Below are 51,429 nucleotides of genomic sequence, written 5' to 3'. Positions count from 1 at the left end.
CAACCACTTGCGCTTGCGATCTCTCGTAAGCGGGAGGCGAATTCTACAGCGTTACACGCTGCTGTCAACACCTCTTTTTCAACTTCCTTTTGGCTTCGATGAACTGAAGCAACTTGCTGTCGAGAACTGCGTAACTCATTGTTTACCAAGGAGTTTTCCGTTTCGACTGCGCCGGAAGTGGGGCGAATTATAGACAGATATAATTCGCCGTCAACTCTTAATTTTGCTTTCCTATCAATAAGTTAGCTTCGGTTAAAAAACAACCAGCTCACCAGTGCGCTTCTATATAGAAGGGAACGCTCAAATAACACCCGCCTCCTTCAATGCGGCCACATGAGCAGCTCCCAGCCCCAGAACCCCCTGCAGCACCTCAAGCGTATGCTCCCCCAATAGAGGAGGCGCACTCCGGTACTCAACAGGCGTCTTGGATAAGCGTATCGGGCTCGCAACCTGGGGCACCGTCCCCGCCAATGCGTGAGGCAGCTCAATCGCCAAACCACGCGCCTGGACCTGCGGATCGGAAAACACCTGCGCCAGATCATTGATCGGCCCACATGGCACGCCCACTTGCTCCAGCTGCGACACCCACTCAGCGGTCGTCTTGAAGACCGTCGCTTGACGGATCAAAGGAATCAGCTCCGCGCGATTAGCCACCCGCGCGCGATTGGTGGCGAAACGCACGTCATCCGCCCATTGTGGCTGCCCGGCGACTTCGGCGAACTTACGGAACTGCCCGTCATTGCCTACGGTGAGGATGAAATCTCCATCGGCAGTGGGGAAATCCTGATAGGGCACAATATTAGGGTGAGCGTTCCCCAAGCGCTTCGGCGGCGTCCCGGTGGTCAGGTAATTCATCGCCTGATTCGCCAGGCAAGCCACCTGCACATCCAGCAACGCCATGTCGATATGTTGCCCACCACCATCGTGATCGCGATGCGCTAGCGCAGCCAGGATCGCCACGGTCGAATAAAGCCCGGTCAAGATATCGGTCAAGGCTACGCCAACCTTTACCGGCCCAGCGCCTTCATCCCCTTCAGGCCGCCCGGTCAGGCTCATGAGCCCGCCCAGACCCTGGATCATGAAATCGTAGCCGGCACGCATCGCATAGGGGCCCGTCTGACCAAACCCAGTGATGGAGCAGTAAATCAGCTCCGGGTTGACCTCTTTGAGGGATTCATAGTCCAGCCCATACGCCGCAAGGCCGCCCACCTTGAAGTTTTCGATCAGTATGTCGGACTTGGCAGCCAGATCGCGTACCAGTTTCTGGCCTTCCGGCCGCGTAAAGTCGATGGTCACCGACTCTTTATTACGGTTGGCCGACAGGTAATACGCCGCCTCACTGGTATTCTCGCCATCCGCATCCTTAAGGAAGGGCGGCCCCCAAGCGCGCGTGTCATCGCCGCTGCCCGGCCTTTCGACCTTGATCACCTCGGCCCCAAGGTCTGCAAGAATCTGCCCGGACCAAGGGCCCGCGAGTACTCGCGACAAATCCAGCACTCGCAGATGCGAAAGCGCGCCCATACCCATGCTCCTATTAATAGAACGCTTGAAGACCGGTTTGCGCGCGCCCCAGGATCAAGGCATGCACGTCATGGGTCCCTTCATAGGTGTTGACCACTTCCAGGTTGACCAAGTGGCGCGCCACTCCGAATTCGTCGGAGATACCGTTGCCGCCCAGCATGTCCCGAGCCATGCGCGCGATATCCAATGACTTGCCACACGAGTTACGCTTCATGATCGAAGTGATCTCAACCGCCGCCGTACCCTCATCCTTCATCCGACCCAGGCGCAGGCAACCTTGCAGGGCCAAGGTAATCTCGGTCTGCATGTCTGCCAGCTTCTTCTGGATCAGCTGAGTGGCAGCTAGTGGGCGACCAAACTGCTGGCGATCAAGTGTGTACTGCCGCGCGGTATGCCAGCAGAACTCAGCAGCCCCCAGCGCCCCCCAGGAAATCCCGTACCGTGCCGAGTTGAGGCAGGTAAAAGGCCCTTTCAAGCCACGCACATCCGGGAAGATATTTTCTTCCGGCACAAATACGTTATCCATGACGATTTCACCGGTAATCGAGGCCCGCAGACCCACCTTGCCGTGGATAGCGGGAGCGCTCAGGCCTTTCCAGCCTTTTTCCAGGACGAAGCCACGGATATCACCTGCATCGTCTTTGCCCCACACCACAAACACATCCGCAATCGGACTGTTGGTAATCCACATCTTCGCGCCGGTCAGGCTGTAGCCGCCATCCACTTTGCGTGCACGAGTAATCATCGCACCCGGGTCGGAACCATGGTTGGGCTCGGTCAGCCCGAAGCAACCGATCCATTCACCAGAGGCCAGTTTGGGCAAGTACTTCTGTTTTTGCGCCTCGGTACCAAACTCATTGATCGGCACCATGACCAGGGAAGACTGCACACTCATCATCGAGCGATAGCCGGAGTCGACACGCTCGACCTCACGCGCAATCAAACCGTAGCTGACGTAGTTCAAACCACTGCCACCGTACTGCTCAGGGATCATCGCCCCCAGCAAACCGGTCTCGCCCATCTCACGGAAAATAGCGGGGTCTGTCTTTTCATGACGGAAGGCTTCGAGCACACGAGGAGCCAGCTTGTCCTGAGCAAATTGCTCGGCGCTGTCACGCACCATGCGCTCTTCTTCGGTGAGCTGTTGATCCAGCAGCAGTGGATCGATCCAGTTGAAGCTTGCCTTGCCAGCCATGAATAAGTCCTCGCGGAAAAAATCAGAAGTCGTGGAACCAGACTAGGCGCGGTCAGCGCAGAGGGCAAACGAGGTTTTTGCATAGGCTTGTGCTAATTTCTCACTTCGTAACACTAAAAAAGCCCAGAAATGCGCTTTATCTGTGAGGGCAACGTACATGCGCCGGAAAATCCCCAGTACCACCGCACTCATCAGCTTTGAGGCAGCAGCCCGGCACGAGAGCTTTACCAAGGCAGCACTGGAGCTTTCCATCACCCAAGGCGCGATTTGCCGACAGATCGCCAGCCTGGAGGAGTTTTTGAGTGTCGAGCTGTTTCGCCGCTCACGCCGTGGAGTGAAGCTGACGGAGGCGGGGCTGTCTTATAGCCGCAGGGTTGCAACGCAACTGGACGCCGTAGAGCGCGACACCTTGTCGGTGATGGGCCAGCAAGGCGCCAATGTCATCGAACTGGCGGTGGTGCCCACCTTCGGCACGCAGTGGCTGATCCCACGCCTGAAAGACTTTCAACACCAGCACCCGGAAGTCACGGTGAACCTGACAAACCGCACGCGCCCCTTCCTGTTCGCTGATACCGAGTTCGATGCGGCGATCTACTTCGGGGATGCCGATTGGTCGGGTACGCAATCCCACCGGTTAATGGGCGAAAACCCGGTACCGGTATGCAGCCCGCGCTTACTCGGCGACCGCACGCATTTCACCCCTCAACAGATCGCCGAGCTGCCCCTGCTGCAGCAGACCACACGTCCCTACGCCTGGCGCCAATGGTTCAACGCCCAACAACTGAACATCCCACGCGACATGACAGGCCCTCGATACGAGCTATTCTCGATGCTGTCTCAAGCGGCCATGCATGACATGGGCATCGCACTGATTCCTCCCTTCCTCATACAGCGGGAGCTGAAGGAGCAACAACTGGTAATCGCCAGCACCGAAGCACTGACCAGCGAAAAGGCTTATTACCTGATGATTCCTGACAAAAAGGTCGAATCCGCTTCTCTGCATGCATTCAGGGACTGGCTGCTCGACCAGTCAAGACGCTACAACCCATGTAAATGAAGGACACAACGCAAGTGCTGACTTTGTAGTCAAATAAATTCAGAACCTACAGATGTACGTATATGTCGCATTTAAACAGACTGTACTTGTCAGCCAAAAATAAGGCTAAAAGCCATGTATCTCATGGCTCTTAGCGACTCTTACCGGCCAATGCACGACTATTCACACTGGCAATGGAAAAACGGACCGAAAACGCCTGAACACCTTTAAAGGCCTGTATTTAAAGAGGTTATTTCAGCTTGTTGCGACAATCAGTCACAGGGTGACTTGTAGTTAATTTTTCGTCACCCGTCATAATCCCTTGATGGCCGTAAAGTTCGCCTGCAAAATGCCGCGCCCCGCTGTCATTTCAGCGGGATCGTGCTGATCGGCCGCCCCAGTTGCGCCACTCGCGGTGCACTGGCCTTTTTACAAAAAGATCAAAAGCAAAAAGATCATGCAGGAGATTTGACGTGCACATTGGTGTTCCTCTCGAAACCCAGACCGGTGAAACGCGGGTGGCTGCCACCCCGGAAACCATCAAGAAGCTGATCGGCCAGGGCCATAAGGTCACTGTACAAAGCGGCGCAGGCATCAATGCCAGCATCGTCGACAGTGCCTATGAAACGGCAGGCGCCACCATTGGCAGTGCCAACGACGCGTTTGGCGCCGAGCTGATCCTTAAAGTGGTTGCCCCCAGCGACAGCGAACTGGCGCTGATCAAAAGTGGCACCGTGTTGGTGGGCATGCTCAACCCGTTCAGCAACGAAACCATCGCCAAGCTCGCCGAGCGCGGCATCACCGCTTTCGCCCTGGAAGCCGCGCCGCGCACTTCACGCGCCCAAAGCCTTGATGTGCTGTCTTCGCAGGCCAACATCGCCGGTTACAAGGCCGTGTTACTGGCCGCTCATCACTACCCGCGCTTCATGCCGATGCTGATGACTGCCGCTGGCACTGTAAAAGCCGCGCGCGTACTGATCCTCGGCGCCGGTGTGGCAGGCCTGCAAGCCATCGCCACGGCCAAGCGCCTGGGCGCGGTGATCGAAGCGTCCGACGTACGCCCGGCGGTAAAGGAGCAGATCGAATCCCTGGGCGCCAAGTTTGTCGACGTACCGTACGAAACCGATGAAGAACGTGAATGCGCCGTTGGTGTCGGCGGCTACGCGCGCCCGATGCCCAGCAGTTGGATGCAGCGCCAGGCCCTGGCCGTGCACGAACGCGCCAAACAGGCCGACATCGTCATCACCACCGCCCTGATTCCGGGCCGCAAGGCTCCGACCCTGCTGAGCGCCGATACCGTGGCGCAGATGAAACCCGGCTCGGTGGTCATCGACCTCGCTGCAGCCCAAGGTGGCAACTGCCCGCTGACTGTGGCCGACCAGGTCGTGGTGGAAAACGGCGTGATCATCTGCGGCCCGACCAACCTTGCAGGTGCGGTCGCCGCCGACGCCTCTGCCTTGTATGCGCGCAACCTGCTGGACTTCCTGAAGCTGGTCTTCACCAAGGAAGGGCAGTTTGAAATCAACCTCGAAGACGACATCGTCGCCGCGTGCCTGATGTGTCGCGACGGCCAAGTCATCCGCAAAAACGCCTAAGCAGGGATTCAGACGATGGAAGAGCTTATCTCCCCCGGTATCTACAACCTGATCATCTTTGTGCTGGCGATTTATGTCGGTTATCACGTGGTCTGGAACGTAACACCTGCATTGCACACGCCGCTGATGGCCGTGACCAACGCCATTTCCGCGATTGTTATCGTCGGCGCCATGCTAGCCGCAGCTCTCACCGTGACGCCACTGGGCAAGACAATGGGCACACTGGCCGTGGCCCTGGCGGCGGTGAATGTCTTCGGCGGCTTCCTGGTCACCCGCAGGATGCTTGAGATGTTCAAGAAGAAAGCCCCGAAAGTAAAAGAAGAGGCGCCCAAGTAATGAGCATGAATCTCGTGACGACGCTCTACCTGATCGCGTCGATCTGTTTCATCCAGGCCCTCAAAGGCCTCTCGCACCCGACCACTTCGCGGCGCGGCAACCTGTTCGGCATGCTCGGCATGGCGCTGGCGGTACTCACCACCGTCGGCCTCATCTATAAGCTGGGGGCTGAACTGGCGACTGCCGGTATCGGCTACGTCATCGTTGGCCTACTGGTTGGCGGTACCGCCGGCTCGATCATGGCCAAGCGTGTTGAAATGACCAAGATGCCAGAGCTGGTCGCGTTCATGCACAGCATGATCGGCCTGGCAGCAGTGTTCATCGCCATTGCCGCCGTGGTCGAGCCGCAGTCCCTGGGCATCGTCAAGCACTTGGGCGATTCGATACCGGCCGGTAATCGCCTGGAACTGTTCCTCGGTGCCGCTATCGGTGCAATCACCTTCTCCGGCTCGGTGATCGCATTCGGCAAGCTGTCGGGCAAGTACAAGTTCCGCCTGTTCCAGGGCGCACCGGTACAGTTCGGCGGCCAACACAAACTGAACCTGGTGCTCGGCCTCGCAACCCTGGGCCTGGGCCTGGCGTTCATGTTTACCGGCAACCTCACTGCGTTCGCGCTGATGCTGGCCTTGGCCTTTGTACTGGGTGTGCTGATCATCATCCCGATTGGCGGCGCCGACATGCCCGTGGTGGTGTCGATGCTCAACAGCTATTCCGGCTGGGCAGCGGCGGGCATCGGTTTCTCGCTGAACAACTCGATGCTGATCATCGCTGGTTCCCTGGTGGGCTCCAGCGGCGCGATCCTGTCGTACATCATGTGCAAGGCGATGAACCGCTCCTTCTTTAATGTGCTGTTGGGCGGTTTCGGCAATGCGCCGGATGCTGGCGCCGCGGCGGGCTCCAAAGAAGCACGCCCGGTGAAGTCCGGCTCCGCTGATGACGCCACCTTCCTGCTGACCAATGCCGATACCGTGATTATCGTCCCAGGCTACGGCCTTGCAGTGGCGCGGGCACAACACGCGCTCAAGGAGCTGACCGAGAAGCTGACCCACCACGGCGTCACCGTAAAGTACGCGATCCACCCCGTGGCGGGTCGCATGCCCGGGCACATGAACGTATTGCTGGCCGAGGCCGAAGTGCCTTACGACCAGGTGTTCGAGATGGAAGACATCAACTCCGAGTTCGGCCAGGCCGACGTGGTGCTGGTGCTGGGCGCGAACGACGTGGTCAACCCGGCTGCCAAGAACGACCCGAACTCCCCCATCGCCGGTATGCCGATTCTCGAGGCGTTCAAGGCCAAGACCATCATCGTCAACAAACGCTCGATGGCCAGCGGCTACGCCGGCCTGGATAACGAGTTGTTCTACCTGGACAAGACCATGATGGTCTTCGGTGATGCCAAAAAGGTCATCGAAGACATGGTCAAAGCCGTCGAATAACACTGCGCCAGCGCAATACCCGAAACCCTGGCCTGCTGTAGGCTGGGGTTTTTTTATGGTTCCCAAGCTCTGCGTGGGAACGCGTCCCGGGATGCTCTGCGTCCCGCTTTGCACACACATGAAACCCGACCAAAGGCTCTAAATCGCGACCTGGCATTCGACCATGGTAGCGGGCCGAAACTTTTTGAAATCACTACACTGCCCACCTTGCTTTCCGTAGCCAGAGATAACAATTCATGTACCGTGATCGTATCCGCTTGCCTTCGTTGTTGAACAAGGTCATGAGCGCGGCAGATGCCGCTGCACTGATCGAGGACGGCATGACCGTCGGCATGAGCGGCTTCACCCGTGCCGGTGAAGCCAAGGCCGTCCCCCACGCCCTGGCCGAACGCGCCAAGACTTCGCCACTCAAAATCACACTGATGACCGGCGCCAGCCTGGGCAATGACCTGGACAAGCAGTTGACCGAAGCCGGCGTACTGTCACGACGCATGCCCTTTCAAGTCGACAGCACCCTGCGCAAGGCGATCAATGCCGGCGAGGTGATGTTTATCGACCAGCACCTGTCGGAAACCGTCGAGCAACTGCGCAACAATCAGCTCAAATTGCCCGACATCGCCGTGATCGAAGCCGTCGCGATCACTGAGCAGGGGCATATCGTGCCCACCACCTCCGTAGGCAACTCGGCCAGCTTCGCGATTTTTGCCAAACAGGTGATCGTCGAGATCAACCTGGCGCACAACCCGAACCTGGAAGGGCTGCACGACATCTACATCCCGACATACCGGCCGACGCGCACGCCGATCCCGCTGGTGAAAGTCGACGACCGCATTGGCAGCACTGCGATTCCGATCCCACCCGAGAAAATCGTCGCCATCGTCATCACCAACCAGGCGGACTCCGCCTCCACGGTAACGCCGCCTGATAGCGACACCCAAGGCATCGCCAACCACCTGATCAACTTCCTCAAGCAAGAAGTCGATGCCGGGCGCATGACCAACAAGCTCGGCCCGCTGCAAGCCGGCATCGGTAATATTGCCAACGCGGTGATGTGCGGGCTGATCGAGTCGCCGTTCGAAGACCTGACCATGTACTCGGAAGTGTTGCAGGATTCGACCTTCGACCTGATCGACGCCGGCAAGCTGAGCTTTGCCTCCGGCAGTTCGATTACCTTGTCGGAGCGACGCAATGCCGATGTATTCGGCAACCTGGAGCACTACAAGGACAAATTGGTGCTGCGCCCGCAGGAAATTTCCAACCACCCTGAAGTGGTACGGCGCCTGGGCATCATCGGTATCAATACCGCGCTGGAGTTCGATATCTACGGCAACGTCAACTCCACCCACGTCTGCGGCACGCGGATGATGAACGGCATCGGCGGCTCCGGGGATTTCGCCCGCAATGCGCACCTGGCGATCTTCGTCACCAAGTCCATTGCCAAGGGCGGCGCAATTTCCAGCGTGGTACCGATGGTCAGCCATGTGGACCACACCGAGCATGACGTGGACATTCTCGTCACCGAAGTAGGCCTTGCCGACCTGCGGGGCCTGGCGCCACGGGAGCGCGCTCGGGTCATCATCGATAACTGCGTGCACCCAGCCTACCGCGATGCCCTGAACACTTACTTCGATGCCGCCTGCGCCATCGGTGGGCATACCCCGCACATCTTGCGCGAAGCACTGAGTTGGCACATTAACCTGGAAGAAACCGGGCACATGCTCAAGGCTTGATGAATACAGATCCGGGCTGATGCAAATACAGTTTCATCAGCTCGGTGAACCCACTCGTACTTATGGAAAAAACTGTACTGCTGTACTGGTCATTTCCTACCGAAATATCCCACGCCCCAGCTTAAAAACGCCTATTTCGCACCTTTTAAGTGCGCACAGGTACAGTTGCCCCAATTTCGTACCGTACAGCCTCGCTAAACAGTTAACTGGCCTCTCACAATACAGGTGAACTGTATCTAGAGAGTCTTGCCTCGGAGGAGGATCATTGGCATCAGTTAAACCACTACCTAATCCCGCCACAAGCGGAAGGATGTCATCATGGAACGTACACTCAGTTCCGAACTGTTCTTCGAAGAAAAAGCTGTAAACACCCAGGCTTCCCTGCCTTTGCGCGTTCTCGCCAACCTGATGTTGTGGCAGCGCCGCATCTCCAGCCGCCACCAGTTGGCTCGCCTGGATTCGCGTCTGCTGGCTGACGCCGGTATCAGCGAAGCTCAACGCTACGAAGAGCTGAGCAAGCCGTTCTGGCGCTAAGTGGCGCCCGCTGGCCCTGACCTGACGGGTCCACTGCCAGCACCCTGATTTGTCAAAGCAAAGCCCGCCCCGGGTAACCGGAGGCGGGCTTTGTTGTATCTGCGATAGCCCATTGGATTGGCTCGATTCAAGCACACAGATACAGTTTTAAATTTATAAAATATGACAGGTACAGTTTAATTACAGGCTTCCGAATAGTCCTGCACACGCCTAATATCGGTTCACCACGTGGCGAACCCTGTAGAGCGTGCGTCTGATGCTCGACAGTCCCAGTCCGTTTCATTGTGGCCGTTTCGCGCCACCTTATTATTCGTCTACAGGAGTTACCCCATGTCCCGTCTTCGCCTGCTGTGCACTGCCGCTGTGCTGACTCTGGCTGCCAATGCCAACGCGAGCAGCCTGATCATGACGACTGACTCGATCGTCGGCGCTCTGAAGGCAACCTCCGATGCCACGTCTGATGCCACCTCATCCCTGCGCGACAACAAGGTCGTACAAGCGGCCCGTGACGACGCCGCCAGCTTTGTCGCCAGCGAAGGCGCCATCCGTGGCGTGAAACTGGAAAGCGCCCTGGCCCAGATCCGCCAACAAGCGCCGCAATTGAATACCGCTACCGATGCACAGCTGGCTCAGGCCATCCTGGCTATCTGACCCACGGCAACCAGACGGGAGCGCCCGCCGCTCCCGAATGGCTCGACGCTGGCTCTCGCCCGGCGGTTGCGCTAGCCTTGGCGCTCGCTTTCAATTGTCGAGTCCCATGGCTTTTTCATACCGTTTATTGAGTGTTCCTGTTCTGTTTTGCGCCTGCTGGTCACCCATGGCTTGCGCGTTGGATGTGTCCACCCAGAGCACTGTTGTCAGCGTGTATGCCACCAGCAAAGTGACCTCTGCGCCGTTCGACAATAAGTTGGTCCTGGCCGCTCGGGATGATGCTGCCGCTTTCATTGCCACTGACGGCCAATGGCGGGGCGCACGCCTGGAGTCCGCGCTGGACTATCTACGCCGTACCCAGCCAAAACTTCATGCAAGCGACCTTGAACTGGCGCAAGCAATTCTCGTCCAATAATCATCATTGTATTTCTATCTTTGTCATTGGAGTCACCCCATGCGTAGCCCGCTGATCGTCGCCGCCCTCGGCCTGCTGTTTTTGGCCGATGTCGCCCAGGCGCAAACCTTGAAGGCCACCAGCAACATCGTCGTGCGTGCCTCGGCGCGCACCATTGATTTCACCTCGGACACCACCACCTCCATCCGCGACTCCAAGATCGTGCGCGAAGCCCACGATGACGCCGCCAGTTTCGTCGCTACCAATGGCGAGATCCGTGGCGCCCAACTGGAAGCCGCGTTCGATACCCTTCGCACCCGCGTGCCAGAAGCCCGTGATGCCAGCGACCAGACCCTCGCAGAAGCTATCCTCGCTCTGTGAGGCGCTTCAAAACCTGGCTCCTGGCCGGGGCCGTGCTGCTGTGCGCAAGTACGGCCCAGGCCGGCCTGCAACTGCGGCTCAAGACCGAAGGCTTGAGCCCGGCCGAACAGCAGGCCAGCCAGGCATTGCTGGATGAAGCGCTGCGCTCCTTGCCGCCGCGCTTTGTCGAGCAATTGGACCGACGTATTGATGTCGGCTGGACCGACAAGATGCCTGAGAACGCCTACGGGCAGGCATCCCTGGTGTCCGAGTTGGACCTCAACCAGAACCTGCTCGCCAGCCTGACTGACGGCAGCGCCGCCACCCAGAAAACCAATCGCCCCCACGGTACTGTGCGCCGGGAAATGCTCGCCACCGTGCTGCATGAACTGACCCACATCTATGACCGTGCGCGCCTGTGGTCCAAGGACGAGCGCACGCTGATCCAACGCTGCAGCCGTCAGAACAACATCACCGGCTTGATCGGCTTGCCCGACCAGTGCCGTGGCCAGAACGACCGCCGCTTTACCCTCAGTGACGACCCGCGCCTGCTGGACCTTGCCGGCTGGCCACAATATGTGGGTCGGCGCGGAGAGCGTGAGCAGCACAACCATCAGGTAGTACGCAGCCCGGACATCTACGAAACCACCAGCCCGCTGGAGTTCGTGGCGGTCAACATGGAGTATTTCCTCCTGGACTCCAGCTACGCCTGTCGCCGCCCCGCGCTGTTCCGTTATTACAAGGATCACTTCGGCTGGGCCCCGCCTGAACAGGACACCTGCGCCAGTACCTATGCCTTCCTGAACGCGGGCAACGATTTCGCCAAGACGCCCCTGGGCCAGATCGATCCGGAGCGCGTGTATGAAATCGACTATCTGCTGGCCGAAGCCAACCAGAACCTGGTGAGCCGTTGGGGCCATAGCATGTTGCGCCTGGTGATTTGTGCGCCGGGCCGGCCGCGTGGCCCGGATTGCCGGCTGGACCTGGACCGGCATCTGGTGCTGTCCTACCGCGCCTTCGTCGGTGACGTCCAGCTGTCGAGCTGGGATGGCCTGGTGGGTAAATACCCGTCGCGGCTGTTCGTACTGCCGTTGGCCCAGGTCATTGATGAATACACCAAGACCGAACTGCGTGGCCTGGCGTCGGTGCCACTGAAGCTCAGCCGCCAGGAAATCAACGACACCGTCGAACATGCCGCCGAGATGCACTGGAGCTACGACGGCAACTACTTCTTCATTTCCAACAACTGTGCGGTCGAAAGCCTGAAACTGTTGCGCAGTGGCAGCGCCAACCCGCAATTGACCGGCCTGGACAACATCACCCCCAACGGCTTGCTGGAAGTGCTCAGCGCCCGCGGCCTGGCCGATACCAGTGTATTGAACGACAAGCGCGAAGCCCTGCGCCTGGGGTATCACTTCGACTCGTTCCGCGAGCGCTACCAGGCCATGTTCGATGTGCTACGCAAGCAACTGCCTATCAAGCAGACCCAAGTCGAAGACTGGTTGTCCCTGGACGCGCAAGCGCGTCGCCAATGGTTTGCCCAGGCCGACCTGCGTACCAGCGCCGCACTGTTGCTGCTGGAGCAGGCCAGCTATCGCAAACAACTGATGCTCGCCCAGGATGAGGTCAAACAACGCTATCTCAATGCCCGCGAGCTGAAATACGGCGGCATGGAGAAAGCCAACAACACGCTGCAGCAAATTCTCGCCAGCAGTGGCTTTCTGAGCCGCCCGGCCGAGTTGCTGGACAGTGGGGGTTATGGCCTGCCGCAACCTTCGGAAGCCAAGCGCCTGGAATCAGAAAGCGCCGAACGCCAGAAGCAGTTGCAGTCGTTGACCGGCGAGCTGGATAAGGAGGTGAGGGCGCTGCTCGATCCGTCTCGCGCCGCCGAGATTGCCGCCTGTGAGGCCAACCTCAAACAAGTGGGTGAGCATTTGCGGGCGCTGCATAAAGCCGCCGGCGGCCTCGAACTGCCCTGAATTTTATTAGCAACCACCTTCCAAATGTGGGCGCTGGCTTGCCTGCGATGACGGCGTCACAGCCATAAGAGATATTGGCTGATACACCGCCATCGCAGGCAAGCCAGCTCCCACATTTTGTTCTGCGCCAACCTGAAGATTGGTGCCTGCCCTTCATCAGCTGTTTTCCCAGCGAAAGCTGGCTGAAAGCTTCCCCGTCTAGGATCGCCTCCACTGCCGGCAACAGACCGGCTGTTAACAACAACAATGGTGATTCCCGATGTCCGCTCGTACCCGCCTGTTCGCTCCAACTCCACCCGTACGCCTCGTGCCTTTCGTTCTGCGCTGACCGCCACTCGGTCCGCCATTCCCTAGCCGCGCTACGCCTGGAGTATTCCTATGCTGACTTTCCTTGGCTTTGCCATGGTCATCACGTTCATGTTCCTGATCATGACCAAGCGCCTGTCCGCGCTGATCGCCTTGATCATCGTGCCGATCCTGTTCGCGCTGTTCGGCGGTTTCGCACCGAAGATCGGCCCGATGATGCTCGAAGGCATCACCAAGCTTGCGCCGACCGGCGTGATGCTGATGTTCGCCATCCTCTATTTTGCTTTGATGATCGACTCCGGCCTGTTCGACCCGGCCGTGCGCAAGATCCTCAAGATGGTCAAGGGCGACCCCCTCAAGGTGTCGGTCGGCACTGCCGTGCTCGCGTTGGTGGTATCCCTGGACGGTGACGGTGCCACCACCTACATGATCTGCGTCGCGGCCATGCTGCCGCTGTACCAGCGCATCGGCATGAGCCCACGGATCATGGCCGGCCTGATCATTCTCGCCGGTGGCGTGATGAACATGACCCCCTGGGGCGGCCCGACGGCGCGCGCCGCCAGTGCGCTGCATGTAGACCCGTCGGACATCTTCGTACCGATGATCCCGGCCATGGCCGCCGGTGTCGTGGCGATCCTGGTGATTGCCTACATGTACGGCAAGCGCGAGCGTGCACGCCTGGGTGAATTGCACCTGCAAGGCGATGAGATCGATCACAGCGAAATCAGCGTGTCGCAATTCCCCGACGCCCGCCGGCCGAAATTGATCTGGTTCAACGGCGCCCTGACCCTGGCGTTGATGTGCACCCTGATTGCCGGCCTGTTGCCGCTGCCGGTGCTGTTCATGGTGGCGTTCAGTATCGCCATGATCGTCAACTACCCGTGCCTGCAGCAGCAGAAAGACCGCGTCGCTGCTCACGCCGGTAGCGTATTGGCCGTGGTGGGCTTGATCTTCGCCGCCGGTATCTTCACAGGCATTCTGTCGGGCACTGGCATGGTCGACGCCATGTCCAAAAGCCTGTTGGCGGTCATCCCCGAAGCGATGGGCCCTTACCTGGCGGTGATCACCGCGCTGGTGAGCATGCCGTTCACCTTCTTCATGTCCAACGATGCGTTCTACTACGGCGTACTGCCGGTACTGGCCGAAGCTGCCAGCCATTACGGCATCACCGCGGTGGAAATGGCGCGGGCGTCGATCGTCGGGCAACCCGTGCATTTGCTCAGCCCACTGGTACCCTCGACGTACTTGCTGGTTGCCCTGGCGGGTATCGAATTCGGCGATCACCAGCGCTTCACGCTCAAGTGGGCAGTGCTGGTGTGCCTGTGCATAATGTTCGCCGCATTGCTGATGGGGATTTTTCCGCTGTTCAGCACTCTATAATCGTACCGACTCACTCACCGCGCGGCGCTACAGCTTGCGCGGTTAACACTTGCTCAAAGGAATACACATGGAATGGCTGACCAATCCGGAAATCTGGATTGCCTTCTTCACCCTGACGGCCCTTGAGATCGTCCTGGGCATCGATAACATCATCATGATTTCGATCCTGGTCAGCCGCATGCCCAAGCATATGCAGGCGCGCACTCGGATCTTCGGCCTGGCGTTGGCCATGGTCACGCGCATCCTGTTGCTGCTGTCGATCACCTGGGTCATGCAACTGACCGCCGACCTGTTCGTGGTGTTTGGCCAGGGCATCTCAGGTCGCGACCTGATCCTGTTCTTCGGTGGCCTGTTCCTGCTGTGGAAAAGCTCCCAGGAGATGTACCACGCCCTGGAGGGTGAAGATGAAACCCAGGACGAGCCCAAAGGCGCCGGTGGCAAATTCATCTACACCATTATCCAGATCGCCATCATCGACATCGTGTTCTCCCTGGACTCGGTGATTACCGCCGTCGGCATGGTTTCCCACGTGCCGGTGATGGTTGCCGCCATCGTCGTTGCGGTATTGGTGATGATGCTGGCTGCCGGCACCATCAGCGAGTTCATCGACAAGCACCCGTCGCTGAAAATGCTGGCGCTGTCGTTCCTGCTGGTCGTGGGTACCGTACTGATCGCTGAATCCTTCGACGTACACGTGCCAAAAGGCTACGTCTACTTCGCCATGGCGTTCTCGCTGGCGGTGGAAGCGGTGAACATCAAGATGCGTACCGCCATCGCGAAAAAGAAGAAACAGCAGGACCCAGTGAAACTGCGCAAGGACATTCCGGGTCAGTAAATTTGACCCGCGAGTGATCGTTCCCACGCTCCGCGTGGGAATGCCCTCTCGGACGCTCCGCGTCCGCAAAGTGACGCAGAGCGTCACAGGATGCGTTCCCACGCCGAGCGTGGGGAACGATCTTCATGACAGTTTTGTTTCAATCCCAAGTTTAGCTATGCGATGCTGGCGCAGAGCCCATTCGCCAACTACAGCTTAGGTACAAGACGTAGAGCGGCACGCGGTAACTTTCCTTCGCTCCTTTTGGAGCGCACCCACACGGGGGGCCGAGCATGCTGACCTTGCTCAATCTGCTTTCCGCCGTGACCCTGCTTATCTGGGGCACGCATATCGTCCGAACCGGCATCCTGCGGGTCTACGGTTCCAATTTGCGCCAAGTCATCGGGCAGAACATGTCCAAGCGCTGGCTGGCATTTGTCGCCGGTATCCTGGTGACGGCCATGGTGCAAAGCAGTAACGCCACCGCGATGCTGGTGACTTCGTTCGTCGGCCAAGGGCTGATGAGCCTTACACCGGCCCTGGCCACCATGCTTGGCGCCGACGTCGGTACGGCTTTGATGGCGCGGGTGCTGACGTTCGATTTGTCCTGGCTGTCGCCGCTGCTGATCTTCCTCGGGGTGATTTTCTTCCTGTCGCGCAAACAGACGCGGGCAGGGCAGTTGGGCCGGGTCGGGATCGGCCTGGGCCTGATCATCCTCGCGCTGCAATTGATCGTCGAAGCCGCCGGGCCCATTACCCATGCCCAGGGCGTCAAAGTCATCTTCGCTTCGCTGACCGGCGATATCTTGCTGGACGCCCTGGTCGGCGCGCTGTTCGCGATGATTTCCTACTCCAGCCTTGCCGCCGTGTTGCTCACGGCCACCCTGGCCGGTGCCGGCGTGATCGGCTTGCACGTGGCCATCGGCCTGGTGATCGGCGCCAACATCGGCAGCGGCGTACTGGCTTTTCTCAGCACCAGCATGCAAAACACTGCCGGTCGCCAAGTGGCCCTGGGCAGCCTGTTGTACAAATTGATCGGTCTGTTGCTGATCATTCCGGTGCTCGACCCGCTCGTAGGCTGGATGGACGGCCTGGACTACAGCGTTCAGGGCATGGTCATCACCTTCCACCTGCTCTACAACGTCAGCCGTTGCCTGATCCTGTTGCCCACCATCGGGCCGATGGCACGCCTGTGCGAATGGCTGCTGCCGGAACGCCCCGAAACCAATGGCAAAGCCAAGCCACGCCATCTGGACCTGGCCTCATTGAATACCCCAAGCCTGGCCCTGGCGAACGCCGCCCGCGAAACCCTGCGCCTGGGCGACTTGATCGACAATATGCTTACCTCGATGCAGGAAGTGCTGCGCGGCAATCAAACCGCCGTTACCCAAGAAATGCGCAGCCTGAGCGATGACGTCGAAGCGCTCTACAGCGCGATCAAACTCTACCTGGCGCAAATGCCCCGTGAAGACCTCAGTGAGCAAGACAATCGCCGCTGGGCCGAGATCATCGAGCTGTCGATCAACCTGAAACTGGCGGGTGACCTGATCGAACGCATGCTGCGCAAGGTCCAGCAACAGAAGACCTCGCAGCGCCGGCAATTTTCCGAAGTGGGCCTGGAGGAACTCAGCGGCCTGCACAGCCAGTTGATCGCCAACCTGCGCCTGGGCCTGTCGGTGTTTCTCAGCGGCGACCCGGAAAGCGCCCGCCAATTACTGCGAGAAAAGCGCCGCTTCCGCGCCCAGGAACGCCGCCTGGCCCACGCCCATGTCAGCCGCCTGCAGCGCAAGATCGTGCAGAGCCTGGAAACCAGTTCCCTGCACTTGGAACTGATTGCCGACATGAAACGCTTGAACTCATTGTTTTGCAGCAGTGCTTATGTAGTGTTGGAAACGTCCGACACTGGCGCGCTCTCGGCTGAAAGTATTGCCGACATTACCCATTCGCCCTGAACGTACGCCCGCGAGCGAAGTCAGTTAACAATGGACCTCATTCGCCAGGAAGCTTGTTATGCGTCGCCTGTTACTCGCCTGCCTGCTCTTGGGCTCGGCACACGCCTTTGCCTTTGACCGTCTGCAAGTCGAGGGCTACACCTTGCCCAACGGCCTGCAACTGCTGCTCAAACCGGGCACCGAGCGTGGGCATGTCGCTATTCGCCTGGTGGTTGGTGTGGGCCTGGACGACTTCGGTTGCGAAGAAAAAGAACTGCCGCACTTGTTCGAGCACTTGCTGTTCAGCGGCATCGACGGCGGCGGCGAGGGCGACCTCGAAGACCGCATGCAAGCCCTGGGCGGCGAGTGGAACGCCTACACCAGCAACGCCGATACCACCTTCGTGATCGAGGCGCCCGCGCAGAACCAACGCAAGGTGCTGGACCTGCTGCTGGCAATCCTCACGCGCACGCGCCTGACCGACGCCCATATCAACGCCGCCAAACAGGTGGTGGAGCGCGAAGACGGCGGCCATTACTCACACTTGCAACGCCTGCTGGACCGCCAGGACCTCGGTCACAGCGCCAGCAACCAATTGGCCGTGGAGTTGGGCCTCAAGTGCGCCGAACGCGCCGAGGTCAGCCACCTCACCCGCGATCAGTTGGAGAAGCTGCGCAACGAATGGTACGCGCCGAACAACATGACCCTGATCGTCGTCGGCGATCTCGACAAACTGCTGCCTGCCTACCTAGAACGCACCTATGGTCAACTCGACCCCGTGGAGCCGAGCGAACATCGCCCGCTTCCGGAAATCCAGCACACCGCCGCCAGCCACCGCGACCTGATCCGCGGCTGGGTGGGCGATGGCGCCAAGCTGCACTGGCTGTTCCCCGAGCCGGTGTTGGATGACCAGCATGATGAAACCTACAACCTGCTCAAGGATTACCTCGACTGGGCACTGTACCGGCAACTGCGCCTCAAGCACGGTTTGTCCTACGGCCCCTGGGTAGAACGCGAAGTGCTCGGCGGCGTTGGATTCCTCAGCTTGAATGCCGACCTTGAGCGAGAAAACCTCCCTGAAGCTGAGCAGGTCTTGCAAGACCTCAAGGCCCAACTGCTCAAGGACGGCCTCGACCCAACAGTATTCACACGCCTGCAGCAAGCCGCCATTGCCCGGCAGGCTTGGGCGGTGCAGGGCAACAGCGCGCTGGCCGACTATTATTGGAGTGCGGCCGGCGACTACAGCAACGGGCGTTTCAGCGATCCGGTCAAACGCATCAAGGCTGTAAGCCTGGCGCAAACCAACCAGGCCATGCGCGAAGCGTTCCAGCAGCCGGGCTACTGGCGCATCGAAAAACCGCTGTTGAGTTATGACGCGTTGACCTGGATCGGTGCGGGCGTGCTGGGCCTGATCATCCTTGGTTTGATCGGCTTGAGGCTTTATCGCAAACCTGTTGAGTAATGACGCACAGAATATCGGGCTAAGGCGTTATTCTGTCTGAGATTTTTCCCACAACCAGTGAACCGCCCATGCCGAACTTGCCGCCCCTCATCCAGCGCGTTATAGAACTGATCAAGCGCTACCCAGGGGTGATTGCACTCGGCGGTTTCATCTCGGGGGTCGGCAGCTTCATTCTGGTAGACCGCCAGCAGGGCATGGCCAGTTGGATTGCGGTGATCATGCTGGTGAGCTGGTTGTGGCTGATGCTGGAGAACAGCTTTACGCAACTGTTCACCAAGGTCTTCAATCGCGAGATCCCTGAACCGCTGCTGCGCTACGCCACCCAGATGATCCACCAGGAAAGTCTGTTCTTCGTGCTGCCCTTCTTTTTCGTCACCACCGCTTGGAACAGCGGCCAATCGCTGTTCACTGGCCTGCTGGGCGCGGCGGCGCTGGTGTCGATCATCGACCCGCTGTATTACAAATGGCTGGCGCCCAAGCGCTCGCTGTTCCTGGCCCTGCACACCCTGACCCTGTTCGCCGCGTTGCTGACCGCGCTGCCGATCATCATGCACCTGACCACCGCCCAGAGTTACAAACTGGCGTTGGGTGTAGCCATGGTCTTGTCGATTCCCAGCCTGGCCGTGAGCCTGCCGCTGCGTAGCCTCAAGGGCTGGGCGATGCTGCTGGGGGTAACGGCCGCCATCGGCTGCGCCGGCTGGTTCCTGCGCAGCTGGGTACCGCCCGCCACCCTGTGGATGACCGAAGTCGCCATCAGCACCCAACTGCAAGACCGCACGCCGGGCGACGACCTCAAGCAAGTCACCGCCGACCAATTGCGCAGCGGTGGGCTGTACGCCTACACCGCGATCAACGCGCCACGCGGGCTGGATGAGCGGATCTACCACGTGTGGAAATTCAACGGCCAGGAAGTCGACCGCATTGCCCTGGACATCCACGGTGGGCGCAAGGAAGGCTATCGCGCCTGGACCCACAAGCAGAACTTCCCGGGTGACGCCGTGGGGCGCTGGCAGGTGCAGGTGCTCACCGAAGACGGGCAAGTCATCGGCGTTCTGCGCTTCAAGGTGATAGACACAGCACAAGCGGACAACCCAAAGTAAGCCGGATCGTGCTATTACGTAGCAATTGTGGATAGCCAAACAAGCTCGGAGCTTATGACCACTCGCACGACGGCCGGCGCGGCCCATCTTGATACGTCCAGCACCCCGCCTTCGCTACGGATTACCGGCGACTGGACGCTGGCCCACTACGCCAACCTGAAAAAGCTGTCGGCCACACTCGACGGCCAATACGACGCCGGCGCCCGCATTGACCTCAACGGCCTCGGTGCGCTGGATACAGCCGGCGCCTCGCTGCTGGTGGAGTTGCTGGGCCCTGCGCGCATCGAACACTCTGCCGAACAGACCGATTGCACCCTGGCAGCCGCCGACCGGGCACTGCTCAAGACCGTCTACCGCTCCCTGAATGACTTTTGCGTACCGATCAAAGAGCCAGAAGAGGCCGCCGGCATTCAAGTGCTGGCCCGTATCGGTCGCGCAGTAGACACGGTCTGGCAAGACGCAATGAAGCTTTTGGGCTTTATCGGCCTGATCCTCGAAACCTTCGCCCGCGGCATTTGGCGGCCCAAACGCTGGCGCCTGACGCCCATGGTCGCCCACATCGAACAGACCGGCCTGGATGCGGCGCCTATCGTTGCGCTGTTGACCTTTCTGGTGGGCGCCGTCGTGGCCTTCCTTGGCGCCACCGTGCTCAAGAGCTTCGGCGCGACGATCTTTACCGTGGACCTGGTGGCCTTCTCCTTCCTGCGCGAATTCGGCGTGTTGCTCACCGCAATCCTCATCGCCGGCCGTACCGCCAGTGCATTCACCGCGCAACTCGGCTCCATGAAAGCCAACGAAGAAATCGACGCCATCCGCACCCTGGGCCTGGACCCTATGGAGCTGTTGGTATTACCCCGCGTGCTGGCGCTGCTGGTGGCGTTGCCGATGCTGACGTTCCTGGCGATGCTCTCGGGGATCGTCGGCGGTGGTGTGGTGTGTGCGGTGGCCCTGGATATTTCGCCGGCGATGTTTCTTTCGCTGCTGCAATCGGACATTGGCGTGCAACACTTTCTGGTGGGCATGGTGAAGGCACCGATCTTTGCCTTTTTGATCGCGGCCATTGGCTGCCTGGAAGGTTTTAAAGTCAGCGGCAGTGCCGAGTCAGTCGGCGCGCACACCACGTCGAGCGTGGTGCAATCGATCTTTGTGGTGATCGTGCTGGATGCGGTCGCGGCAATGTTTTTCATGGAGATGGGCTGGTGAGTCGTCTACACCGTGCGCCCACTGAGGCGGTGATTGAAGTGCGTGGCCTGTGCAACCGTTTTGGCAGCCAAAGCGTGCACGAGAACCTCGACCTGGATTTGTACAAGGGCGAGATCCTGGCGGTGGTGGGCGGCTCTGGCAGCGGTAAATCCGTGTTGTTGCGCAGCATCGTTGGCCTGCGTCGCCCCAGCGAAGGCGAAGTACGGGTGTTCGGCAAAAACCTGCCGAGCCTGCCCGAACATGAACGCTCGCTGGTGGAGCGCCGCTTTGGCGTGCTGTTCCAGAAGGGCGCTCTGTTTTCCTCGCTGACGGTGACCGAAAACGTGGCCCTGCCCTTGATCGAGCACGCCGGCCTCAGCCGCGCCGATGCCGAGCACTTGGCGGCGGTGAAGCTGGCCCTGGCAGGGTTGCCGCTGTCGGCGGCCGATAAATACCCGGCCTCGTTATCCGGCGGCATGATCAAGCGTGCAGCCCTGGCCCGCGCACTGGCCTTGGACCCGGACATCCTGTTCCTGGACGAACCCACCGCCGGTCTCGACCCGATTGGCGCGGCGCAATTCGACCAACTGATCCTCACCCTGCGCGATGCGTTGGGCTTGAGTGTGTTTTTGGTCACCCACGACCTCGACACGCTGTACACCATCACCGACCGTGTGGCGGTGCTGGCGCAGAAGAAAGTGCTGGTGGCCGACGCCATCGATGTCGTGTCGGAAACGAACGACGCCTGGATTCACGAATATTTCCACGGCCCCCGGGGCCGCGCGGCATTGGATGCCGCTCAATCGCTCAACGAGGTATGACATGGAAACCCGAGCCCATCATGTGATGATCGGACTGTTCAGCGTAATTGTGGTGGTCGGCGCGATGCTGTTTGGCCTGTGGCTGGCCAAGTCCAGCGTCGATACCGCCTTCCAGGATTACGAAGTGATCTTCAACGAGGCGGTCAGCGGCCTGTCCCAGGGCAGTGCGGTGCAGTACAGCGGCATCAAGGTGGGCGACGTGATCAGCCTGCGCCTGGACCCCAAAGACCCGCGCCGCGTCCTGGCTCGCATTCGCCTGGCCGGGCAAACGCCGATCAAGGAAGACACCCAGGCCAAACTGGCCCTGACCGGCATCACCGGCACCTCGATCATCCAGCTCAGTGGCGGCACCCCACAGAGCCCGGAACTCAAGGGCAAGGACGGCAACCTGCCGGAAATCATCGCATCGCCATCGCCCATCGCGCGCCTGCTCAATAACAGCAACGACCTGATGACCAGCGTCAACCTGCTGCTGCACAACGCCAACCACCTGTTCTCGCGGGAAAACGTCGAACGCCTGAGCAACACCCTGGACAACCTGCAACAAACTACCGGCGCCATTGCCGAGCAACGCGGCGACATCAAGGTGGTGATGCAGCAATTGATGCAGGTGAGCAAACAGGCGGGCGCGGCGCTGGAGCAAACCACCGTGCTGATGCGCAGCGCCAATGGCTTGCTCAGCGAACAAGGCAAGCAAGCCTTCGGCAGCGCCGAGCAGGCGATGAAATCCCTGAAGCAAAGCACCGCCACCATCAATACCTTGCTGACCAATAACCAGGACTCGGTAAACAGTGGCATGCAGGGCCTCAACGAACTGGCACCAGCCGTGCGCGAGCTGCGTGAAACCCTCGGCTCGCTGCGCGCCATCTCTCGCCGCCTGGAAGCCAACCCCAGTGGTTACCTGCTGGGCAGCGACAAGAACAAGGAGTTCACGCCATGAAGCGTGCTTACCACATGATCGTCCCTATGGCCCTGGCACTGGTCAGCGCCTGCTCGATCCTGCCCAAGCCGGACCCGTCGGACGTGTACCGGCTGGCGTCCGCCCAACCGGCCAGCCAAGGCACGCCGGTGAGTTGGTCGCTGCGCGTGACCAAGCCGCAGACCAGCGAGTTTCTCGACAGCCCGCGCATCGCCGTGGTGCCTGACGGGAACCTGATCAGCAATTACGCGAACTCGCGCTGGAGCGACCCGGCGCCGGTGTTGCTGCGTAATCGCCTGCTGGATGGCTTCCAGCGCGACGGGCGCGTGACATTGTTGAGTACCGACGAGACCAACCTGCAAGCCGACTATGAGCTGGGCGGGCAGTTGCAGGCGTTTCAGAGCGAGTATCGGGGCACGGCAGTGGAGGTGGTGATTCGTCTCGACGCGCGATTGGTGCGTGGGCGTGATCAAAGGATTATCGCCAGCCGTCGGTTTGAAGTGAGGCAGCCGGTGAATGACGCCAAGGTGCCGGCGGTGGTGGCTGCTTTTGGCCAGGCCGGGGATCAGTTGAATAAGCAGGTGGTGGATTGGGTGGTGCAACAGGGTAATACTGCGCCGAAACGATGATTCCACCGCCCTGTAGGAGCGAGCTTGCTCGCTCCTACAGGGTGCGGCTCATGCTCAACCGAAGAACCAGTAGCACACCGAAATAGCCGCCACTACACCCGCAAACTCCGCAAGCAACGCACAACCCACGGCATGCCGCGCCCGCTGGATGCCTACCGAGCCGAAGTACACGGCCAACACATAAAACGTGGTTTCCGTACTGCCCTGTATCGTCGCCGCCACCAACGCCGGAAAACTATCCACACCCTGGGTCTGCATGGTCTCGATCAGCATCGCCCGCGCCGCGCTGCCGGAGAACGGCTTGACCATCGCGGTCGGCAGCGCGTCGACAAAGCGCGTATCCAGGCCCGTCCAGGCCACCACATCGCGAATCCCCTCAAGGCCGAACTCCAAGGCCCCCGAGGCACGCAACACGCCAACCGCGCACAGCATCGCCACCAGATAGGGCAACAGGTTCTTGGCTACGTCGAAGCCTTCCTTGGCGCCTTCCACAAAGGCCTCGTACACCTTGACCTTGCGCAACGCGCCGATCACCAGGAACAGCATGATCAAGCCAAACAGTGTGAGGTTGCCCAAGATCGACGACAAACCGGCCAGCGCCGTGGCGGACAAGGTCGCCAGCAGCGCCATGAAGCCACCCAGTATCAACGCGCCGGGGACCAGATAGGCCAGCACCACCGGGTCCCACAGCCGCAGGCGCTGCATGACTGCCACCGACAGCAGGCCTACCAGCGTCGACGCACTGGTGGCCAACAGGATCGGCAGGAACACCAGCGTCGGGTCCGCAGCGCCTTGCTGAGCGCGGTACATGAAGATAGTCACCGGCAATAGCGTCAGCGAGGAGGCGTTGAGCACCAGGAACAGGATCTGAGCGTTGGTCGCCGTATTGGGGATGGGGTTGAGCTCTTGCAGCGCCTTCATGGCTTTCAGACCGATGGGCGTGGCAGCGTTGTCCAGGCCCAGGCCGTTGGCGGCAAAGTTGAGGGTGATCAAACCAATCGCGGGGTGCCCGGCAGGCACTTCCGGCATCAGGCGGCGAAACAGCGGGCCCAGGGCCTTGGCCAGCCAATCGACGATCCCGGCTTTTTCGGCGATCCGCAGAAAACCCAGCCATAACGTCAGGGTACCGAACAGCAGCACCATGACTTCCACCGACAATTTGGCCATGGCGAAAATGCTTTCGACCATCGCCGCGAAGATCAAGGCGTTACCGCCCACCAGCCATTGCGCCAGTGCTGACACCATTGCCACGACAAAGAAGCCAAGCCACAGGCCATTGAGCATCAGATAAGTCCCCCGAAAGATGGGGCGAATGATAACGGGGCTGGCAGAAACGACAAACCCCGGAATTCTCCGGGGTTTGTTTTCGATCAATTGGTAATCAGCTACGGGTGGCTTGTGCCGTAGGCAGGGCTTCCTTGCTGCGCCAGTGCGGCAGGGAATTCCAGTAGCGCTCGCCCTTGGCATCGTCGTACATGCCTTCCCAACGGGAGATAACCAGTACGGCCAAGGCGTTGCCGATCACGTTCAGGGCGGTACGCGCCATGTCCATCACACGGTCGACACCGGCGATAAACGCCAAGCCTTCCAGCGGGATGCCCACGCTGCCCAGCGTCGCCAACAGCACCACGAAGGACACGCCCGGCACGCCGGCGATACCTTTGGAGGTCACCATCAGGGTCAGTACCAGCATCAGTTGCTGACCGATCGACAGGTCGATGCCATACAGCTGGGCAATGAAGATGGCCGCGATGCTCTGGTACAGGGTCGAACCGTCGAGGTTGAACGAATAACCGGTCGGCACCACGAAGCTGCAGATCGCTTTCGGCGCGCCGTAGGCTTCCATCTTTTCGATCACACGCGGCAGCACGGTTTCGGAGCTGGCGGTGGAGTAAGCCAATACCAACTCATCCTTGAAGATGCGGATCAGCTTGAGGATCGAGAAGCCGAACAGGCGTGCGATCAAACCCAGTACCGCGAAGGCGAAGAACAGGATCGCGACGTAAACCAGGATCACCAGCTTGGCCAGTGGCAGCAGCGAGGCGAAGCCGAAGTTGGCGACCGTCACCGCGATCAGCGCGAATACACCGATAGGGGCGTACTTCATGATCATGTGGGTGACTTTGAACATGCTCTCGGACACGCCCTGGAACATAGTCACCAGCGGCTCGCGCAGCTCAGGCTTGAGGCTCGACAGCCCCAGGCCAAACAGCACCGAGAAGAAGATGATCGGCAGCATCTCGCCACGGGCAACAGCGGCGAAGATGTTCGAAGGGATCAAGTTAAGAATGGTCTCGATGAACGCATGTTCATGCTGCACTTCGGCAGCAGTCGCCTGGTACTTGGAGATATCGACGGTACCCAGGGTACTCATGTCGATGCCAGCGCCTGGGTGGAACAGGTTGGCGAGCAACAGGCCCACCACGATGGCGATGGTGGTGACGATTTCGAAGTAAAGAATGGTTTTGACGCCGATACGACCGAGCTTTTTCGCGTCGCCGACACCGGCAATACCGACGATCAGCGAAGAAATCACAATCGGGATCACGATCATCTTGATCAAGCGGATAAAGATATCGCCCGCTGGCTGCAACACATTGCTGATCCACCAGGCCTTTTCAGCACTGAAATGGTTGAGCACTGCACCGATTGCAATACCCAGTACCAAACCGATGAGGATCTGCCAGGCGAGGCTTAGCTTTGCCTTCTTCATGTCATTACCCTTGCTTCAAGTGGACTTACGGCAAATGCGCCAGCTGCAACGCTCGAGAGCGAAAAAGTGTGTGCATCTGCCTCCATGGAAGGTCACCGCAGCGTGGCCGAAATGGCTTACTGGCAGGCGAAAAAAGGCGCAACTATTCCCATGCAAGGGAGCGGCGTCTAATGCCGTAAACGCCTACCCTATGCCGAATCGGCATGGCTTTTTTTGAAAATATTTGTCCAAACGGTCAGTTCGTATCCGCCATTCGAGCGGGTGAATATGCCGTTAAGCGGCCAAATCAGGCTCGCTCAGAGATACTGGACGACTTCGATTGATTGGCAGAAATGTCTGAGAAATCCATCACCTAGCGCCAGAAAGATCCTATAGCGCGGATGAAAAATTCTCGATAGATGGTCACGCCGACATACCCGGTAATGGTTGGCCAGAGGCAAAAAGCAAAACTGCGGCTATGGGCGGCATGAAACGCGAGCATGAGAGCGATAAGCCCGCCGCAAGTTCAGCAAGCTCGAGGTCTTGTGAACTTGCGTCGCAGCTTTTCGCCTGACCCGGCCCTTGCGCAGGTACTCCCTGTACCCGTAGGTCACGCCGATCCTGATCGATCAGAGCAACCCGGCCCCCTGGTCATGCATCACTCAAGGAGCGATGCAAACAGAAAGAAGCACAAGGGCTTCTTTCTATGGACGCCGGCTCCGTCAGACGGAACCTAGTACCAATTCGGATCTTTCTTGAGCTGCTCCATCAGCAGCTTTTGCATACCCTCGTCCGGCTTACCGATAAAACGGTAATCGGCGTGCCGCGTCGGGGACTTGTCCGCCGGCAAACCGGCCGGGACTTCCACCAACATGGCGTAGGCATCTTCCTTGTCGAGGCTGAAGGCAACGATCAGGCGCTTGTTCAGGCAGGTATCTGCGGTTTCGCAGAGCGGCCCGACCAAGTACTTGTCGCCATCTTCCTCAACGGCATTCATTTGCTCGGCCGTGCCCGACAGGTTCATCACCCACTCGGGCAGGCGCTCTTCTTTCTTCACCACGTCTTGCCAGGTTTCACGGTACTGCGGATCCGCGCTGAGCAATTCGTTAGCCCGGGATTGGCCGTCATTGGCGGCCAAGGCCAAGCCGCTACCGCCCAACAGCAGGGCGGCAGCAAGGGCTTTAAAAGGCAGGTTGGCCATATTCAACCTCGGCCTTTGCGACCAAAGAAGAACGAAGCGATGAACATCACCAGGAAGACCACAAACAGGATCTTGGCGATGCCGGTAGCGGTGCCAGCGATACCACCGAAGCCCAGGACTGCAGCCACAATGGCGATGATCAGAAATGTGATTGCCCAACTCAACATGGTGATTCTCCTTATGCTTCTATAGGGGTAACAGCGGTGATGCCGTGCAGCCGCTCAACACAAGCGACGTTTTTTGCCTAGAACACCCAACGGTCATGGGCCGGTAGTTCGTCCAGGGTAGAACCCTGATCTACCAGGCTCAATTGCGGGGCAGTCACATCGGCGCTGGCGCTGCCAATGGAACGAAAATGAGTCTGGGTCATGGCAGGACGTTCAAATTGCGGGGCTGGCTGCGCGCGCTCTTGCCAATGCTGCAACTGCTGGCCAGCAATCAACGTGACCATCAAGGCCAGGCTGGCAAACAGGCCTTGCTGCAAGCGCAGCGGCGATACACGCAATTGGCTGAGGCTTTGGCGAGTCATACTGCATTGCTCCCGCATTCTGATTATTCGTTCATGACGCTCTTGGGGGAGATATTGCAGAGTGCATGCCAGCTTTATTGCAAAATAAAACTCAATAAAATCAAATGTTTACACTTGATCAATAGATTCGTCGCCTAGCATCCTGCACGATGCATCCTTGCAGGCCGTGCGAAATGCACGATGGCAAGTGGTCGGAACCAGCCACCCAGCGCACACATCGAAGGATCGAAGGGCGAACGGAAGGGAAAATGCGCTCAGACGACGTCTGTAGGAAGGCGCGCAGATAGCTGCACGAAGAAGCCTTTTATGAATCAGAATAAACCATGCAACTTGCCCGATTATTCCGGGACTAAACACCATCACATTTATAGTTAAGGAGTGCGGGACAGATGGAATCAGCCAAGGAACTTCAAGGCCGCATTCTTTTAGTGGATGACGAATCTGCGATCCTGCGCACCTTCCGCTATTGCCTGGAAGATGAAGGCTATACCGTCGCCACCGCGAACAGTGCCGCTCAGGCCGATGCCCTGATGCAGCGTCAGGTGTTCGACCTGTGCTTCCTCGACCTGCGCCTGGGCGAGGACAATGGCCTGGACGTGCTGGCCCAGATGCGGGTGCAGGCACCGTGGATGCGTGTGGTGATTGTGACCGCCCATTCGGCCGTGGATACCGCCGTGGACGCCATCCAGGCTGGCGCCGCCGACTACCTGGTCAAACCTTGCAGCCCAGACCAACTGCGCCTGGCCACCGCCAAGCAACTGGAGGTGCGTCAGCTCTCGGCGCGGCTGGAAGCGCTGGAAGGCGAGGTGCGCCAGCCCAAAGACGGCCTGGACTCCCATAGCCCGGCAATGATGGTGGTGCTGGAAACCGCGCGGCAGGTGGCCGGGACAGACGCCAACATTTTGATCCTCGGCGAGTCCGGTACTGGTAAAGGTGAGTTGGCCCGGGCGATACACGGCTGGAGCAAGCGCTCGAAGAAGTCCTGCGTGACCATCAACTGCCCGTCTCTGACCGCAGAGCTGATGGAAAGCGAACTGTTCGGCCACAGCCGCGGCGCGTTCACCGGCGCCAGCGAAAGCACCTTGGGCCGAGTGAACCAGGCGGACGGCGGTACGCTGTTTCTCGACGAGATCGGCGATTTCCCCCTCACGTTGCAACCCAAGTTGCTACGGTTTATTCAAGATAAAGAGTATGAGCGTGTGGGCGACCCGGTCACCCGCCGCGCCGATGTGCGCATCCTCGCAGCCACCAACCTGAACCTGGAAGACATGGTGCGCGATGGCCGCTTCCGTGAAGACTTGCTCTACCGCTTGAATGTCATCACCTTGCACTTGCCGCCGCTGCGCGAACGCAGTGAAGACATCCTGACCCTGGCTGACCGCTTTCTCGCCCGCTTCGTCAAGGAATACGCACGCCCGGCGCGCGGCTTCAGTGATAATGCCCGCGAAGCGCTACTCAACTATCGCTGGCCCGGCAATATCCGCGAACTACGTAACGTGGTGGAACGCGCCAGCATCATCTGCCCCCAGGAGAAGGTGGAGATCAGCCACCTGGGGATGGCCGAGCAACCGGCCAACAATGCACCCCGTATCGGCGCGGCTTTGAGCCTGGATGAGCTGGAGAAAGCCCATATCGGCGCCGTACTTGCGACCAGCGACACACTGGACCAAGCGGCCCGCACACTCGGCATCGATGCGTCGACGCTGTACCGCAAACGAAAGCAGTACAACCTTTGAACAGGACCTTATGAAGCTCGCGATGAAACTGCGCACCCGGTTATTCCTGAGCATCTCAGCGCTGATCACCGTGGCATTGCTGGGGTTGATCCTGGGCTTGGTCAGTGTCATGCAAATGGCCAAGACTCAGGAATCGCTGATCCGCAGTAACTTCATCACCCTGGACCTGGGGCTCAAGTTGCGTCAGAGCCTGGGCGACCAGTTGATCATGATGCTGGAGAAGCGCCCCGACCCGGACGCCCTGCAAGCCTCCAAGCAACATTATTTCGACCTGTTGGACCAGGGCATCGCCCATGAGCAGGTCGACGGCACAAACCATGGCTTCAGCCAGGCACGCTCCGATTACCAGAAGCTACTGGAAGCGTTTGACCAATCCCAACAGGCATCACCGCCCGCAGGCAGCAAAGAAAAGCTGACTGAAACCTTCAACATATTGCGCAACGGCCTGATCGCCGATCACAAGCGGGCGCTGGAAAATATCAGTACCAGCGAGCATAAATCCCGCGAGCGCGCGTTGTTGATTGCCGGCCTGCTCGGGCTGGTAGGGCTCGCGGTGCTGATCATCGGTTTCGTCACGGCCCATGGCATCGCCCGGCGCTTCGGTGGCCCCATCGAGGCGCTGGCCAAGGCCGCCGACAAGATCGGGCAGGGCGATTTCGAAGTCACCCTGCCGATCTCCTCCGCAGCGGAAATGAACCTGCTGACCCGCCGTTTCGGCATCATGGCCGAAGCGTTGCGCCAACATCAGGCCACAAACATCGATGAGCTGCTGGCCGGCCAACAGCGCCTGCAAGCGGTGCTCGACAGTATCGATGACGGCCTGTTGATGATTGATCGCCAAGGCTGCCTGGAGCACCTCAACCCTGTGGCGCAGCGCCAATTGGGCTGGGATGAGGAGCGGCTCGGCCAAGGTCTTGGCGAAGCCATGGGTCGCGCAGAAATGGATGAACAGCTGCAACTGGTGCTGCGCGGCGGCAACCTGGAGCGGGCCCCGGATGATCTCGAAGTGGAAGTCGAGGGTGAATTGCGCCTGCTGACCTACAGCCTGACCCCGGTCAGCCATACCCAGGGGCATATTCTGGGGGCCGTGATGGTGCTGCATGACGTGACTGAACAGCGCGCCTTCGAGCGGGTGCGCAGCGAGTTCGTGTTGCGCGCGTCCCATGAGCTGCGCACGCCGGTCACCGGCATGCACATGGCCTTCGGCCTATTCCGTGAGCGGGCCAAGTTCCCACCGGACTCCCGTGAGGCGGACCTGCTGGATACGGTCAATGAAGAGATGCAGCGCCTGATGCAGTTGATCAACGATCTGCTCAACTTCTCGCGCTACCAGAACGGCCTGCAAAAACTCACCTTGGGCACGTGCGATGTCACCGACTTGCTGGAGCACGCACGGGCTCGATTTGCTGAGCCTGCGAACGCCCAGCACATTGAGTTGCTGGTGGAAGCCCAACCTGAGTTGCCACGGCTGTATGCCGACCAGGTGCAACTGGAGCGGGTACTCGACAACCTGCTGGGCAATGCCCTGAGGCACACCGCCGAAGGCGGGCAGATCCGCCTGCAGGCACGACGCCATGGCGAGCGGGTGATTATCAGCGTCGAGGATAACGGCGAAGGTATCGCCTACGGCCAGCAAGGGCGGATCTTCGAGCCCTTTGTGCAGGTGGGCCGCAAGAAAGGCGGTGCGGGCCTGGGTTTGGCACTGTGCAAGGAAATCGTGCAATTGCACGGCGGCCGCATGGGTGTGTACTCGCGGCCGGGGCAGGGTACGCAGTTCTATATGGCATTGCCCCTGTAGGAGCGAGCTTGCTCGCGAAAAACGTCAACGATAACGCTGTGCTGTCAGGCAGCCCGCGTCGTCTATGCGTTCTTCGCGAGCAAGCTCGCTCCTACATTATTATTTTTACACCATCAGCGGTGATTCAAGGCCCGCAGGATCGCGGCGCTTTCAGCATCCGGGGTGCCATCAAACAATGACGGGCGAAAGCGCATCTGGAACGCAGCGATGACATGCCGCGTGGCCACATCCAGCTCGCCAGTCTGCGGCGTCTGGTAGCCCAGGCGCGCCAGCTCTTCCTGGAACCAGGTAATGCTCGGCAACTGCGCGGCGTACTGCACCTGAAACCGAGCCACTGCCTGGGCATCCGGCCACACGGCCAGACCTTCTGCCGCCAAGCGCTTCCAGGGGAACAACGGGCCTGGGTCCAGCTTGCGCAGCGGGGCGATATCGCTGTGCCCGATGATGTTCTTCGGGTCGATGCCGTTACGCTTGCTGATGTCCTTGAGCAGCACGATCAGCGACTGCACCTGCGCTTCGGAATACGGGTACCACACACGCCCCGTCGGGGTATCGCTGAACCCTGGGTTGACGATCTCGATACCGATGGAGCTGGAATTGAGCCAGGTGCGCCCCATCCACTCGCTTTCCCCCGCGTGCCAGGCGCGCTGGCTTTCATCCACCAGCTTGTAGATGGTGCCGGAGGCATCGTCGCCGATCAGGTAATGGCTGCTGACCTGGCCATGGGTCAACAGCGCCAGGGAACGTTCAAGGTTGGTCGAGGTGTAATGCACCACAACGAACTGCACGCGATTGTCGTGGTTGACCGAAGGATGGCTGGTGTTCAGGCGCGGGCCATTGGCGCAGCCGGCGAGCAGAAGAAACGCTAAAGCGATATACAAGGATTTCATGGCGAGAGGCAGTACACTGAAAGACGATAATGCAACAGTGTAACGTACGACTCACGGCCAGGCGGTCAAATTACAAAATGGAACATCTTTTATGCCGCCTGCACCTGATTACGCCCCGCGGCCTTTGCCCTGTAGAGCGCTTCATCGGCACGCTTGAGCGCCAGGTCACTGCGCTCGCCGGGTTGAAACTGCGCCACGCCCATGGACACCGTGATCGTTACCGGCTCACCCTTGAAGTGGAACGGGCACGCGGCAATGGCCTCACGCAATACTTCACCTACGGCCAAGGCATCCGCCAAGGTCGAGTCGGGCATGAGCAGCACAAACTCTTCACCCCCAAAACGCGCGATGAAGTCCGTCGGCCGCAGGCGCTTGCTCAGCACATTGGCGATGATCTTCAAGACTTTGTCCCCAGCCAAGTGACCGTAACCGTCGTTGATGCGCTTGAAGTGGTCCAGGTCGAGCATGGCCAGAGACAGGCTGTTACCGCGCTGATGCCAGGCGTTGACTTCGTAATCGAGGCGTTCGCTCCACGCCGCACGGTTGGGCAAGCCGGTGAGCGGATCGATCAAGGCCTTCTGGCGCTGCACCTCCAGGTGCTCGCGGTAGCCCTGGGCTTCCTGCTCCATATGGGCCACGCGTTCAGCCAGGCCTTTGAGGCGTGCGGCCACTTCCTGTTCGCGCAGGTCACGCTGTTGCTGGTGTTCATCCATGGTGCCGAGCAAGCCTTCAAGATGGCTTTCGAGCACTTGCTTGAGGCTGTCCAGGTCGGCGGCATCCTGCACGCTGCTTTGCAGGCCGTCGACCTGCTCACGAATCTGCGTGTCCAGCTCCCGTGCGGCCAGGCTGCTGTCGGCGTGGCCCTCGCTGGCGACTTGCAGATGGCCCTGGAATGCCTCGAGACGCTCGTTGAGCTGCTTGAGATAAGCCTCGAACTCATGCTGGCCACTGTCGGTGATCGCCAGCATCAGCACCGCCAGGTCATCGAGGATCGGCAGCAGTTCGTACCAGTTCAAGCCGTGGGCGAGACGCTCACGCATTGCCTCGGCCTGGGGTTGGTGACGTTCGGGCAGGGAAAGATCTTCCAGCAGGCCGAGTAAAGTGCCTTCAATGTGTTTGGCCACCGAGCTGTAGGACGGTTCAGGCGAATCGGGCAGGGCGTAGGTGCCGTCCGGTTGCAGCTCGTCGGGCTCGGGGCTTTCCTGCACGGGTGGTAGCGACAGGCTGCCGATGCGGGTCTCATCCGGCGTTTCGACTGGAACCGGCGGCGGTTCGATAAAGGCGGCGAGTGCGCTTTCGTGAGCAGGCTCCGCAACTGGCGGCGCCTGCACGTCGGGTTCAGGTAGTTGCGCAGGCGCCGCAATCGACGGCAGCTCTGGAGCGTCGAATACCGGCGTTTCGCTGGCGACCTCTTGCACTTCGGCCACTGCAACAGGCACAGGCTTCAAGGGTGGCAACGGCGCAAAGGCACGCAAGGCTTGGGTCAATTCTTCCGATTGCCCAGGTTCTTCCGGTTTGGGTGTGGGTTTGGGCGCTGCGGGCGTTGGCGGTGCCGATTGCGCTGCTGGCAGTGGCTCGGCATCAACAGGAGGCGCTTCACTGGCGGCCTCTTTACTGCCAAACAGACGTTGCAACAGTCCCGGCCCTGGGCGTGTGGTTTCGCCATCCGGCTCCAGATTATTCAGCGCCTGCCCCTGTAGGCTGCTCAGCTCACTGAGCATCAGCGGTATCTCCCGCGCTTGTGCCACGCGACCATCGAGTTGCTTGGCGAAGGTTTTCAGCGGACGAGCCACCTCGCGGGGCAGCGGCAGCTTTTGCAACTGGGTGACCAAGGCGGTGAGCGCAGTGCTGATCTGGTCGACGCGGGTTTCGCGGCGTTGCTCCGAATCCAGCACGGCCTTTTCCAGGCGCGGCAGTAAAGCGGCGAGAGCAGCGTCCATGTCGTCCGTGCGCACAACATCGCGCATTTCCTTCATGCATTGATCGACGGCGCGGTCAGTCCCTTCAGCGGCCAGCGTGCTGCGCACCAGCCCGCGGCGCAGCAAATCGAGGCGGGCGGCCCAGCGGCGTTCGAGTTTGTCTTGTTGCTCGATGCTTTGGAGGTATTTCTCTTTCCAGCGCTGGGCGTCGTCGCTCATGCAAGGGGTCCGCGAGGGCCTGGGCTCAACGCGGGTAATGCATCAGCCGTGAGCGAGCCCGGCAGACGAATCTCTACCGCGACCGGCAGGTGATCGGAAATGGGCTGCGCCAGCACCTGCACACTTTCCAGTGTGAGGCTTGGGCTGAGCAGGATATGGTCAAGACAGCGCTGCGGGCGCCAGCTGGGAAACGTGGCTTCGACTTGCGGCGCCAGTAACCCCAGGTCGCGCAGCGGAGAATTCTGCAGCAGGTCGTTGGCATGGGTGTTCATGTCACCCATGAGCACCTGGTGCTTGTAGTTGCCAATCAATTCACGCACGTAGGCCAGTTGCAGGTTGCGCGTACGCCCCCCGAGGGCCAGGTGCATCATCACCACCACCAGGGCTTCCGGGCCTTCGCCAAAACGCACAAGGATCGCCCCGCGCCCTTTGGGGCCTGGCAAGGGGTGATCTTCAATGGCAGTGGGTTTGAGACGGCTGAGCACGCCGTTGCTGTGCTGTGCCAGGCGCCCTAGATTACGGTTGAGTTGCTGATACCAGTACGGAAAAGCACCCAACTGAGCCAGGTGTTCCACCTGGTTGATATAGCCGGAGCGCAGGCTGCCGCCGTCGGCTTCCTGCAGGGCGACCAAGTCGAAGTCGCTGAGCAGGTCGCCGATTTTCTGCAGGTTACCGGTACGCCCCTTGTGGGGCAGCAGGTGCTGCCAGCCACGCGTGAGGTAGTGCCGATACTTTTCGGTACTGTTGCCCACCTGGATGTTGAAGCTGAGCAGGCGCAAGCGGCTGTCTGCCGGCAGGCCCGTGGACTCCAGGTGATGCTCGTTGACCTGCGGCTCATGCAGGCCAACGACACGCTCGGTACCCCAGCGGCGCATGGCGAGCCCCTTACTTGGCAGCGCGTTCTTTGGCAATCAGCTGGTCAGCAACGTTCAGGGTCGCTTCAGGACCACCGGTGCTGCCCAGGTCGAAACGGTATTTGCCGTTGACGATCAGGGTTGGAACGCCTTGCACGCCGTACTTCTGCGCGAGTTCCTTGGCCTGTTTGATCTGGCCCTGGATAGCGAAGGAGTTGAAGGTCGCCAGGAACTTGTCCTTGTCGACACCCTGAGTGGCAACGAAGTCAGCCATTTCGTCCGGCTTGGTCAGGCGCTTGCCTTGTTTCTGGATCGCTTCGAAGACAGCGTTGTGGACCTTGTGCTCAACACCCATGGCTTCCAGGGTCAGGAACAGCTGGCCGTGGGCGTCCCATGGGCCACCGAACATGGCGGGAATGCGACGGAAGTTAACGTCCTTGGGTAGCTTTTCAGCCCATGGGTTGATAGTCGGCTCGAAGGCGTAGCAATGCGGGCAGCCGTACCAGAACAGCTCCACCACTTCGATCTTGCCCGGCACTGCAACGGGAACCGGGTTAGCCAGCTCAACATAGGTTTTACCGGCTTCAAGCGGCACATCGGCAGCTTGTGCGGTCATGCCGAAGAGGCTGGCAGTGACGAGAGCGGCGCTGAGGATCAGATTACGCATGCTTTACTCCTGGACAAATAAAGTCGCCTCACGCGACCTTTGTTGTGACAGGTCTACGCGGACATGAGTTCGTTAGTGTAACGGCAGCGGCCACAAAAAAGGGCGGCCTAAGCCACCCTTTTTATGCTTGCATCGCGGGATTAATCGAGCGTTAACGCCCAGCCCCGTCAGTGCAGGCCCTGGATATAACTGGAGAGGGCTGCGATGTCTTCGTCGCTCAGCTTGCGAGCGATGGTGCGCATGGTCATCGCGTCGCCATCGTTGGCCCGGCCGGCTTCTTCCTTGCGAAAGTCGGTCAACTGCTTGGCGATGTAGGTGGCGTGCTGGCCGCTCAGGCGCGGGAAGCTGGCAGCAGCGTTGCCTGCGCCATTGGGCGAGTGGCAACCGGTGCAGGCAGGCAAGCCTTTTTCCAGGTTACCGCCACGGAACAACTGCTCTCCGCGGGCGACCAATTTAGGATCGGCAGCTCCCACGCTACCCTTCTGGCTGGCAAAATACGCCGCGAGGTCCGCCAGGTCCTGATCGTTGAGATTGGTTAGCATGCCGGTCATTTCCAGCACCGTGCGCTTGCCGCTCTTGATGTCGTGCATCTGCTTGCTCAGGTAACGTTCACCCTGGCCGGCCAGTTTGGGGAAGTTCGGCGCCGGGCTGTTACCATCCGGCCCGTGGCAGGCACCACACACGGCGGCCTTCGCTTGACCGGCAGTGGCATCACCTTTGACGGGGCCCTCTGCAGCGACGGCAGCGCCTGTGATGCCCAAGGTCAACAGCAGACTCACGATCAGTTTGTTCATCAGCTAATCCAACTACGGCTAAGGGTTTAAGAGTTATCTACCGGGTTTACTCACCATCACATCAGTGACGGCCTGGTAATCCTCAGTACTGCAGTCCATGCACAAACCACGCGGCGGCATTGCCTTGAAACCCTGGGTCACGTGCTGCGTCAGCCTGACCATGCAAACTCGGTTGATCCTGTGTAGCCTGAGCGCCGTAAAGCGGAATCAGGGCAGCAGAAGCGAGCAACCGTCGGTCCATACATCGACCTTTTCAGGGTTTGAGAGCGTTTTGCGTTCTAATGCGCAATAAAGGTCTTTCGCTCCCGTGAACTTCATCCTTCGCTGGGACAAAGCACACACAAAATCTGCGGCATTATATACTGGCGCTACTGAAACGGAAACGACACCGCTTGCCGCACCCTTTCTCGGCACCGCCCACATCGGAAATCTCATGCAACTCAAGAACCCCATCCTCGGCCTGTGCCAACAGTCCACCTTCATGCTCAGCGCCGCCAAAGTGGACCAATGCCCCGATGACGAGGGCTTTGAAGTCGCCTTTGCCGGCCGTTCCAACGCCGGTAAATCCAGCGCACTGAACACCCTGACCCACGCCAGCCTGGCGCGCACCTCGAAAACCCCGGGCCGCACGCAACTACTCAATTTCTTCAAGCTAGACGATGATCGGCGTCTGGTCGACCTGCCGGGCTACGGTTATGCAAAAGTACCTATCCCGCTGAAGCTGCACTGGCAGCGTCACCTCGAGGCTTACCTGGGCGGTCGCGAGAGTTTGAAGGGTTTGATTCTGATGATGGATATACGTCATCCAATGACCGACTTCGACTTGCTGATGCTCGACTGGGCTGTCGCCAGCGGCATGCCGATGCACATTTTGCTGACCAAGGCCGACAAGCTCACCTACGGTGCAGCCAAGAACACCCTGCTCAAAGTGCAGTCCGAAATCCGTAAGGGTTGGGGCGACACCATCACCATTCAGCTGTTCTCCGCCCCCAAGCGCATGGGTCTGGAAGAGGCTTACACCGTACTGGCCGGCTGGATGGAATTGGCGGACAAGGGCGCAGAAATCGCCGAATAACTTTTCTGCGGGCAAAAAAAACCCCGGACTTCTTTTGGGGAGGGGAAGTTCGGGGTTCAAGTTCCGGACCGCTAGGGCGGGGTCCGGAATTATCTGCCAACACTTAACACAACATAGGAGCATTGAAGGGCTTCACCACCCATTCAGTAACTCTGAGTGGCAGTTCACAGGTTAAGTTCCGACAGGCTCAAAAAACTATTGGAAATAACTGACCGCGGTTTGCACTCTAAACCGCCTCGCCACCGCGCAAGGTGATGGCGAAGCCGCAGAATCAGTGCGCCTCGTCCCAGTTATCGCCTACGCCTACGTCCACCACCAAAGGCACGTCCAACTGCGCCGCCGCGCTCATATGCTCGCGAATCTTCTCGCTGACCTGCGCGACCAAGTCTTCGCGCACCTCCAGCACCAATTCGTCGTGCACCTGAAGGATGACCTTGGCATCCAGGCCCGACTCAGTCAGCCAGTTATCCACCTGCACCATGGCTTTTTTGATGATGTCCGCCGCCGTGCCTTGCATCGGCGCGTTGATCGCTGTGCGTTCGGCCGCCGCGCGCTCCTGGGGCTTGTTGGAGTTGATGTCCGGCAAGTACAGGCGTCGCCCGAAGAAGGTTTCGACATAGCCCTGATCCGCCGCCTGGGCGCGGGTGCGCTCCATGTATTCGCGCACCCCTGGATAGCGGGCGAAGTACACATCGATGTAAGCCTTGGCGGTCTTGGTATCGACGCCGATGTCCTTACCCAGCTTCTGGGCGCCCATACCGTAAATCAGGCCGAAGTTAATCGCCTTGGCGCTGCGGCGCTGGTTGGACGTGACCTCATTCAACTCGACCTTGAACACTTCGGCCGCCGTGGCCGTGTGTACGTCCAGGTCATTGCGGAAGGCGTTCATCAAGCCCTCGTCCTTGGACAAATGCGCCATGATCCGCAGCTCGATCTGCGAATAGTCCGCCGCCAGCAGCTTGTAGCCCTTGGGCGCGACAAACGCCTGGCGAATGCGCCGCCCCTCGGCGGTGCGCACCGGGATGTTCTGCAAGTTCGGATCGCTGGAGGACAAGCGCCCGGTCGCCGCGACGGCCTGATGGTAAGACGTATGAATACGCCCGGTACGTGGGTTGATCTGTTCCGGCAGGCGGTCGGTATAGGTACTTTTGAGCTTGCTCATGCTGCGGTACTGCATGAGTACCTTGGGCAGCGGGAAATCATCTTCGGCCAGTTTGGCCAGCACTTCTTCAGCCGTGGAGGCCTGGCCCTTGCCGGTTTTTTTCAGCACCGGCATGCCAAGCTTTTCGTAGAGAATCGCCCCAAGCTGCTTGGGCGAACCCAGGTTGAATTCTTCACCGGCGATCTCGTAGGCCTGGCGCTCCAGCTCAACCATCTTGTTACCCAGCTCGATGCTCTGGATGCCGAGCAGGTCCTTGTCTACCAGTGCGCCCTGGCGCTCGATGCGGGCCAGCACCGGCACCAGCGGGATCTCGATGTCCGTCAGCACACTGGCCAGGCTCGGGATCGCTGCCAGTTGCGCGTAAAGGTACTGATGCAGGCGCAAGGTCACATCAGCATCTTCGGCCGCGTAAGGGCCGGCTTGCTCAAGGGCGATCTGGTCGAACGTGAGTTGCTTGGCGCCTTTGCCGGCGATGTCCTGGAAGCTGACCGTGTCGTGGTCCAGGTACTTCTTCGCCAGGCTGTCCATATCGTGCCGCGTCGCGGTGGAGTTGAGCACGTAGGATTCGAGCATGGTGTCGAAGGCGATGCCGCGCACGGTAATGCCCTGGGCAGGGTCGCCACCAATGGCGCAGTTGGCCAGGATATTCATGTCGAACTTGGCATGCTGGCCCACCTTGAGTTTGGTCGGGTCTTCCAGCAACGGTTTCAAGGTCAACAGCACGGTGTCGCGGTCCAGTTGTTCCGGTGCACCGATGTAAGCGTGCGTCAGCGGAATGTAGGCAGCCTCATGGGGCTGCACCGCGAACGAAACCCCGACCAATTGCGCCTGCTGGGCGTCGATCCCGGTGGTTTCGGTATCGAAGGCAAACAGCTTGGCGTCGTTGAGTTTTTTCAACCACAGATCGAACGTGGCCTGGTCAAGAATGGTGGTGTAAACCGTCTCTACGGGCACCGATACCACCGCCTCCACTGCGACATCCGCGACGGGCGTAACTTCATTGGCCGCCTTCAGCTCGACACGCTTGGTATCGCGCTGGATCTCGTCGTACCAGCTCTTGAACTCCAGCAATGTGTACAGCTCAAGCAGCTTTTCGCGGTCCGGTTCGATCAGGTGTAAATCATCCAACCCAACATCCAGCGGCACATCGATCTTGATCGTCGCCAACTGATAGGACAGGAATGCCATCTCTTTATGCTCTTCCAGCTTTGCCGGCAGGGTCTTGGCCCCACGGATAGGCAGGGTCGGCACAATATCCAACTGCTCATAAAGCTCTTTGAGGCCGCCATTGACCCCCACCAGCAAGCCGGAGGCGGTCTTGGGGCCAATGCCCGGAACGCCGGGAATGTTGTCGGACGAATCTCCCATCAACGCCAGATAGTCGATGATCTGCTCCGGAGCGACGCCGAATTTCTCCTTAACGCCCTCGATGTCCATGGAGCTACCGGTCATGGTATTGACCAAGGTAATGTGGCCGTCCACCAGTTGCGCCATGTCCTTGTCACCGGTGGAGATCACCACCGGGCGGCTGGCGGCCGCGCTGCTGCGGGCCAGGGTGCCGATCACGTCATCGGCCTCCACACCCTCGACGCACAGCAACGGGAAGCCAAGAGCGATCACGCTTTGATGCAGCGGCTCGATCTGCAGGCGCATGTCATCGGGCATGCTCGGGCGGTTGGCTTTGTATTCGGCGTACATCTCATCGCGAAACGTCCCACCCTTGGCGTCGAAAACCACCGCAAATGGGCTGTCCGGGTACTGCTTGCGCAGGCTTTTGAGCATGTTCAACACGCCCTTGACCGCACCGGTGGGCAGGCCTTTGGAGGTGGTCAGCGGTGGCAGCGCGTGGAAGGCGCGGTACAGATAAGAAGAACCGTCCACCAGGACGAGGGGCGCTTGGCTCATGAGCAGGATCAACCTTTTCGGCGGGTCAGGCGCTAGAATAGCCGGACCAATGAAAACAAAGGGACAAGGTTATCATGCGTACATTCAATCGCCTGCTGTTGACCGGTTTGATTGCACTCGCTCCGATGGCTGCCATGGCGGCAGACGATGCCCCTTCGGCAGACCCGGAAGTTACCATTCGCACGGAAGGCGACAAAACCATCCAGGAATACCGCCAAAACGGCTTCCTGTACGCAATCAAAGTCACCCCGAAGGGCGCACCGCCGTACTTTCTGGTACGTGCGGACGGCACCGACGCGAACTTCATCCGCTCTGACCAGCCGGATATGCTGATCCCGTCATGGAAGATCTTCGAATGGAAATGATTTCTTAATTTTAACCGGCGCTGCCCACCGCAGCGCCCGTAACGGCAGTTTTAACCATGTCTGTGTTCACCCCCCTGGCTCGGCCCGAGCTGGAAACCTTTCTCGCCCCTTATGGGCTCGGCCGCCTGCTTGATTTCCAGGGGATTGCCGCCGGCAGCGAAAACACCAATTTCTTTATCAGCCTGGAGCAGGGCGAGTTCGTCCTGACCCTGGTTGAGCGTGGCCCGGTGGCAGAAATGCCGTTCTTCATCGAACTGCTCGACGTGCTCCACGACGCCGACCTGCCCGTGCCGTACGCCCTGCGCACCACCGACGGCATCGCTTTGCGCGAACTCAAGGGCAAACCGGCCTTGCTGCAACCACGTCTGGCGGGCAAGCACATCAAGGAGGCCAATGCGCAGCATTGCGCCCAGGTTGGCGAACTGCTCGGCCACCTGCACCTGGCCACCCAAGGCGAAAAGGTACTTGAACGCAAGACCGACCGCGGCCTGGAGTGGATGCTCAGCGAGGGCGCGCAGCTTATTTCGCACCTTAACGAGGCCCAGCAACGCCTGTTGCGCGATGCGCTGGCCGAGATCGACGCCCACAAGGCCGACATCCTCGGCCTACCACGGGCGAATGTGCACGCCGATCTGTTTCGCGATAACGCGATGTTTGAAGGCACGCACCTGACGGGCCTGATCGACTTCTACAACGCCTGTTCGGGGCCGATGCTCTACGACGTGGCCATCGCCTTGAATGACTGGTGCTCGGATGCCGAGGGCGTGATTGACGGCCACCGTGCCCGGGCGCTGCTGGGCGCTTACGCAGGGCTACGAGCGTTTACCGCGAAGGAAGCCGAGCTATGGCCGACCATGCTGCGCGTGGCGTGCGTGCGGTTCTGGCTGTCGCGGCTGATCGCGGCCGAGTCATTTGCCGGGCAGGATGTGTTGATTCATGACCCGGCTGAGTTCGAGCACCGCTTGGCGCAGCGTCAGCAGGTCACGGTCCACCTGCCGTTCGCACTTTAAAACACCGACTCGGTCAATGTGGGAGCTGGCTTGCCTGCGATAGCGGTATCGACTGAGCCAACGCTATCGCGGCATAGGTATCTACACAACTTCGGTACGACGCTAAACCTGTGGCGAGGGAGCTTGCTCTCGCGACGGCCTGGCAGCCGACGCTGATCTAACTGACGCACCGCGATCCAACTGTGGGAGCTGGCTTGCCTGCGAAGACGGCTTGACAGTCAACACAGTTGGACCGTGTACATATCCATTCCTGCGGTAACGGCCACTTAGGGTTCCGCCCTGACGGCGGCTCACTTTGCAAAAGCCGGGATGCCGGCCCAGGCCAAAGTAAGCAAAACGCTCTTGCCCCACCACTCGGCACCTCGCCCAGGCTCGGTGTGCCCGTAATCCGCCAGTGATTTGGGGGTCGCCTAAGATCAAAAGCAGATCAAGATCAAGAGCGTCTCGCGTCGCATCGTGGTTACCGTCGGCTGCTACAGCCTACAAAGTTGTGTAGATACCTATGGCTATCGCGGGCAAGCCCTAATGCCAGTCAGTTAAGGTTTTTTGTAGGAGCGAGCTTTCTCGCGAAAAACTTACGGGCGCCGCGTTCATTCAGCGAGCACGCGTTATCGTTGACGTTTTTCGCGAGCAAGCTCGCTCCTACAGTAGGCGATGACCGCTTAACTGACTGGCATTGGGGCAAGCCCACTCCCACAGGGTTTTGTGTTACCTGTTAGAGCGACTCCAGGCAACCGGCGAGGTCATTGCCGAGTTTTTCCAGCACCTGCTCATAACCCTGGGCCGTCGCCGGGGTATAGCCACCCAACGCATCCAACTCCGCCAACTTCACCGGCAACCCGGCTACCAGGGTTTCGGCCAAGCGAGGTCGCAACGGCGGCTCGCTGAACACGCAAGTCTTGCCCACTTCCTGCAAACGCGCGCGCATCGCCGCTACGTGCTGCGCGCCCGGCTGCACTTCGGCGGCCACGCTGAACACGCCCGCATGCTTCAAGCCGTACGCCTCCTCGAAGTAATCAAAGGCTTCGTGGAACACGAAGTAAGGTTTGCCATCCACGCCCGCCAAACGCTGCTTCAGGCGCGCATCCAGCGCGTTCAGGCGTTCTTCGAAGGCTTTGGCATTGCTCTGATAACGCTCGGCATTGGCCGGGTCGGCGGCGCTGAGGTCGGCCGCCATCCGTGCGGCGATCACGCGCGCATTGACGGTCGACAGCCACAGGTGCGCATCCACGCTGCCTGGGCGGTGATCGTGGTCATGTTCGTCGGCTTCGTCGGCATGAGAATGGCTATCTTCGCCGAAAATGCGCAGTTTCATGCCTGGCAGATCCTGCACGGCCACCGTTGGCGCCGTACGGCCTTTAAGCACACGCGGCAAAAACGTCTCCATGTCTGGCCCGATCCAGTAAAGCAGGTCGACCGACTGCACGCGCCGTACGTCGGATGGGCGCAAAGCGAAGTTATGTGGCGACGCCCCCGGCGGCAGCAATACCTCTGGAACAGCCACGCCGTCCTGCACGGCAGCCGCGATCAGCTGCAACGGCTTGATGCTCGTCAGCACCTTGACCTCGGCCTGAGCGGCACCCGCAACGAACAAACTGGTGACAAATATGACAAAAACGGGAAAAAGTCGGGACACGATGACCACTCGATGGCGTAGGAACGGGTAACATAATAACGTCTCTATCAAATATCTGTCGCCGCTCATGCCTAAAACACCGCTTGCCAGCCGTCCCCACGACCACTCTCACTGCGTGCACACCGCATTGTCAGAGGCCGACACCCTGTGCGCAAAGAAAGGCTTGCGCCTGACCGCCTTGCGTCGCCGGGTGCTGGAGCTGGTGTGGCAGAGCCATAAGCCTTTGGGCGCTTACGATATTCTTGGCGTCCTCAGCGAGCAGGACGGCCGCCGCGCCGCACCGCCTACCGTTTACCGTGCACTGGATTTCCTGCTGGAAAATGGCCTGGTGCACCGTATCGCCTCGCTCAACGCCTTTGTCGGTTGCAACCACCCGGAGCACGCGCATCAGGGCCAGTTCCTGATCTGCCGCGAGTGCCACGCCGCCATCGAGCTTGAGCAAAAAAGCATCAGCGACGCCATTGTCAAAAGCGCTGCCGACGTCGGCTTCAAGGTCGAGGGGCAAACGGTCGAAGTGGTCGGCCTGTGCGCAGGCTGCCAGGGGGTTTGATGAGCAATGCGTTAATCCGCCTGGAGCAGGTCGGGGTCACGTTCGCCGGGCAAAACGTGCTGGAAAACATCGCACTGAGCGTGGAGCCGGGGCAAATCGTCACTTTGATCGGCCCCAACGGCGCTGGCAAGACCACCCTGGTGCGCGCCGTGCTCGGGCTGCTCAAGCCCCACAGCGGCACGGTTTGGCGCAAGCCCAAGCTGCGCGTGGGCTATATGCCGCAAAAGCTGCACGTGGACCCGACATTGCCGCTCTCCGTATTGCGCTTCCTGCGCCTGGTGCCTGGCGTAGACCGCGCCCGCGCCCAGGCTGCGCTTAAGGAAGTCGGCGCCGAACACGTCATCGACAACCCGGTGCAAAGCATCTCCGGCGGCGAAATGCAGCGCGTGCTGCTGGCCCGCGCCTTGCTGCGCGAGCCCGAGTTGCTGGTACTCGATGAGCCCGTGCAAGGTGTCGATGTCGCTGGCCAGGCCGAGCTGTACAGCCTGATCACCCGCCTGCGCGACCGCCATGGTTGCGGCGTGCTGATGGTCTCCCACGACTTGCACCTGGTCATGAGCACCACCGACCAAGTGGTCTGCCTCAACCGCCACGTGTGCTGCTCGGGCCACCCGGAACAGGTCAGTGGCGACCCGGCGTTCGTGGAGTTGTTCGGCAAGAACGCCCAGAGCCTGGCTATCTATCATCACCACCACGACCACGCCCATGACCTGCATGGCGCCGTCGTCGATACCCCCCACGTTCATGGAGATAGCTGCAAGCATGGCTGATTTTCTGCTCTACGCCCTGCTGGCAGGCTTGGCTTTGGCACTGGTAGCGGGCCCATTGGGCTCGTTCGTGGTGTGGCGACGCATGGCCTATTTCGGCGACACGTTGTCCCATGCCGCCTTGCTGGGCGTGGCCATGGGCTTTCTGCTGGACGTAAGCCCGGCCATCGCCGTGACCGTCGGCTGCCTGCTGCTAGCGGTGCTGCTGGTGACCCTGCAGCAACGCCAGCCACTGGCTTCCGACACACTGCTGGGCATCCTTGCGCCCAGTACTTTGTCCCTGGGCCTGGTGGTGCTGAGCTTCATGCATGAAGTGCGCATCGACCTGATGGCCTACCTGTTTGGTGACCTGCTGGCAATCAGCCCGACCGACCTGGCCTGGATACTCGGCGGCAGCGCTGCGGTGCTGGTGTTGCTGGTGACCCTGTGGCGCCCGTTGCTGGCGATCACCGTGCATGAAGAACTGGCCAAGGTAGAGGGCTTGCCCGTCGCAGGCCTGCGTATGGCGCTGATGTTGCTCATCGCCGTGGTGATTGCTGTCGCGATGAAGATTGTCGGCGTATTGTTGATCACGTCGCTGCTGATCATTCCAGCCGCCGCCGCCCAACGTCACGCTCGCTCTCCGGAGCAGATGGCGATTGGCGCCAGCCTCCTGGGGATGCTTGCAGTGTGTGGTGGCCTGGCGCTGTCCTGGTTCAAGGACACACCGGCCGGGCCGTCGATTGTGGTTACGGCGGCCGCCCTGTTTCTGCTGAGTTTTGTCCTGCCCCGTCGAGGGGTGTAGACTTGCTCGCTTTTTGCGCAAATAGAGAGTCGCAGGAATGAAGCCGTTCACCTCCCGTTATCTGCTCCTTGCCGCATTTTCACTGCTGCTGGGCGCCTGCCAAAGTACGCCGCCCGCTGCCCCCCAGGCTCCGGATCCGCGGGCTGCGGCCATCGCGCAGCTGGAACAAAACCTGGCCAGCAGCGAATTGGCCACCGCCGAAGACCAGTTGGCCGCACTGCAGGCCCAATCGCCCAATGACCCGGCACTTGAGGCCTACCAGCGTCAATTGGCCGAAGCCTACTTGCAGCGCAGCCAGATCGTGTTGCAAAAGGGCGATGTCAACGCGGCCGCCACGGCCCTGAGCCGTGCCCGCGCCTTGATGCCCAAGGCCCCTGCGCTGACTGGTGGCGTCAACAGCGCCATCAGCCATGCGCGCAAAGCCGAATTGGACCAGGCAGAAGCCGCGTTGAAAGCCGCTGAAGCCAAGCCCGCCGCCAAGGTTATCGACCCGGCAGCGCCGAGCACCACCGTGGCGCTGAACCTGGCGGATGTCGAAGATATGCGTCATCAGTTGGACGCGATCGCCACCGACGTGGTGAATTACCAGTGCGATGTCAGCATCCAGGTGCCACGCACCCAGGATTACCCGTGGCTGGCCACGTTACTGACCAAGCGGGTCAAGCGGATTGATTCGGGATATGACCTGAAGATTCACCGGCAAATCCTGAAACACATTCCGGCGCAGGTTGTGCTGATTCCGCGCAAGGCGGACTAAAAGCATCGCAGGCAAGCCACCTCCCACATTTGAACGGTGTGGGAGCTGGCTTGCCTGCGATGACGATCTAACAAACAACCGATAAGTTAAGCCGGAATCGCCTTGGATTTCGGCTCACGCTCCCACACCCGATGCTGGGCAATCGCCGCAAAAAACGCTTTGAACGCCTTGGCATCCGCGCCCACGATCAACCCCGCATCCGCTTCCAGCTTCAGCAGGTCCAGCAACGGCTTCACATCACTGGCTACCGCAATCGCCTTCAGGTGTTTGTAGGCTTCCAGTACATAATGCAACGCCACACCATCACCGCTCAGCGCCTTCACGGACTCTTTGCCACCCGGGATAAACACTGCGTCGAAGGCAATGGACGGCATGCCTTCCATCGAGGCGTCGACCGGCAGCGTCTTGCCCTGCGCAGTGGTCACAGGCGCCGAAGTAGGCCCCAGCAACTTGGCATGGGCGCCTTCAGCTTCCAGCGCGGCTTTTAGCGCGTCAATGGCCGCACCATCAACGCCGTTGGCTGCCAGAATCGCCACTTTGCGCGTTTTAATATCGCCCGATAGTAAATTCACCTGGCTCAAGGCTGGCGATTCTTTCAGCGACGTTTCACGGGCAGGCACCGTGCCCTTGGTCGGCGCCGGCAAGCCCAAATTCTGCGCAACGCGCTTGGCCAGCTCCAGGTCGATATTGGCCAGGATCTCGTTGACCTGGCGCGCACGGATGAACTCGCGCTCCACCTTGCCCAGCTCAAAGCTGTAGGCCGCGATAATGTGCTCTTTCTCGTGGTGGCTCATGCTGTTGTAGAACAGCGTCGCCTGGGAGAAATGGTCACCGAAGGATTCGCTACGCTCACGCACCTTGTTGGCATCGACGCGCTCGTAGTAGGACTCAAAGCCACCATCGGTAGGACCGGCAGGGGTTTCCTTCGGCCAACCACCATCAATGGAGTTTGGCTCGTACGACGCACGGCCTTTATCGATCACCGTACGATGCTGAGCGTCGCGCTGGCCGTTATGGAAAGGCACGACAGGCCGGTTGATTGGAATCTCATGAAAGTTCGGCCCGCCCAGTCGGCTGATCTGGGTATCGGTGTAGGAAAACAGACGGCCTTGCAGCAACGGGTCGTTGGTGAAGTCGATGCCCGGCACGATGTGGCCCGGGCAGAACGCAACCTGCTCGACTTCAGCGAAGAAGTTGTCGGGGTTACGGTTGAGCACCATTTTGCCCAGCGGCGTGATCGGCACCAGTTCTTCGGGAATGATCTTGGTCGGGTCGAGCAAATCGAAATCGAACTTGTGTTCGTCCTCTTCGGCCACGATCTGCACGCCCAGCTCCCACTCGGGGTAATCGCCGCTTTCAATCGCCTCCCACAGGTCACGACGGTGGTAGTCCGTATCTTTACCGGCCAGCTTTTGCGCTTCGTCCCATACCAGGGAGCAGGTGCCGACTTTTGGACGCCAGTGGAATTTCACGAAGCTGGACTTACCTTCGGTATTGATCAACCGGAAGGTGTGCACCCCAAAACCCTGCATGGCGCGCAGGCTTTTTGGAATGGCGCGGTCGGACATGGCCCAGATCACCATGTGCGCGGATTCCGGTTGCAGCGAGACAAAGTCCCAGAAGGTATCGTGGGCCGAACCGCCGGTAGGAATTTCGTTATGAGGCTCGGGTTTCACCGCGTGGACGAAGTCTGGAAATTTGATCGCATCCTGGATGAAGAACACCGGCATGTTGTTGCCCACCAGGTCGAAGTTGCCTTCGTCGGTAAAGAACTTCACGGCAAAACCGCGCACATCACGCACGGTGTCGCCGGAACCACGCGGGCCCTGCACCGTGGAAAAACGCGCGAACACCGGGGTTTTATGCTCAGGCGTGCGCAGGAAACCTGCCTTGGTCAGCGTCGAATGGTCGCCGTAACTCTGGAAATAGCCATGGGCGCCCGTACCACGGGCATGCACGATGCGCTCCGGGATGCGCTCATGGTCGAAGTGCGTGATCTTTTCACGCATGATGAAGTCTTCGAGCAGCGACGGGCCGCGCGCGCCGACTTTCAAGCTGTTCTGGTTATCGGAAATCTTCACGCCTTGGTTGGTGCGCAGGGCCTGGCCAGTCGCGTCAGAGCGGAATTCTTCCAGGGCCTGCAACTTGGCGTTGGTGTTGCCACGGTCCAGGGTATCGGTACCCGCAAGTTCACTCTTGGGCGGGGTGGCTGGCTTCTTGGTACTCATCAGTCAAAACTCCTTATTCAAAGTGGCCAGAGCGGTCCCCGGCTCGTTTGAGCAAAACCCCAGGCACGGCACCTGGGAAATCGAGTTGCTTAAGTAGTGACTGACGCGGTTTTGCACCGTTCCTTTTTTATGACCTTTGATCGCGTTATTGCCAAATGACTGGATGAATACGAAATAAATGCTAAGAAACGCTATACGGACAGGCTAAAATGCGCGCCCGGCTAACCGCTGATCCCTTTTCAATGCGCCCCACAAGGTTCGCTACGTGATCGAGTTTCAAAACGTCCATAAAACCTACCGCGTCGCCGGTAAGGATATCCCCGCCCTGCACCCCACCAGCCTGCGCGTCGAGAACGGCCAGGTGTTTGGCCTGATTGGCCACTCGGGTGCCGGTAAAAGCACCCTGCTGCGCCTGATCAACCGCCTGGAAGAGCCCAGTGGTGGCCAGATCAAGGTGGATGGCGAAGAAGTCACTGCGCTGGACGCCAACGGCCTGCGGCGCTTTCGCCAGCAGGTCGGCATGATCTTCCAGCACTTCAACTTGCTGGCGTCCAAGACCGTGGCCGACAACGTCGCGCTGCCGCTGACGCTCGCCGGCGAACTGTCGCGCAAGGAAATCGACCAGCGTGTGGCTGAGCTGCTCGCCCGCGTCGGCTTGTCGGACCACGCCAAGAAGTACCCGGCGCAGTTGTCCGGCGGCCAGAAACAGCGCGTCGGCATCGCCCGAGCCCTGGCGACCAAGCCAAAAATCCTGCTGTGCGACGAAGCCACCAGCGCCCTCGACCCGCAAACCACGGCGTCGGTCCTGCAACTGCTGGCCGAGATCAACCGCGAGCTGAACCTGACCATCGTGTTGATCACCCATGAAATGGACGTGATCCGCCGCGTATGCGACCAGGTCGCGGTGATGGACGCCGGGGTGATCGTCGAGCAAGGCTCGGTGGCCGACGTGTTCCTGCACCCCAAGCACCCGACCACCAAACGCTTCGTACAAGAAGCCGAACAGGTGGACGAAGGCGAGCAGCGCGACGACTTTGCCCATGTGCCAGGCCGTATCGTGCGCCTGACGTTCCAAGGGGACGCGACCTACGCGCCACTGCTGGGTACCGTCGCACGGGAAACCGGGGTGGACTACAGCATCCTTGCCGGTCGTATCGACCGCATCAAAGACATCCCTTACGGGCAACTGACCCTCGCCGTCACCGGCGGTGACATGGACGCTGCGTTTGCACGCTTCACCGCCGCCGACGTTCACATGGAGGTCCTGCGCTGATGGACGTTTTCCTGAGTTTCTTCGCCAATATCGACTGGTCTGAAATCTGGCTCGCCACCGGTGACACCATGACCATGCTGTTCGGCTCGCTGTTCTTCACCGTGCTGCTGGGCCTGCCCCTGGGCGTGCTGTTGTTCCTGACCAGCCCGCGCCAGCTGTTCGAACAAAAAGGCCTGTACGCGCTGCTGTCGCTGATCGTGAATATCTTGCGCTCGCTACCGTTCATCATCCTGCTGATCGTGATGATTCCATTCACGGTACTGATCACCGGCACGTCGCTGGGTGTCGCCGGCGCGATCCCACCGCTGGTCGTCGGCGCCACGCCATTCTTTGCGCGCCTGGTGGAAACAGCCCTGCGCGAAGTGGACCGTGGCATCATCGAAGCCACCCAGGCCATGGGTGCTACCACCCGCCAGATCATCACCAACGCCCTGTTGCCCGAAGCCCGCCCTGGCATCTTCGCAGCGATTACGGTGACGGCGATTACACTGGTTTCCTACACCGCAATGGCGGGTGTGGTCGGTGCTGGCGGCCTGGGCGACCTGGCAATCCGTTTTGGCTACCAGCGCTTCCAGACCGATGTGATGGTGGTCACCGTGGTGATGCTGTTGATTCTTGTGCAAATTCTGCAAACCGTCGGCGACCGGCTGGTGGTGCATTTTTCTCGTAAATAACGGCCATTGCCGGCACACAGCCGGCAGATGCCCGAACAAGGAGCTTGCTGGATGAAAAAACTACTGGTTGCTTTCGCCGCCGTGGCTGCGTTTTCCGCCCACGCCGAGACCATTACGGTCGCTGCTTCGCCGGTGCCTCACGCCGAAATCCTCGAATTCGTGAAGCCTGCCCTGGCCAAAGAAGGCGTGGACCTGAACGTCAAAGTCTTCACCGACTACGTGCAGCCGAACGTACAGGTGGCTGAAAAGCGCCTGGACGCCAACTTCTTCCAGCACCAGCCGTACCTGGATGAATTCAACAAGGCCAAAGGCACTCACCTGGTGAGCGTCGGCGCGGTGCACCTGGAGCCTCTGGGCGCTTACTCCAGCAAGTACAAAAAATTGGCCGACCTGCCTGACGGCGCCAACGTGGTGATTCCGAACGACGCCACCAACGGTGGTCGTGCGCTGTTACTGCTGGCCAAGAACGGCCTGATCACCCTGAAGGACCCGACCAACATCCTGTCGACCATCAAGGACATCACCGGCAACGATAAAAACCTGAAATTCCGCGAACTGGAAGCCGCCACCCTGCCGCGCGTGCTGACCCAAGTCGACCTGGCGCTGATCAACACCAACTACGCCCTGGAAGCC

General features: G+C 59.9%; 46 protein-coding genes and 1 pseudogene (1 of these 47 cut by a window edge). 31 read left to right on the top strand and 16 right to left on the bottom strand.

Going from position 1 to position 51,429, the window contains the following annotated elements; all coding sequences use genetic code 11:
* Window positions 1-300: 300 nt before the first annotated feature.
* Complete coding sequence (locus tag TX24_RS16100) at window positions 301-1,521, bottom strand: CaiB/BaiF CoA transferase family protein (protein WP_057710660.1); 1,221 nt, start codon at window positions 1,519-1,521, stop codon at window positions 301-303.
* Between the two features lie 13 nt (window positions 1,522-1,534).
* Window positions 1,535-2,716, bottom strand: a complete 1,182-nt coding sequence (locus TX24_RS16095; protein ID WP_003187423.1) for an acyl-CoA dehydrogenase — start codon at window positions 2,714-2,716, stop codon at window positions 1,535-1,537.
* A gap of 157 nt (window positions 2,717-2,873) precedes the next feature.
* Here TX24_RS16095 and TX24_RS16090 point away from each other — a divergent pair, with 157 nt between their 5' ends.
* The 19 genes from TX24_RS16090 (at window position 2,874) to TX24_RS16000 (ending at window position 23,311) form a co-directional block, all read left to right on the top strand.
* Window positions 2,874-3,773: a LysR family transcriptional regulator gene (locus tag TX24_RS16090; RefSeq protein WP_003187421.1), complete on the top strand. Its 900-nt coding sequence runs from the start codon at window positions 2,874-2,876 to the stop codon at window positions 3,771-3,773.
* 452 nt (window positions 3,774-4,225) lie between these two features.
* Window positions 4,226-5,347 (top strand): Re/Si-specific NAD(P)(+) transhydrogenase subunit alpha, encoded by a 1,122-nt coding sequence (locus TX24_RS16085; RefSeq protein ID WP_003187419.1) that lies wholly within the window; start codon window positions 4,226-4,228, stop codon window positions 5,345-5,347.
* A gap of 15 nt (window positions 5,348-5,362) precedes the next feature.
* Window positions 5,363-5,683: an NAD(P) transhydrogenase subunit alpha part 2 gene (locus TX24_RS16080; RefSeq protein WP_003187417.1), complete on the top strand. Its 321-nt coding sequence runs from the start codon at window positions 5,363-5,365 to the stop codon at window positions 5,681-5,683.
* A complete protein-coding gene (locus TX24_RS16075; protein ID WP_021491387.1) occupies window positions 5,683-7,119 on the top strand; it encodes an NAD(P)(+) transhydrogenase (Re/Si-specific) subunit beta in 1,437 nt (478 codons plus the stop codon). Before TX24_RS16080 ends, TX24_RS16075 begins: the two co-directional genes overlap by 1 nt.
* Window positions 7,120-7,355: 236 nt before the next feature.
* The gene (locus TX24_RS16070; RefSeq protein ID WP_003187414.1) at window positions 7,356-8,849 is read left to right on the top strand and encodes an acetyl-CoA hydrolase/transferase family protein; all 1,494 of its coding nucleotides are present in this window, start codon (window positions 7,356-7,358) and stop codon (window positions 8,847-8,849) included.
* A gap of 318 nt (window positions 8,850-9,167) precedes the next feature.
* Complete coding sequence (locus tag TX24_RS16065; protein WP_003187413.1) at window positions 9,168-9,383, top strand: DUF1127 domain-containing protein; 216 nt, start codon at window positions 9,168-9,170, stop codon at window positions 9,381-9,383.
* A gap of 330 nt (window positions 9,384-9,713) precedes the next feature.
* Window positions 9,714-10,034 (top strand): DUF2388 domain-containing protein, encoded by a 321-nt coding sequence (locus TX24_RS16060; protein ID WP_034136006.1) that lies wholly within the window; start codon window positions 9,714-9,716, stop codon window positions 10,032-10,034.
* 106 nt (window positions 10,035-10,140) lie between these two features.
* Window positions 10,141-10,449, top strand: a complete 309-nt coding sequence (locus TX24_RS16055; RefSeq protein WP_003187409.1) for a DUF2388 domain-containing protein — start codon at window positions 10,141-10,143, stop codon at window positions 10,447-10,449.
* 39 nt (window positions 10,450-10,488) lie between these two features.
* The gene (locus TX24_RS16050) at window positions 10,489-10,809 is read left to right on the top strand and encodes a DUF2388 domain-containing protein (RefSeq protein WP_003187408.1); all 321 of its coding nucleotides are present in this window, start codon (window positions 10,489-10,491) and stop codon (window positions 10,807-10,809) included.
* A complete protein-coding gene (locus TX24_RS16045; RefSeq protein WP_057710659.1) occupies window positions 10,806-12,767 on the top strand; it encodes a DUF7844 domain-containing protein in 1,962 nt (653 codons plus the stop codon). Before TX24_RS16050 ends, TX24_RS16045 begins: the two co-directional genes overlap by 4 nt.
* A gap of 378 nt (window positions 12,768-13,145) precedes the next feature.
* Entirely contained in the window at window positions 13,146-14,453 is a 1,308-nt protein-coding gene (locus tag TX24_RS16040) for a CitMHS family transporter (protein WP_003187405.1), read from the top strand.
* Window positions 14,454-14,520: 67 nt separating this feature from the next.
* The gene (locus TX24_RS16035) at window positions 14,521-15,288 is read left to right on the top strand and encodes a TerC family protein (RefSeq protein ID WP_003187403.1); all 768 of its coding nucleotides are present in this window, start codon (window positions 14,521-14,523) and stop codon (window positions 15,286-15,288) included.
* A gap of 272 nt (window positions 15,289-15,560) precedes the next feature.
* Window positions 15,561-17,219: a Na/Pi cotransporter family protein gene (locus tag TX24_RS16030; RefSeq protein ID WP_003187402.1), complete on the top strand. Its 1,659-nt coding sequence runs from the start codon at window positions 15,561-15,563 to the stop codon at window positions 17,217-17,219.
* 58 nt (window positions 17,220-17,277) lie between these two features.
* On the top strand, window positions 17,278-18,660 hold the full coding sequence (locus TX24_RS16025; protein ID WP_003187401.1) for a M16 family metallopeptidase: 1,383 nt from the start codon (window positions 17,278-17,280) through the stop codon (window positions 18,658-18,660).
* Between the two features lie 68 nt (window positions 18,661-18,728).
* Window positions 18,729-19,760: a DUF5924 family protein gene (locus TX24_RS16020; protein WP_057710658.1), complete on the top strand. Its 1,032-nt coding sequence runs from the start codon at window positions 18,729-18,731 to the stop codon at window positions 19,758-19,760.
* Window positions 19,761-19,814: 54 nt separating this feature from the next.
* Window positions 19,815-20,963 (top strand): ABC transporter permease, encoded by a 1,149-nt coding sequence (locus tag TX24_RS16015; RefSeq protein ID WP_057710657.1) that lies wholly within the window; start codon window positions 19,815-19,817, stop codon window positions 20,961-20,963.
* Window positions 20,960-21,763: an ABC transporter ATP-binding protein gene (locus tag TX24_RS16010; protein ID WP_003187395.1), complete on the top strand. Its 804-nt coding sequence runs from the start codon at window positions 20,960-20,962 to the stop codon at window positions 21,761-21,763. The genes TX24_RS16015 and TX24_RS16010 overlap by 4 nt, the downstream gene beginning before the upstream one ends.
* A gap of 1 nt (window position 21,764) precedes the next feature.
* The gene (locus TX24_RS16005; RefSeq protein ID WP_057710656.1) at window positions 21,765-22,703 is read left to right on the top strand and encodes an MlaD family protein; all 939 of its coding nucleotides are present in this window, start codon (window positions 21,765-21,767) and stop codon (window positions 22,701-22,703) included.
* Complete coding sequence (locus TX24_RS16000) at window positions 22,700-23,311, top strand: ABC-type transport auxiliary lipoprotein family protein (RefSeq protein WP_003187392.1); 612 nt, start codon at window positions 22,700-22,702, stop codon at window positions 23,309-23,311. Before TX24_RS16005 ends, TX24_RS16000 begins: the two co-directional genes overlap by 4 nt.
* 54 nt (window positions 23,312-23,365) lie before the next feature.
* Here the strand turns inward: TX24_RS16000 and TX24_RS15995 are convergent, their stop codons facing one another.
* From TX24_RS15995 to TX24_RS15980, 5 genes are all read right to left on the bottom strand, one after another.
* Entirely contained in the window at window positions 23,366-24,595 is a 1,230-nt protein-coding gene (locus TX24_RS15995; protein WP_057710655.1) for a nucleoside recognition domain-containing protein, read from the bottom strand.
* A gap of 97 nt (window positions 24,596-24,692) precedes the next feature.
* The gene (gene gltP, locus TX24_RS15990) at window positions 24,693-26,024 is read right to left on the bottom strand and encodes a glutamate/aspartate:proton symporter GltP (protein WP_003187390.1); all 1,332 of its coding nucleotides are present in this window, start codon (window positions 26,022-26,024) and stop codon (window positions 24,693-24,695) included.
* A 712-nt stretch (window positions 26,025-26,736) separates the two neighbouring features.
* Window positions 26,737-27,204 (bottom strand): inhibitor of vertebrate lysozyme family protein, encoded by a 468-nt coding sequence (locus TX24_RS15985; RefSeq protein WP_032894297.1) that lies wholly within the window; start codon window positions 27,202-27,204, stop codon window positions 26,737-26,739.
* A gap of 2 nt (window positions 27,205-27,206) precedes the next feature.
* A complete protein-coding gene (locus TX24_RS30895; protein ID WP_003187386.1) occupies window positions 27,207-27,371 on the bottom strand; it encodes a DUF1328 domain-containing protein in 165 nt (54 codons plus the stop codon).
* Window positions 27,372-27,448: 77 nt separating this feature from the next.
* A complete protein-coding gene (locus tag TX24_RS15980) occupies window positions 27,449-27,733 on the bottom strand; it encodes a hypothetical protein (RefSeq protein WP_003187385.1) in 285 nt (94 codons plus the stop codon).
* A gap of 389 nt (window positions 27,734-28,122) precedes the next feature.
* Here TX24_RS15980 and algB point away from each other — a divergent pair, with 389 nt between their 5' ends.
* Both algB and TX24_RS15970 read left to right on the top strand, forming a co-directional pair.
* Entirely contained in the window at window positions 28,123-29,469 is a 1,347-nt protein-coding gene (algB, locus tag TX24_RS15975) for a sigma-54-dependent response regulator transcription factor AlgB (protein WP_003187383.1), read from the top strand.
* Between the two features lie 10 nt (window positions 29,470-29,479).
* Complete coding sequence (locus TX24_RS15970; protein WP_003187382.1) at window positions 29,480-31,267, top strand: KinB sensor domain-containing domain; 1,788 nt, start codon at window positions 29,480-29,482, stop codon at window positions 31,265-31,267.
* Window positions 31,268-31,380: 113 nt separating this feature from the next.
* Here TX24_RS15970 and TX24_RS15965 read toward each other — a convergent pair whose 3' ends face one another.
* The 6 genes and pseudogenes from TX24_RS15965 to TX24_RS31865 all read right to left on the bottom strand — a co-directional run bounded on the left by TX24_RS15965 (window position 31,381) and on the right by TX24_RS31865 (window position 36,851).
* Entirely contained in the window at window positions 31,381-32,157 is a 777-nt protein-coding gene (locus tag TX24_RS15965; protein ID WP_003187380.1) for an N-acetylmuramoyl-L-alanine amidase, read from the bottom strand.
* Between the two features lie 89 nt (window positions 32,158-32,246).
* On the bottom strand, window positions 32,247-34,295 hold the full coding sequence (locus TX24_RS15960; protein WP_057710654.1) for a GGDEF domain-containing protein: 2,049 nt from the start codon (window positions 34,293-34,295) through the stop codon (window positions 32,247-32,249).
* A complete protein-coding gene (locus TX24_RS15955) occupies window positions 34,292-35,170 on the bottom strand; it encodes an endonuclease/exonuclease/phosphatase family protein (protein WP_003187377.1) in 879 nt (292 codons plus the stop codon). Before TX24_RS15955 ends, TX24_RS15960 begins: the two co-directional genes overlap by 4 nt.
* A 10-nt stretch (window positions 35,171-35,180) precedes the next feature.
* The gene (gene dsbA, locus TX24_RS15950; protein WP_003187375.1) at window positions 35,181-35,816 is read right to left on the bottom strand and encodes a thiol:disulfide interchange protein DsbA; all 636 of its coding nucleotides are present in this window, start codon (window positions 35,814-35,816) and stop codon (window positions 35,181-35,183) included.
* A gap of 167 nt (window positions 35,817-35,983) precedes the next feature.
* Window positions 35,984-36,610, bottom strand: coding sequence for a c-type cytochrome (locus TX24_RS15945; protein ID WP_003187372.1), 627 nt, complete (start codon window positions 36,608-36,610; stop codon window positions 35,984-35,986).
* Window positions 36,611-36,643: 33 nt separating this feature from the next.
* Window positions 36,644-36,851, bottom strand: a pseudogene (locus TX24_RS31865) (cytochrome).
* 192 nt (window positions 36,852-37,043) lie between these two features.
* Here TX24_RS31865 and yihA point away from each other — a divergent pair.
* Window positions 37,044-37,685: a ribosome biogenesis GTP-binding protein YihA/YsxC gene (yihA, locus tag TX24_RS15935; protein WP_003187369.1), complete on the top strand. Its 642-nt coding sequence runs from the start codon at window positions 37,044-37,046 to the stop codon at window positions 37,683-37,685.
* Between the two features lie 271 nt (window positions 37,686-37,956).
* Here yihA and polA read toward each other — a convergent pair whose 3' ends face one another.
* Complete coding sequence (gene polA, locus TX24_RS15930; protein WP_057710653.1) at window positions 37,957-40,752, bottom strand: DNA polymerase I; 2,796 nt, start codon at window positions 40,750-40,752, stop codon at window positions 37,957-37,959.
* 74 nt (window positions 40,753-40,826) lie between these two features.
* Between polA and TX24_RS15925 the strand changes: the two genes are divergently transcribed.
* Both TX24_RS15925 and TX24_RS15920 read left to right on the top strand, forming a co-directional pair.
* Window positions 40,827-41,117 (top strand): DUF2782 domain-containing protein, encoded by a 291-nt coding sequence (locus TX24_RS15925; protein WP_003187366.1) that lies wholly within the window; start codon window positions 40,827-40,829, stop codon window positions 41,115-41,117.
* Window positions 41,118-41,173: 56 nt separating this feature from the next.
* Window positions 41,174-42,127 (top strand): homoserine kinase, encoded by a 954-nt coding sequence (locus TX24_RS15920; RefSeq protein WP_003187365.1) that lies wholly within the window; start codon window positions 41,174-41,176, stop codon window positions 42,125-42,127.
* 715 nt (window positions 42,128-42,842) lie between these two features.
* On the opposite strand, the gene TX24_RS15915 is transcribed toward TX24_RS15920, so the two are convergent.
* The gene (locus tag TX24_RS15915) at window positions 42,843-43,772 is read right to left on the bottom strand and encodes a zinc ABC transporter substrate-binding protein (RefSeq protein ID WP_057710652.1); all 930 of its coding nucleotides are present in this window, start codon (window positions 43,770-43,772) and stop codon (window positions 42,843-42,845) included.
* 58 nt (window positions 43,773-43,830) lie between these two features.
* Here TX24_RS15915 and zur point away from each other — a divergent pair, with 58 nt between their 5' ends.
* From zur to TX24_RS15895, 4 genes are read left to right on the top strand one after another with little or no spacing between them, the layout of a single operon-like run.
* Window positions 43,831-44,313 (top strand): zinc uptake transcriptional repressor Zur, encoded by a 483-nt coding sequence (zur, locus tag TX24_RS15910; RefSeq protein ID WP_003187362.1) that lies wholly within the window; start codon window positions 43,831-43,833, stop codon window positions 44,311-44,313.
* The gene (gene znuC, locus TX24_RS15905) at window positions 44,313-45,083 is read left to right on the top strand and encodes a zinc ABC transporter ATP-binding protein ZnuC (RefSeq protein WP_003187361.1); all 771 of its coding nucleotides are present in this window, start codon (window positions 44,313-44,315) and stop codon (window positions 45,081-45,083) included. The genes zur and znuC overlap by 1 nt, the downstream gene beginning before the upstream one ends.
* Window positions 45,076-45,864 carry a zinc ABC transporter permease subunit ZnuB gene (gene znuB / locus TX24_RS15900; RefSeq protein WP_003187359.1) on the top strand — a complete coding sequence of 263 codons (789 nt, stop codon included), beginning with the start codon at window positions 45,076-45,078 and terminating at the stop codon, window positions 45,862-45,864. Before znuC ends, znuB begins: the two co-directional genes overlap by 8 nt.
* Before the next feature lie 37 nt (window positions 45,865-45,901).
* Entirely contained in the window at window positions 45,902-46,621 is a 720-nt protein-coding gene (locus tag TX24_RS15895; RefSeq protein ID WP_014716334.1) for a PA5502 family lipoprotein, read from the top strand.
* A gap of 86 nt (window positions 46,622-46,707) precedes the next feature.
* Here the strand turns inward: TX24_RS15895 and katE are convergent, their stop codons facing one another.
* On the bottom strand, window positions 46,708-48,849 hold the full coding sequence (gene katE, locus TX24_RS15890) for a catalase HPII (protein ID WP_057710651.1): 2,142 nt from the start codon (window positions 48,847-48,849) through the stop codon (window positions 46,708-46,710).
* A 265-nt stretch (window positions 48,850-49,114) separates the two neighbouring features.
* On the opposite strand from katE, the gene TX24_RS15885 reads away from it, so the two are divergent.
* The 3 genes in view from TX24_RS15885 to TX24_RS15875 are tightly spaced (at most 51 nt apart) and all read left to right on the top strand, a layout consistent with a single transcriptional unit that may run on beyond the window.
* A complete protein-coding gene (locus TX24_RS15885; protein WP_003187356.1) occupies window positions 49,115-50,122 on the top strand; it encodes a methionine ABC transporter ATP-binding protein in 1,008 nt (335 codons plus the stop codon).
* The gene (locus TX24_RS15880; protein ID WP_003187354.1) at window positions 50,122-50,796 is read left to right on the top strand and encodes a methionine ABC transporter permease; all 675 of its coding nucleotides are present in this window, start codon (window positions 50,122-50,124) and stop codon (window positions 50,794-50,796) included. Before TX24_RS15885 ends, TX24_RS15880 begins: the two co-directional genes overlap by 1 nt.
* Window positions 50,797-50,847: 51 nt before the next feature.
* Window positions 50,848-51,429, top strand: partial view of a MetQ/NlpA family ABC transporter substrate-binding protein gene (locus TX24_RS15875; RefSeq protein ID WP_034134153.1) — the 5' portion only. Its footprint extends 189 nt past the window's final position; 582 of the gene's 771 nt are visible here — the first part of the coding sequence; its start codon is at window positions 50,848-50,850; its stop codon lies beyond the right edge, outside the window.

Origin of the sequence: Pseudomonas lactis (assembly GCF_001439845.1) — a bacterium.
GTDB classification, from domain to species: Bacteria; Pseudomonadota; Gammaproteobacteria; order Pseudomonadales; family Pseudomonadaceae; genus Aquipseudomonas; species Aquipseudomonas lactis.
This window is presented reverse-complemented; position numbering and strand designations above follow the sequence as displayed.

Coding starts and splice junctions, on each gene's coding strand:
- zur (WP_003187362.1), top strand. CDS start 43,831: ATGCCTAAAACACCGCTTGCCAGCCGTCCCCACGACCACTCTCACTGC.
- katE (WP_057710651.1), bottom strand. CDS start 48,849: ATGAGTACCAAGAAGCCAGCCACCCCGCCCAAGAGTGAACTTGCGGGT.
- TX24_RS15970 (WP_003187382.1), top strand. CDS start 29,480: ATGAAGCTCGCGATGAAACTGCGCACCCGGTTATTCCTGAGCATCTCA.
- TX24_RS15955 (WP_003187377.1), bottom strand. CDS start 35,170: ATGCGCCGCTGGGGTACCGAGCGTGTCGTTGGCCTGCATGAGCCGCAG.
- TX24_RS16055 (WP_003187409.1), top strand. CDS start 10,141: ATGGCTTTTTCATACCGTTTATTGAGTGTTCCTGTTCTGTTTTGCGCC.
- polA (WP_057710653.1), bottom strand. CDS start 40,752: ATGAGCCAAGCGCCCCTCGTCCTGGTGGACGGTTCTTCTTATCTGTAC.
- znuC (WP_003187361.1), top strand. CDS start 44,313: ATGAGCAATGCGTTAATCCGCCTGGAGCAGGTCGGGGTCACGTTCGCC.
- TX24_RS15995 (WP_057710655.1), bottom strand. CDS start 24,595: ATGCTCAATGGCCTGTGGCTTGGCTTCTTTGTCGTGGCAATGGTGTCA.
- TX24_RS16080 (WP_003187417.1), top strand. CDS start 5,363: ATGGAAGAGCTTATCTCCCCCGGTATCTACAACCTGATCATCTTTGTG.
- dsbA (WP_003187375.1), bottom strand. CDS start 35,816: ATGCGTAATCTGATCCTCAGCGCCGCTCTCGTCACTGCCAGCCTCTTC.
- TX24_RS16005 (WP_057710656.1), top strand. CDS start 21,765: ATGGAAACCCGAGCCCATCATGTGATGATCGGACTGTTCAGCGTAATT.
- TX24_RS16030 (WP_003187402.1), top strand. CDS start 15,561: ATGCTGACCTTGCTCAATCTGCTTTCCGCCGTGACCCTGCTTATCTGG.
- TX24_RS16000 (WP_003187392.1), top strand. CDS start 22,700: ATGAAGCGTGCTTACCACATGATCGTCCCTATGGCCCTGGCACTGGTC.
- TX24_RS16100 (WP_057710660.1), bottom strand. CDS start 1,521: ATGGGCGCGCTTTCGCATCTGCGAGTGCTGGATTTGTCGCGAGTACTC.
- TX24_RS16065 (WP_003187413.1), top strand. CDS start 9,168: ATGGAACGTACACTCAGTTCCGAACTGTTCTTCGAAGAAAAAGCTGTA.
- TX24_RS16025 (WP_003187401.1), top strand. CDS start 17,278: ATGCGTCGCCTGTTACTCGCCTGCCTGCTCTTGGGCTCGGCACACGCC.
- gltP (WP_003187390.1), bottom strand. CDS start 26,024: ATGAAGAAGGCAAAGCTAAGCCTCGCCTGGCAGATCCTCATCGGTTTG.
- algB (WP_003187383.1), top strand. CDS start 28,123: ATGGAATCAGCCAAGGAACTTCAAGGCCGCATTCTTTTAGTGGATGAC.
- TX24_RS16060 (WP_034136006.1), top strand. CDS start 9,714: ATGTCCCGTCTTCGCCTGCTGTGCACTGCCGCTGTGCTGACTCTGGCT.
- TX24_RS15965 (WP_003187380.1), bottom strand. CDS start 32,157: ATGAAATCCTTGTATATCGCTTTAGCGTTTCTTCTGCTCGCCGGCTGC.
- TX24_RS15985 (WP_032894297.1), bottom strand. CDS start 27,204: ATGGCCAACCTGCCTTTTAAAGCCCTTGCTGCCGCCCTGCTGTTGGGC.
- yihA (WP_003187369.1), top strand. CDS start 37,044: ATGCAACTCAAGAACCCCATCCTCGGCCTGTGCCAACAGTCCACCTTC.
- TX24_RS15895 (WP_014716334.1), top strand. CDS start 45,902: ATGAAGCCGTTCACCTCCCGTTATCTGCTCCTTGCCGCATTTTCACTG.
- TX24_RS15925 (WP_003187366.1), top strand. CDS start 40,827: ATGCGTACATTCAATCGCCTGCTGTTGACCGGTTTGATTGCACTCGCT.
- TX24_RS16090 (WP_003187421.1), top strand. CDS start 2,874: ATGCGCCGGAAAATCCCCAGTACCACCGCACTCATCAGCTTTGAGGCA.
- znuB (WP_003187359.1), top strand. CDS start 45,076: ATGGCTGATTTTCTGCTCTACGCCCTGCTGGCAGGCTTGGCTTTGGCA.
- TX24_RS16015 (WP_057710657.1), top strand. CDS start 19,815: ATGACCACTCGCACGACGGCCGGCGCGGCCCATCTTGATACGTCCAGC.
- TX24_RS16070 (WP_003187414.1), top strand. CDS start 7,356: ATGTACCGTGATCGTATCCGCTTGCCTTCGTTGTTGAACAAGGTCATG.
- TX24_RS16035 (WP_003187403.1), top strand. CDS start 14,521: ATGGAATGGCTGACCAATCCGGAAATCTGGATTGCCTTCTTCACCCTG.
- TX24_RS15920 (WP_003187365.1), top strand. CDS start 41,174: ATGTCTGTGTTCACCCCCCTGGCTCGGCCCGAGCTGGAAACCTTTCTC.
- TX24_RS16040 (WP_003187405.1), top strand. CDS start 13,146: ATGCTGACTTTCCTTGGCTTTGCCATGGTCATCACGTTCATGTTCCTG.
- TX24_RS16095 (WP_003187423.1), bottom strand. CDS start 2,716: ATGGCTGGCAAGGCAAGCTTCAACTGGATCGATCCACTGCTGCTGGAT.
- TX24_RS15960 (WP_057710654.1), bottom strand. CDS start 34,295: ATGAGCGACGACGCCCAGCGCTGGAAAGAGAAATACCTCCAAAGCATC.
- TX24_RS16075 (WP_021491387.1), top strand. CDS start 5,683: ATGAGCATGAATCTCGTGACGACGCTCTACCTGATCGCGTCGATCTGT.
- TX24_RS15880 (WP_003187354.1), top strand. CDS start 50,122: ATGGACGTTTTCCTGAGTTTCTTCGCCAATATCGACTGGTCTGAAATC.
- TX24_RS15980 (WP_003187385.1), bottom strand. CDS start 27,733: ATGACTCGCCAAAGCCTCAGCCAATTGCGTGTATCGCCGCTGCGCTTG.
- TX24_RS16020 (WP_057710658.1), top strand. CDS start 18,729: ATGCCGAACTTGCCGCCCCTCATCCAGCGCGTTATAGAACTGATCAAG.
- TX24_RS15945 (WP_003187372.1), bottom strand. CDS start 36,610: ATGAACAAACTGATCGTGAGTCTGCTGTTGACCTTGGGCATCACAGGC.
- TX24_RS16050 (WP_003187408.1), top strand. CDS start 10,489: ATGCGTAGCCCGCTGATCGTCGCCGCCCTCGGCCTGCTGTTTTTGGCC.
- TX24_RS30895 (WP_003187386.1), bottom strand. CDS start 27,371: ATGTTGAGTTGGGCAATCACATTTCTGATCATCGCCATTGTGGCTGCA.